Origin of the sequence: Bacillus cereus group sp. BfR-BA-01316 (genome assembly GCF_022664195.1) — a bacterium.
Classification (GTDB): Bacteria; Bacillota; Bacilli; order Bacillales; family Bacillaceae_G; genus Bacillus_A.
This window is the reverse complement of sequence record NZ_JAKUGX010000011.1, coordinates 57,672-114,888: the sequence shown is the minus strand read 5'-3', so window position 1 is coordinate 114,888 and position 57,217 is coordinate 57,672. Positions and strand designations below refer to the sequence as shown.

Sequence of the window (57,217 nt, the reverse complement as noted above, 5' to 3'; positions counted from 1 at the left end):
AAGTAACAACAGGCATAGGCACTTTAAATGGTGGTCTAAATAAAATGTCAACTGGCTCAACCCAGCTAATCGATGGAGTAAATAAACTAGCAGATGGATCTGGAAAAGTGACAGATGGGCTCGTAAAGGTAAATGATGGATCAGGTACACTGGCTGAGAAACTTGGTGAAGGTGCAGAAAAAACAGGAGAAGTAAAAGGAACGGATAAAACGTATGATATGTTTGCAAGCCCAGTAAAAGTGAAGGTGGAGAAAATGGCGGAAGTTCCAAACTATGGAACAGGATTCACACCATATTTCTTATCACTCGGTTTATTCGTTGGGGCATTACTATTATCTATCGTATACCCATTACGCGATACAGTCGGCGTTCCGAAATCAGGATTTAGTTGGTTTATTAGTAAGTTCGGCGTTTTACTATCAGTCGGTATTGTTCAAGCAATAGTAGCAGATGTCATATTACTGTTCGGATTAGGTGTAGAAGTACAAAGCATTCCATACTTCATACTCTTTAGCATTGTTACGAGTTTAGCGTTTATCGCATTAATTCAATGTTTAGTAACAGCATTCGGTGATGCAGGACGTTTCATCGCCATCATCACATTAATTATTCAGCTTACAACAAGTGCTGGAACATTCCCGCTAGAGTTGATTCCGAAGTTTTTACAACCATTTAATGCTTGGTTACCGATGACATACTCTGTATCAGGATTGAAAGCAGTCGTATCAAGCGGAGACTTTAACTTCATGTGGCAAAACATAGGAATGCTTATGATCTTTATCGTTGTATTATCACTTGGAACAATCGCTTCATTAACTTGGATGCACAAACGACAATTTAAAAATATTGCTGAAAATCAATCAATTGAAGCTTAAATAAGGAAAATAAAAAGACACCGAAATGGTGCCTTTTTTATTGGTCTTGCTTTATTGGCTGAGAAAGTTCATTTGTTTTTCTATTTTTACGGAACAAGTATATAACAATACTTATAAGAATAATTGTAGCTACAATCCAAACAAATGGGCCATATCTTTCAGCAAAAGTATATAGTTTCATGTTGCTGGCAATGTCCTCTTTTGTTTTTCCTATTAGAATTTCAGAGCCGCTATAACCTTCAAGCGTATCACCTTTTTTTATGCCAAAAATAAGAACGTCTGATTTGTTTTCTATTCCGGTGTATCGGTATCCTTTACCTTTAATTGTTAATTGAGTATCATCCTTTTTTAGTGAGTAATCTTCGGCGGAAATATCTTTTCCTGACAGTGTAATTGGTTCCATTGAGAAGCGGATTTCTTTTAATGCAGGAAGAGTCTCATTGTTTAGTAAGAGCTGCTTTGAGATATACTGCTCGGTATCAATGTTTTTCCAATTAGCCTTTCGTCGTTTATATGTATTAATTTCAAGAAGTGCGAATTCTTTATTTTGAAGTTTTTCCTCTGTAATAGGTTGTGCGGTAGTTAATGTTCCTTTTAATAAAATCACACCGTCTTTTGCAGATTGAAAGGAAGAGACTTCCTTCTTTTCCTTTAATGCATTGATAGCACCTCTGTAATCCTCTTTTCCTAAAAGAACAGCTCCTGTATGTACGGTTAAAATAAGATATAGGATGCTTAATACTATAATAGCTTTTTTCACTATTTCCCCTCCAAAATATGTATAAATTAATCATAACATAATTTTCCATATAAAATTTCTCGATTTGAATAATAGGTTACAGACATAAGAGTTATAAGTAAATTAAGAGAAGTGTGGATGAGAGGAGTAAAAATAAAAAAGAGATACAGTTGTAAGAAAGGCGAACTGTACTTCTCTTTTAGCTGAAAAGTATTTTCTTCATGATGTAATAGTTGTTTTGTATCCTCTAAAATTCGATTCATTACATATAATCCTTTTCATTTGAAATACAGTCTATACGGATATTATTATACCAAGAAAGACCATACACCAAATATGCAACATTGCATATTTGGTGTATGGTCTGTTGAATATTAATCAGCATTGTTATTACTTTCCAAAGAACATCTTTTCTTTAGTTCACTTACAAATCTTTCAGAATCCTTCGGTGAGATTTTCACACTTTCAAAAGTTCCAGATGTGTAAAAGATTTTATAACAATCTTTTGAAGAGAGAATACGATACCCAATTAAAATGTCATCTGTTTTTGAGATCTTCGTTATATGACCGTACGGAATTTTACTTCGAAATGGTCCACCTTTCACGAATAAGTGGTCTTCATAGAATGTATATGTAATAGAACTCCATAATAGGAAGCCAGAAGATACAAAGAAAATAGATAGTAGAATGTATACGTCTGTCGTAGTAGCTTCATCATCAAATAAGAGAGGAAGTATTGTTGCAGCGCCTGTGGTGAAAATAGCAAAAAAGATAATAAATAAGAAAAATTTATCAATTTTAGAGTGGAATGTCATTTATAGCCCTCATTCTCCTTAATTTTACCATATCGCATGTGCAGTCTAAACGAAAGAAAAGGATTTACAACAATTTACAGAGAAACATAGAGTAGAGGAGTTGATATGATGAAAGGAAATCTAACTTATTATTTTATCTTATATCCACTAATCTTCTTTCTTGTTTTCACCCTTTCACCTATCTTGTTTCATAGAGAAGAATATACAAGTATGAAAGATACATTTTGAATACTTTTATTCTACTATGTGCTAATTAGTGGCTATTACTTTATGGATGTTGTAAGTGAAAGAATAAAGAAAAATGGTAAGGACAAACAATAAAGTTTTATTACATCAAAATTGATGGAGGATAACAAAATGACCGAAAGTGAAATGAAATTTAGGGATACGACCATTCGTAACTTTTTCGATAAAGAGGACCGCTTAAACTCGATTCCAGGTCAAAAAAAGAAAAAACTAGTTTTGTTAGAGCATCTGATCAGCAAATTAAATACAGAGAATCAATATACTGAGAAAGAAATCAATGTGTTCATAAAACAATATCATGAAGATTTTTGTACAATTAGACGAGAATTTATCGTGCATGGGTTTTTGGATCGCGAGGATAATTTGTACCAAATAAACGGGAGAGAAGTATGGACGAAGTGGGAGGAGTTAAAATAATGAATCAGCGGGGGGATTCCACTGATTATGAGTCCGCGCTAGTCGTGCATTTTCTTTGTAGTAAGTCTATGAACTCTTCAATATTTGAACTTGTAATGTATCCCAACGTTATATATTCATCTTCATAGTAAAATATTATTTTTTTATCAAAGATTCTTCTCTTCGTTTCTATAGATAGAATTTTTTCATACTCGAATTCGGCAATTAATGTATTTTTAGATTGTCCATAAAAGAGAAGTCTTCTATTAGTAGCCAGTAGCATGCCCGGATACGGAACTTTATGCGTAATAATATAGCCAGTAAGTGAACAATTTAAAGTAGATATAATAACTTCGTCTTTATGTAATAGTTGTTTTGCAGCTGTTAAAATTGGATTCATTGTATGCATTCCTTTTATGTGGGTTTATAAATATTGTATCAAAAGTGAAAAGATTCTCAATATGTAATGTTGCATATTGAGAGTTTTGGAGATTCCTTAGTTTGATAGCTCCAGTATTATTCTTTTAAGAAAAAAGTAAGAGGTGATTCGGTGATACGATTAGCAAAAGAAGTTGATGCGGAATCAATTATGGATATTAGAAAAGAAATTATATTATCAGAAACTACTACAAAGTTTTTTATAGTATCCCCAAATAAATTACCAAATGATATTGATTTAGAAAGAGAAAAGATACGGAAAAGTAGTGAGAAAGGTAATCTTTATATAGTTTATGAAGTAGATAGTAAGGTGGTTGGCTTTTTGGTTTTCAATCGATATGAACTAGAACGCTTACGACATGCAGGTACAATGGGAATGGGGATTAGAGAGGCGTACTGTAATCAAGGCATTGGTACGAAGCTAATTGAATTTCTTATTAGCTGGGCTAAAGGGCAGAAAAATTTAGAGAAAATTTGCTTAGGCGTAGTTTCTATTAATGATAGGGCAATTAAAGTGTATAAACGTACTGGCTTTGTAGAAGAAGGAAGACAAAGAAAGCAAATTAAATATGAAGATGGATCATATGGAGACGACGTATTGATGGCTTTTTATATTGGCTAGAAAAGAGAAGCCTTCTATTAGAGTAGCAAGTAACATGCCCGGATAAGGGACGTTTTGCGTAATCATATAGCCAGTAAGTGAACACTTTGAAGTAGATATAATAACTTCGTCGTTCTGTAATAGTTGTTTTGCACCTGTTAAGATTGGATTCATTGTATACATTTCTTTCATTTGGATGTATGAATGTTGTATCGAAATTGAAAAGACTCCCAATATTGCATATTGGGAGTCTCTTTTTAGTAGAAGTGTTTACACTTAGCAAACCTTAAGCTCTAGCCGATCTTTCTGACGAAGATGATGTGCAAAATGCATAAAAATGAGCTGGAACCATTCTGCCGCATTTAAGTAACCAAGTCCAGGGTGCTCTACTTTACAATCATTAGGAATAGAAGTAAGTGTTGGCTCAATGTCTTTAACAACTGTAATTAATTCCAGAAAACGTTCTTGTACTTCTTCTTTGTTAGTTGGATTTTCGGGTGTATATCCCGGATGATCTGGCACTTTTATTTGTATGTCAGGAAAAGCCCCCATTATATATACTTTTTCACCCATATCCGTTTTTTTGTTAGTTACAGAGGGCATTTCAGTTCTACATTTTGCGATTGCATCTAACTGCATATATGTAGCCGAAAGTAAATGATTATACATTTGACCAAGAGACCATTCTTCTGTAGAAGGTTTCGTTCTAAATTGTTCGAGAGAGTATTTTTCTAATTCCTCTATGTAATACGCTGCTAAATCCTCAAATTTGTTCATATTGTTATCCCCTTTTTAAGAAAATGTATTTGTTAATACCTACAATAAAGGAGGGCTACTGACAACATTATGTCAGTAGTACAATAAAAAAATTAAAGTTTTAACATTTTTTTTGCTTCATCACGTAATTTTTCAGAAAGAATTTTTGGCTCTAGTACTTGCACTTGGCTCCCCCAGCTTAATATCCATTGAAAGACTTCATCTATATTTCTTGATTTCAAAAAGACATGAAAACCATTATCTTTATACTCGTATGAATCTACAAAAAAGTACCGTGATTCAATAATTTTATGTGCAATATGGGGTGGGAATAATAAATGGATCGTAACAGTTCGATTGTTTTCAGGTTGATAGTCTTGTAAAGAAAAGTCTTCAGATTTTGTAAAGAATTCTTGCTCTTGTTGCAACTCATCCATACGATCTAAACGGAAATTACGTATTTGTTTTCGAAGTAAACAGTGAGCAACGATGTACCAAATTCCTGAAATGTTGACTAAACCGTAAGGATGAACGGTACGTTTTGTTTTTGTAGTTTCTCTCGGTTTACGATACGAAAAAGAGATAGATTGCTCTTTCTGAATAGCTTCTTGTAACAGGAGAAGTTGATTTTCTAGTTTTTCTTGTTCGGGTTGCTGATGCGAAAATATAGGAGAAAGAAAACGAAAAGTTCCTCGTAGCTCTTCAACTTTCTTTTGTTGATCAGTAGGGAGGACAACCTCAAGTTTCTCTTTTGCTGATTGCGCATGTACAGAAAAAGAAGAATTGAAAGTTTTCCCGATATAATCACTGCCTAATAAAAGAGTAACAGCCTCTTCAGGCGTAAGTTGAATGGGTGGTAAGAAATAACCATCCATTAATGAATAACCGTGGCCAGGCATTGCGAAAAGCGGGACACCAGATGCACTAAGTGCATCCATATCTCGATAAATAGTGCGTATACTTGTCTCAAATTTTTCAGCTAAGCTTTGTGCTGTAACGGTTTGTTTTCTTTGTAATTCAATTAATATAGCTAATAAACGATCCGTCCGATTCATGAAATATCATCCTTTATTTTATAAATATTCTTATTGTGAAATTCTAAAAGTAGTGTGTAATTTCCTGCCATTAACAGACTTTTCCCTATGTATAATATTAATATAGTAAAATCATAAGAACCTATATTGCAGTTTCCAATAATATACTATATAATCAGGATAAGAAAACGTTTTCATGCAAAGGGGGAAAATTTCGTGTCGACTATCGAGGACGTGGCGAAATTAGCGGGGTTATCAAGGACAACGGTTTCTAGGGTGATCAATAATCATCCATATGTTTCAGATGAGAAGAAGAAAAGGGTTCAATTAGCAATGAAGCATTTAGGCTTCGTTCCTAATTCTGCGGCGAGAAGGCTTCGTAAACAAAAAACAGAAACAATTGCGGTGCTTGTTCCAAGGATTACAAATCCTTTTTTTAGTAGATTTATTGAAGCAATCGAGATTGCTGCTTCTGAACATAAATATAAACTGATTATTTGTCAAACAAGATATTTACCGGAAAAAGAGATGGAGTATTTACAATTATTATCTACGAAACAAGTAGATGGGATTATTCTATGTTCACTAGAAAATCCATGGGAGAATGTGGAGCCATACTTGCAACACGGTCCAATCGTGTTATGTAATGAATATATTGAGGAAGCAAATGTTCCAACAGTGAAGTTCGATCATGCACAGGGAGCATACATAGCTGCCAATCATGTATTAGAACAAGGATATCGTAATCTTATTTTTTGCCGTGGTAACGAAACGAAAGTAGTGAGCCAACAGCGAAAAATGGGCTTTTTACGTGCTATTACTGAAAAGAGTAGAGAAGTGGAAGCGATTGATTTTCTTGAAAACGCTTTCTCTTGGGATGATGGAAAACGAATATTCCATGAAGTATTAAAGGACAAAAAAAATCCTACCGCGATTTTGGCAGGAGGCGACGAGGTTGCAGCTGGAATTATCTCAGAGGCGAAAAGCCATGATTGGAGTATTCCAGAAGATCTCGCAGTGATCGGTTTTGATAATCAAATTTTAGCGCAGATTACAGAGCCAGGTATTACGACAATTGAACAGCCAATCGACGAGATGGCTCGAAAAGTTGTCGACTTAATGATGGATAAAATCCATACGAAAAATTATCGACAAAAAGAATTGTATGAGTTTGAACTGGAGCTCTTGGTGAAAGGTTCAACGATGAAGGATACGATGTTATTAGCCTAGTAGACTATGTCTGCTAGGTTTTTTTATGTTCACAAACTACTATTCTTCGTGAACGCAATCGTCACATTTGTTATGGTATGCTTCGTGTTGTTCATCAATTTCCTTCCCGCAGTGTGCACAAGTTTTCGTCGGTAAATTTCGGAAAAACTCCATTGGTTGATCAATCATGTCAATCCCTCCATTTCCATTTATTACTATCATTGTATTAGTACAAAAAACAAAAGTCAACAACTGTTTTATAACAAAGTTGAAAATTAATGAAAAAGTTTAGGAAATGGATTATAGTTAACAATGTAGGATGTAAGTAAAAAACTTTCTCAAGTACGGAGAAAAACGGCATTCCTACTCGGTTTTAGAAAGGATGGATACATATGAAAATGACTGTTGTCGGCTTTTGGGGCGGCTTTCCAGAAGCGGGAGAAGCAACGTCGGGGTATTTGTTTGAACACGATGGTTTTCGTTTACTTGTAGACTGTGGTAGTGGTGTACTAGCACAGCTTCAAAAATATATAACACCATCTGATATAGATGCAGTTGTATTGTCGCACTATCATCACGATCATGTTGCAGACATTGGGGTATTGCAATATGCGAGATTAATTACGAGTGCAACGAAAGGACAACTACCGGAGTTACCAATTTACGGTCATACGTTTGATGAGAATGGATTTAATTCTTTAACGCATGCACCGCATACGAAAGGAATCGCGTACAATCCAGAAGAAACACTTCAAATTGGACCGTTCTCCATTTCATTCTTAAAAACTGTTCATCCTGTTACATGCTTTGCAATGCGTATTACAGCTGGCGATGATGTTGTTGTATACAGTGCAGATTCAAGCTATATTCCTGAATTTATTCCGTTCACAAAAAACGCTGATCTTTTCATTTGTGAATGTAATATGTATGCACATCAAGAGGCTGCAAAAGCAGGGCATATGAATAGTACAGAAGTAGCAAGTATTGCGAAAACTGCGAATGTAAAAGAACTTTTATTAACGCACTTACCGCATACAGGCAATCCATCTGATTTAGTAACAGAAGCAAAACAAATTTTCAGTGGCCACATTACGCTTGCGCATAGTGGTTACGTTTGGAATTCATGAGGTGATACGATGTTATTTATTGATAATAAAGGGATTACAGATCCTACGATAAACTTAGCGATTGAAGAATATTGTGTTAAAAATTTAGATATTAACGAAACATATTTACTGTTCTACATTAATGAGCCTTCAATTATCATTGGTAAAAACCAAAACACAGTGGAAGAAATTAATGCTGATTACGTAAAAGAAAAAGGCATTCACGTCGTTCGTCGTTTATCAGGCGGAGGCGCAGTATATCATGATTTAGGAAACTTAAACTTCAGCTTTATTACGAAAGATGATGGAGATAGTTTCAGCAACTTTAAAAAATTCACAGAACCTGTAACGAAAGCGCTTGGTAAACTAGGTGTAAATGCAGAGCTAAGTGGTCGTAACGACATTTTAGCTGAAGGTAGAAAAATTTCAGGTAACGCACAGTTTTCAACGAAAGGTCGTATGTTCAGTCACGGTACGTTATTATTTGACTCTGAAATCGATCACGTCGTATCGGCACTAAAAGTAAAAATGGATAAGATTCAATCAAAAGGAATTAAATCAATCCGTAGCCGCGTTGCGAATATTACAGAGTTCTTAAATGAAAAAATGACGACAGAAGAGTTTAGACAACTTCTTCTAGAAACAATTTTTGAAGGTGAAACAGAAATTCCAACGTACGAATTAACAGAAGCTGATTGGAAAGAGATTTATAAAATTTCTGAAGAACGTTACCGCAATTGGGACTGGAACTACGGGAAGTCTCCGAAGTTCAACTTACAGCATTCACACCGTTTCCCAGTTGGACAAGTTGACGTTCGTCTTGAAGTGAAAAAAGGAACAGTAACAGAATGTAAAATTTACGGTGATTTCTTCGGATCACTAGATGTTCATGACATTGAAGAACGTCTAACAGGCGTACAATTTGATAAAGATGCATTCACTGTAGCTTTAGAAGGCGTAGATATCGCGCGCTATTTCGGTAATATTACAACAGAAGATTTCTTACATTTATTCTTCTAAACAGAGGAGGCTGTCATAAAAGACAGCCTCTTTTTTTGTATGAATTGTCAGTTCTTGTCGGTAAGTCGATATTCCTTGTCGAATCGCCGATATTTTTCAAGTTATGCTCGATAAATTCGAAAAATCGCCGATATAATTTCATTTATCACAAAACGTATATTTACAGGACATCTGCTCCTTATAAAGGAATATATACTAAAAGGAGGATGATCGATATGAAAAGGATAATACACTTTATATTATTGATCAGCTTCGTTATTGGAATGACAGCGTGTAACGATGAAACTTCTTCAAACCGTACGACTTTGTCTATTGGAAAGCCAGCGGAGGATAATGTCATATATTATACTCATACAGATAACAAACAAAAAATAAATGATATACAAACTATGTTTCAAAATAAGAAATGGAAAAGAAATGAAACGTTCAGTAGCGTTAATAAAACGCCAGATGTCATCTTGTCGATAGATGAAGACAATAAGGGATTACCGACACTATATGTTACAGTCTACTTGCATGAAAATGGAGCGGACGCTCTCAATTTGTATGGGGAGTATACGGCTTTAAATAAAGAGGAAGTTGAAAAACTTAGCGGAAAGATGAGTGCATATTATCCTAAAATGATTTTAGCTACAGTTTAACTATATGTTTGTACCTGTTTCTTTCACATATAATTCTCGTATCTTACTAAAGTATTCTGGAAGAAAGTGGTTGCTGTATATTCGATTAATAGAATATCACTTGCTACTTTAATTTTCTTTTAATATAATTAATTTAGAATTTTTAAATATTCTAAATTTTATAAAGGTGGGGTTTGTGTGAATCTCGTTCAATCTTTGGCTGAAACGGCAAAAAAAAAGGGGGATAAACCGGCGTACATATTTATGGATCAGTCGGTCTCGTATGACCAATTAAACAAAGTAGTCACTAGGTTTTCTAGCAATTTAGCAAAAATGGGCATTGGAAAAGGGGACAATGTCGCATTAGCTGTTGGCAATTCACCACATTTTTTAGTCGGTTTATACGGAACGATGAAAGCTGGAGCAACTGTCATTCCGATTAATCCAATTTATACAGCAGACGAAATACATTACATATTACAAAATGGAGATGTAAAAACAATCATCGTACTCGACGTCCTTCTACCTGTTATACAATCTCTTACAACAAGACTTCCTTCACTTGAAAATATCATCATATGCGAAACCTCATCAGATTTTACTCATACAGAAACTGAAAAAATGAAAACGTTTACTAGTTTTGTAGGGACTGGAGATTTAACTTACGAAGGTCCTGAACTAGATGAAGAAGATGTAGCTGTTATTTTATACACTTCAGGTACAACTGGAAAGCCAAAGGGCGCTATGTTAACGCATAAAAATTTATATAGTAACGCTAGCGATGTTGCGTCATATTTACAATATACTGCCGATGATCGCGTCGTTGCGGCACTGCCGATGTTCCATGTGTTCTGTTTAACAGTCGCAGTAAATGCGCCGATTGTTAATGGTGCAACAATTTTAATGTTACCGAAGTTTAGTCCGAAAGAAGTATTCCGTATTTGTCGTACATATGAACCAACGATTTTTGCGGGTGTACCGACAATGTACAATTACTTATATTTATTTGAAGAAGCAAGTGCAGAAGATGTGAAGACGCTTCGTCTCTGTATTTCAGGTGGTGCGTCAATGCCTGTTGCCCTTCTGAAAAACTTTGAAAAACGTTTTGGCGTTATCGTTTCAGAAGGATACGGTTTATCAGAAGCATCACCAGTTACTTGTTTTAATCCGTTAGACCGTCCTCGTAAACCAGGATCTATTGGCACAAATATTTGGCATGTAGAAAATAAAATTGTGAACGAACTTGGTGAAGAAGTACCTGTTGGTGCAGTTGGGGAGTTAATTGTTCGCGGACCTAACGTTATGAAGGGTTACTATAATGCGCCAGAAGATACTGCGGCGACACTTAAAGATGGCTGGCTATATACAGGAGACTTAGCGAAAATGGATGAAGAAGGTTACTTCTATATCGTTGATCGCAAAAAAGATATTGTCTTAGTTGGCGGTTATAACGTATATCCTCGTGAAGTAGAGGAAGTATTATATACTCATGATTCGGTAGCTGAAGTTGTCGTAATCGGTGTTCCTGATGAAAACTTAGGAGAAGCAGTGCGTGCTTTCGTCGTTCTGAAACAAACGAGCGTAACAGAAGAAGAGCTGATGCATTATTGCACGTTACATTTAGCGAAATATAAAGTACCAAAGAGCATTGAGTTTTTAACAGAATTGCCGAAGAATACAACTGGTAAGTTGTTACGAAGAGCTTTGAGAGAGAAGGCATTGCAAGTATAAAAATAAAGATATTCATCTCTATGACTACATGTTTAGAGGTGGATATCTTTTTGTTTTTTAGAATTGACTAAGCTATAAGCCCATATATTTAAACCGTAATATGACTAATACGGAGGGGATACGTATGGAGCAGAAGGAATTACGATTACGGAAAGTGCAATATCTCATTTGTGACATTATGGATGAAATGAATATGGAGAGTGAGAAGAAGAACTTAGAAACATTGCAAAAGGTAATTGATCACCTTTCAGGAGCGATTGGGGATTTAGTAGATCCATCGAGTACGTATTCGTTGGACTATTTAGAGAGAAAAGTGCATACGGCCCATTATTTACTTTTTAAAAACGAGAGGAAAGCGTACTTATGTAGGAAATAACATTTTTTATTTTATTTGATATTGATAATCATTATCAATATGATGGTTATGAGTATATTCATATAAGAAGAGAGGTTATATTGATAATGATTAAGAAAAAACATGTTAATGCGTTCGTTATAGCAGCAACTTTAGTAGTTCCATTTAGCGGTATTATGGCACCGATTGCGAAAGCTGATGCACCGGTTGAAATGAAGGCAAATAGTAAACTAGCAGATGGCACATATGACGTTATTTTGAAGACTTATAAAGATCAAACAAATGATACATCAGTTGCTTCTACATATTTAAAAAATGCTAAAGTAACAATTCAAGGTGACAAAAAAATCGTTACGTTAACAGTTCAAGATAGTAGCTATTTCCAGTATCTTAGAGTAGAAGATACAAAAAAAATAGGGACATTCCATGATGTAAAAGTAATCTCCGAAGATAAAACAAATAACGGTACGAAAGTTGTTCAATTTGAAATTGATGAATTTTCGAAAAAATATAATATGCAAATGCATATATTAATTCCAGCAATTAAATATGATCATAAATATCAAGTACAGTTTGAAATAGATGCGAGTGCGATTGAAAAAAAATCTAAATTCTCTGATGTACCAACTTGGGCAGAAGAGTCAGTTCAATATTTAGTGGACAAAGAAGCAGTACACGGTAAGCCAGATGGTACATTTGCTCCAGCTGAAAATATCGATCGTAGTTCAGCTGCAAAAATATTAGCAACTGTTTTAGGTTTAGAAATTAATAAAGATGCGAAGCCATCATTCGCTGATGCGCAAAATCACTGGGCAACTCCATATATTGCTGCTGTTGAAAAAGCAGGTATTGTAAAAGGTGATGAGAGCGGTAACTTTAATCCGAATGGAATAATTAACCGTGCATCAATGGCTACTATGCTAGTAAATGCATATAAATTAGAAAGAAATGAAAATATTAAACTACCAAAAGAATTTGCTGACTTGAAAAATCATTGGGGTGCGAAGTATGCCAATATTTTAATCCAAGAAAACATTTCAATTGGAACAGATAATGGCTGGGCTCCTGATAAAGCAGTAAGCCGTGCGGAAGCAGCACAATTTATTGCGAAGACGGATAAATTGAAGAAATAAAATGAAATGAAAATCAGTGAGGGACTATCCTCGCTGATTTTCATTTATTAAGAAAAAAACAAATTCCAAGTTGACACATACGAATTGCAGAATTAAAATGAAAAGAAATCAAACGGAATACAATAGAAGCTCATCAGAGAAACTGAAGGCGCACAACGTTCACTTTTGTGAATAGATTGTGGGCCTTTTTCTATTGTACAAACTAAGGGGGCTTTATATATGAAACAGTGGAGTAAGACAACATTAATGAAAAGTACAGGTGTTTTATTATCAGCATTTGTTCTTTTGTCAGGTTGTGGTTCGGCAACATCCACTAGTAACTCTGAAGGAAGTACAGATAAGAAGGCAGTCGAACTTTTAAATGTTTCATATGATCCAACGCGCGAGTTATATCAAGATTTCAATAAAGATTTTGCGAAGTATTGGAAAGAAAAGCATGGTCAGACAGTAACTGTAAAACAATCGCACGGGGGATCTGGAAGTCAGGCGCGCTCTGTTATTGACGGTTTAGAGGCGGATGTTGTTACGCTAGCACTTGCTTATGATATTGATGCAATTAGTAAGAGGAAACAGTTAGCAGAAGATTGGCAGAAGCGACTTGCGGATAATTCAACTCCTTACACATCTACAATTGTATTTCTTGTGCGAAAAGGAAATCCGAAAGGGATTAAAGACTGGGATGATTTAACGAAAAAAGGTGTGTCTGTCATTACACCGAATCCGAAAACATCTGGAGGAGCACGTTGGAACTATTTAGGGGCGTGGGGATATGCGCTGAAAAAGTACAATAATAGTGAAGATAAGGCGAAAGAGTTTGTTGGCCAAATTTATAAAAACGTAGAAGTACTTGATTCTGGTGCACGCGGGGCAACGACAACTTTCGTTGAAAAAGGAATTGGAGACGTATTAATTGCGTGGGAAAATGAAGCGCTATTATCTCAAAAAGAACTTGGAAAAGATAAATTCGAAATTGTAACTCCTTCCATTAGTATACTTGCAGAACCGCCAGTAGCAGTTGTAGATAAAGTCGTTGATAAAAAAGGAACGAAAAAAGTAGCAGAAGGTTACCTTGAATATTTGTATTCAGAAAAAGGGCAAGAAATTGCAGCGAAAAACTTTTATCGTCCGCGTAATGAAAAAGTAGCAGAAAAATATGCATCTCAATTTCCAAAAGTTCAATTATTTACAGTAGATGAACTATTTGGAGGATGGAAAAAAGCGCAAGAAAAACATTTTAATGACGGAGGCGTATTCGATAAAATTTATCAAAAATAATGGGCGCTGCTAAAGAGTGATGAGGTGAAGGAATATGATTAAGAAAAAACGTGTGTTACCGGGATTTGGATTATCTCTTGGCTTTACAATGCTCTATACGAGTTTATTCGTACTTATACCACTTTCTATCGTATTTATTCAAACTTCGCAGCTAGGCTGGAAGAAGTTCGCACAAGTTATAACGAGTGAGCGCGTTTTACATTCATATCAAGTGAGTTTCACAACTTCACTTGCAGCGGCAGTTGTAAATGCTATTTTCGGTTTATTAATTGCGTGGGTACTCGTTCGATACACATTCCCAGGGAAACGGTTATTAGATGGACTAATTGATTTACCATTCGCTCTGCCGACAGCTGTAGCTGGTATTACGCTTACGACGCTATATGCGGAAAATGGCTGGATTGGAAAAATATTTAGTGTGTTTCATATAAAAGTAGCTTTTACCCAGCTAGGAATTATTATTGCACTGACGTTTATTGGCTTACCATTTGTCGTTCGAATGGTGCAACCAGTACTGCAAAGTATTGATAAAGAAGTAGAAGAAGCAGCTTCTAGTTTAGGAGCGTCACGCTTCCAAATATTTGTGAAAATCATTTTACCAGAAATATTCCCAGCCTTGCTTGCTGGTTTTTCACTCGCCTTTGCGCGGGCGTTAGGAGAATATGGATCTGTCGTGTTCATTGCAGGTAATATGCCGATGAAAACAGAAATTGCACCGCTTATGATTATGACGAAACTAGAACAATATGATTATGCAGGAGCAACAGCCGTAGCGGCTGTGATGCTTATTATTTCTCTCCTTTTCCTACTACTTATTAATATGATTCAAACTTGGAGTAGAAGGCATGAACTGAAAAACGAATAGGAGGGGAGAAAATGGAGCCAATAGTGCTGGAGAAGAAAATAGTAAAAAGCTTGTCAGCTAAAAAAGAACCTAAATTTGTACCGAGTTTATTAATTATGATAACAATTTTATTTTTATCTCTCTTTCTATTACTGCCGCTCATAACAATTTTTTTGAAAGCTTTTGAACGAGGGATTGATGTATATATTGCAGCTGTAACAGATCAAGAAGCATTTTTAGCTATTCGATTAACAATTATTGTTGCGTTAATCGTTGTACCGCTTAACACGATATTCGGAATAGCGTCGGCTTGGCTTATTACAAAGTTTCAATTTAAAGGAAAGCAGTTATTATTATCACTTATTGAATTGCCGTTTGCTGTATCACCAGTCATTGCAGGATTAGTATTCGTTTTACTTTTCACACCTCGTGCTGCTCTTGGCGGATGGTTATTGGAACACGGGATAAAACTTATCTTCTCTGTCCCTGGTATTATCATTGCGACGATATTTGTTACGTTTCCGTTCGTTGCGCGTGAATTAATCCCGGTTATGCAGGCGCAAGGGAAGAGTGAAGAAGAAGCAGCTCTTTCACTTGGCGCAAGTGGCTGGAAAATGTTTTGGCACGTTACGCTTCCGAATATAAAATGGGGTCTTTTATACGGCATGATTTTATGTAATGCACGTGCCATTGGTGAGTTTGGAGCTGTTTCCGTTGTGTCTGGTCACGTGCGCGGCGTTACAAATACGATGCCGCTCCATATTGAAATTTTGTACAATGAATATCAATTTTCAGCAGCGTTTGCTGTGGCGACTTTAATGTCACTCATCGCATTTTTTACGCTCGTTATAAAAAACTGGATTGAATGGAGAATGGAAAAACGACAATAAGGGGTGAGTGCGGTGAGTATTCAAATTCAAAATGTATCAAAACAATATGGTACATTTCAAGCGCTGACAGACATTCATTTGGATATTCCAAAAGGTGAACTGGTCGCTTTATTAGGCCCATCAGGTTCTGGGAAAACGACGTTATTACGAATTATTGCAGGACTAGAAGAAGCGGATCAAGGTTCGATTTCATTTGATGGAGAAGATTTAACTGATATTCACGTGAAAAACCGGCAAGTCGGTTTCGTCTTCCAGCACTATGCACTTTTTAAACATATGAATGTATTTGAAAATGTCGCTTTCGGTTTAAAAGTAAGAAAGAAAAGCTTAAGACCTTCAGCTGAAGCAATAGAAGAAAAAGTAATAGAACTATTGAAACTAGTAAAAATGGATGGTTTTGCAAAACGTTATCCAGCGCAATTATCTGGCGGACAACGCCAGCGTATCGCACTAGCCCGGGCGCTCGCGGTCGAACCGAAAATTTTATTACTTGATGAACCGTTCGGTGCACTTGATGCGAAAGTGCGGAAAGAATTGCGAAGATGGCTCCGGAAACTACATGACGAATTTCAAATTACGAGCGTATTCGTAACGCATGATCAAGAAGAAGCGCTAGACGTTGCGGACCGCATCGTTGTGATGAATGAAGGACGAATTGAACAAATGGGAACGCCGGAAGAAGTGTATGAAAAACCGGCAAGTCCGTTCGTATACGACTTTTTAGGAAACGTGAATTTATTTCACGGCCGCGTTCATAAAGGTAAGCTAAATGTAGGATCAGTGGAACTAGAAGCACCAGAGCATAAGCACGTTTCAAATGTAGACGGAGTGGGATACGTAAGACCACATCACCTTTCAATCGCCCGTACGAAACAAAGTATAGATGCAATCCCAGCGAAAGTAACATATTCACATGCAGTTGGGCCTGTCGTATATGTAGAATTGAGACGAGACGGAACAGATGAATATTTGGAAGCGGAAATTAGTAAAGAACAGTTCAAACAACTTAACGTTCAAACGGGTGAGTTTGTATACGTACATCCGAAAGAAGTGAAGGTGTTTATTCCGGAGGATTTTGTTATTTAATTGTGAAGGGAAGGGGCTGTCCCAAAAATCGAACTTTTTGACTAGCGGTATTTTCTCCTTGAATAAGATCACATAGGATTAGCATAAGTAGCAAAGGAAGATTTGAATTTCAAATCTTCCTTTGCTGTATGTGTATATAGTTATTTCTTCTTTACTAATTTTGTATTCTTCCAATCTAGTACGAAAAATTTATTAAACGTCTTTTGATCAACATCTTTTACATTATTTCCAACCCAGTTCGCAGTTCTGAACGTGAAGGGGAACTAGTTGTTTACTTTCATATTTAAAAATTGAACAAGCTGATTATTTAAATAGCTTGCACTATAAGAAAAATCATTTTGATACCAATGAATAATTATGCCAATAATAGCATTTGCTTGATAGGAACAATAGAGCTGATGATTGACGCCTTCTTTAAGGGATGTTTCTTTATCTTGAAGTAACAAATGAGTTATTTCCTCGAATAATAAATAATAGTACATTAAAGGGACTTTTTTTGAAAAAACAATACGGTAGAAAGGCTTATATTTTTCGATATGATGAAAAATACGAATTGTAGAAGGTTCTAATTCACTCGTTTTTAAAACTGATACATATCGGTAAGGTTCTTGATAAGAACGTGCTAAATCTGCTGTGATTTCTTTAAAATAATCCTTAAATAAATCTTCAATTTGGTTATAATGCAAGTAAAACGTACCACGATTTACTTTTGCCTTTCTGCAAATTTCCGAAATTGAGATATCTTCTAGAACTTTTTCATTTAATAATTCTAATAATGCATTATGTAATGCTTCTTTTGTTTTCACAATACGCAAATCTGTACGTGTCATTTTTTCACCTCTTATTGAACACATCTCTTGCTTTGTGTTATTTAATGAACATATATTGTTTTTTTGCTTATTGTAAGCGTTTGTTTATATTATTATAATTTTTATTGAACAACTGTACAATAGAAAAGGAGGCCGTTTCGAATGAGATTAAAAGGCAAAGTAGCAATTGTCACTGGTGCTGCATCAGGCATGGGGAAAGCAATTGCAGAAGGTTATGCAAAAGAAGGTGCAAAAGTCGTTGTATCGGACTTAAACTTAGAAGGTGCTCAAGCTGTAGTAGAGGGAATGAAAGTTTCAGGTGCAGAAGCCATTGCTGTTCAAACAAACGTAGCTTCCGAAGAAGATCTACAGCAGCTATTCGCTGAAACAAAAAAAGCTTTTGGGAAATTAGACATTCTCGTTAATAATGCAGGTATCATGGATGGGATGGAGCCTGTTGGTGAAATTTCAGACGAACGTTGGGAAAAAGTTTTTTCGGTTAATACAGTAGCTGTTATGAAATCAATGCGTATTGCAGTGAACCTATTCTTAGAACAAGGGCACGGTACAATTGTCAATAACATTTCTGCTGGCGGATTATGCGGTGCACGTGCTGGTGCTGCGTACACAGCTTCTAAACATGCAGTTGTTGGCTTAACAAAAAACACTGCATTTATGTATGCGAACAAAAACATTCGCTGCAATGGTATCGCTCCTGGAGCAGTCATTACAAACATTGGCTCTTCAATGACGAATATGAGCGAATTTGGTGCAAGTCGCCAAGCATTAGGTATGGATATTAATCCACGAGCTGGACAACCAGAAGAAATTGCACATATGGCCATCTTTTTAGCCTCAGATGAAGCAAGTTTTGTGAATGGACAGGTTATTGCTGTAGATGGTGGTTGGACGGCTTATTAACTTAATTTACTTATTTTAGATTAAAGACCACTAATTAGTGGTCTTCTTTATTAAAGAATAGTGTTGATTTTTTTAAACATTAAAAGAAACCCCGTATTGGTTTGGAGTGTCCTTGTTGCATTAAAGCTCCCATAAGTTTAATAAAGATACAGGGTTATTAAATTAATATGTATTTACAGTGGGGGGAAATTGTATACCAACAAAAGAAAATGTTTGGGAAGAAACAAAACAAATGGTGGAGTTAGCGATTTTATGCAGTGGAACATGTGATAGTTATGATGGATGGGAAACAAAAATTGTAGAGTAATATATAATGAGAGACTATTCTAAATTGAATTTTAGATAGTCTTTTTTATTGTGAAAATAGGGGTCTGAAGTATTGCTAGCAAAATAACATAAAATGAATAAATACGCTATTCCATTTGCGACATATAAGTACGATGACGATAACCGTCAGATTGAAAAGAATATAAATAGCCAAGTGACACGTTACTTCTATGATGGAGATAGTATTCATCTGTTATATGAAACAGATGGAAGTGAATATTGTAAGTTTTATGCCGGAGAAGGGATTCAAGATTGTCAGGTTGATGTGAATCAAGATATATGGATTAGTTATAGTGATGAAGGGATTTTTGGAGAGTCCCCAATTGGAGCAAACGGTATAGTTGCTTTTGATCCTACAGGTAAATTGATTTTTAATAATTATGATCAATATGTAGAAAGGTTTAATGTACCTCCTATAGATGATTGTTATGCAATGAACGTTATAGATGGAGACGTTTGGCTCTATTATTATTCAGAATTTCCTTTAGTTCAAATGAAAGATAAAAATTTTCATATGTTGTGGAATGAAATAAATTTAACGATGGAAATATGGTCAGAAAGTTTTGCGGTTGTTCAAGATAAAGTAGTATTCATTACTCGAGATAAAAAGTTGGTTGTTTATGATTTAAACAACAATCATGTGTATGATATTAATCCTTGTAATGAAACAGGTTCATGCTCACTTTATTATAAATATACACGTGAGTATTAACTCTCACAAGTGTAAAATAGAAAAGGTGGTTTTAATATATCAGTTACAAAAAAATGTCCGATTTAATGCAAGAGGATCACAAATAGCAGGTTACTATAAAGAAAACCTGTAAAAATAACTTTGTTTTGTAATAAATAAAGCAGTCTTATTACGGTCCGTTTGGAATGCTTACTATTTCCGTTAAACGTGCATAACAAGATATAATAGAAGAAATCAATAAGGAGGCTGGCTGTGAAGAATCTTCGTTATTTCAATATGTTTACTATGTTAATTGTATACACACTACTTATGTTTTATATCGGTTGGAACGCCTGGGCTTGGCTCAGTACGGTATTTGGCTGGAAATTTTGGGGGTATTACGCTTTCATAGTCGGATTTATTTCATATGCGTACATTCTCGTGCAAGTGTTTAAATTCCTTCCTTTCCTGCGAACGGTCGGTTCAATTTGGTTTGCGGTTATACAATACGCGCTTATGTTATTGCCGTTAGCCGATATTGCAGTCTTCCTACTGCAGTTTTCAGTGGAGAAAGAGACGGCAATTATTTGGACAGGAACGGTCGTTTTACTCGTATTCGTCTTAATCTTCGCATATGGGGTATTTAATGCATATAGTCCAGTAGTAAGAAAATACGAAGTGCATATACCGAAAAAAGTAGAAGGGCGTAAAAGTCTACGCATTGCGATGGCTTCTGATATGCATTTCGGTAAACTGTCTGGTGTTTCTCATTTAAAGAGACTTGTCCATCATGTAAATGAAATGAAACCAGATATTATTTTACTGCCCGGTGATATAATAGATGACCATCCAGGTGTATTCATTCAAAAAAATATGGGACCAATCATGAAACAGATGAAAGCTCCATTAGGCGTATATGGTGTGTTAGGAAACCATGAATATTACGGCAGAGCTGTTCCTGAGTTTTTACAAGAGATGGATAAGATTGATATTCGTATTCTTTTAGATGAAGTCATTACAATTGAAGATCATTTTTATCTCGTTGGAAGAAGGGATAAAACAGAGCGTGATCGTCAAAGCTTTAAAAGTTTAATGAGTACGGTAGATAAATCGCTTCCTGTTATCGCAATGGATCACCAGCCATTTGAGTTAAAACAAGCAGCGGATGCCGGCGTCGATTTACTATTATCCGGCCACACGCACCGCGGACAAATGGCGCCGAATCATATTGTGACGAGAAGAATGTACGAACTAGACTGGGGATACGCACAAAAAGGTGCATTCCACGCCATTGTTTCTTCTGGATTCGGATTTTGGGGACCACCGCTAAGACTTGGAAGCAGGTCAGAGATTGTGCAGGTGGAAGTTACGTTTGAATAGGTATGTGAAATAGAGAGCTGAGTGCTCTCTATTTTTTTATTTAAAGGTACAAAATATTCGAGTGAAGTTCTTTATTTACTCTCTGAAAAAAGAGATACTATAAGAAGACTCTGCTTGAAAAAGGGGGATTACAAGTGGTCATATCAGATGTAATATACGGAGAATTTGAAGTAGATAAAGTGTTAGAAGAATTAATTTTAAGTAAACCTGTGCAAAGGCTGAAAGGGATTCATCAGGCCGGAGCAAGTTACTTAATGAATGAGAAATGGAATGTAACACGTTTTGATCATTCAGTTGGTGTTATGTTGTTAATTAAAAAACTTGGTGGTCCGGTAGAAGAACAAATTGCTGGTTTATTGCATGATGTATCACACACTGCTTTTTCGCATGTTATTGATTATGTTTTTGATAACGAAAATGAAAGTTATCATGAAGAAATATTTAGCGCTGTCGTTAAAAACTCGGAAATCCCGGCGATTCTTTTAAAACATGGTTATAACTATGAAGATATTTTGTTAGATGATTCGAAGTGGACATTACTTGAAAGATTTGCGCCAGAATTATGTGCAGACCGAGTGGATTACACATTGAGAGATATGTATGCATATGGATATATTTCTTTAGAAGAAGCTCAAGATTTTTTAGATGATTTAATCGCAGTTAATGGAAAAATGGTTCTTCAAAATATCGAGATTGCTGAATGGTTTACGAAGACGTATTACAAAGAGGTAATCGATTTCTTTATGAAGCCAATGAATATTTACGGAAATGATATGTTAGCTAAAACGTTACAATTAGCTCTTCATAAAAAGGTCATTCATGCAGATGACTTTCTTCTTGAAGATTACGAGTTAATTTCGAAATTGAAGCAATATAAAGATCGAGAAGTAGATGCTTTATTAAATAAAATTCATCCAAGTGTAGAAGTAAAAGAAGATAGAAATGATTATGATTTACATCAGAAAAATAAAGTGCGCCTTATTGATCCTCCGTTACTTCGTGAAGGGAAAGTTGTTCAATCGTCTGCCATATCAGAAAGAATAAAACAGATGAGTGAGATTGCTTATGAAAAAGCGGTGAGAGGGATGTATGTGAAAGTGAGTTCTAATTAATGCAGAGGTTACCTTGAAAGTAGTTATTACTAGTAAGGTAACCTTTTATTTTTAATAAAAACAACTACATACAATAAATGGAAGGTAGCATAATTTAACTTATAAGGAGGTGAGCAAGTGATCTTCTCAATTATTCTATATTTCTTCTTCCCCATAACTTTAATCGCAACGATAATCCTTTCTAAAAAATCACATCAGAAAAAAATTATTTCATTTATTCCAGCCATTATTTCAGCTGTATTAGCCATCAGTTGTTATTCTCTTTTTCTATATAATAACGGAATGGGAGAGTTTATGGTCGCACTTTTATTAATCGGTATTACGCTAGCGAATGTAGCATTAATGACCATCATTAAGATTTTGAAAGTTACCGTTTTCAGTTAGTAGCAAATGAAAAAAGAAGTAGCACATCGTTTTTTAATGTGCTACTTCTTTTTCATTATCAATCAAACCAATTCCAAACCTCAATATCTCCAAGAGTAGCATAACGTACGTGAGGGGAATTTTGTAATTTTAATAATTCTTTTGAAGGTCCAGTAATTACAATGCCGTATACTTTTACTCCGTTATCTTTTACATATTTATAACGTTTATCTAAGTTTAGTTCGTTTTCAGGAAGCATAGCAACTGTACTTACAGTTTTTTTATGTGTAGAAAGAATGCGCATCATTTCAATTACTTTATCCTCTTGCGTTTTCTGATTTTCTGTTTCATCATCAAGGAATCCTATATGTTCTGGAAATCCTATAAAGTCGCCCCCAGATAGGATGAAATCTTCTTCATTTATTCTTTCTTGTCCCGTATCTAAAGCGTACCATACAGGAGTTGGAGGGAGTTCTTGTGCTTCAAATACGCCATATAAAAGTGGTTCTAATTCCTGTAAAGTGTAAGGTTTGTCAAAAGATATTGCTACTTCTGCAACGGTTCCCTCATGTACCTTTGCAAGTGTATCCCAAACCTTTTTAGATGCTTCTTTCAAATAATTACCTTGCTTGATTTTGGGATGAACAAAGTGGATGTTCGGTTGATAGTGCATATTCACCCAAGATTTATTTGTGATATTTAAAGAAGATAAGAAGCTGCTTGTTTCTATTGTACCGAGTGGCATTTCTTTTTTACCAATCGTTTTGACTAAATCAAATTGGCTGTTTGTTCGAAAGAAAGCTTCTACACTTGTTCCGCCCCCCATGACGCGGCTATTTGGGATAGTTGCTTCAAGTGCAAGAGAAGGAACATCTCGTATTTCTTTTAGTCGTTTATCATTATCAGCTTGAAAATAAAAGGCAGATAATACTCCGCCAATCATATATATAACGAGGCAAATTGCTAGTATAAAACCAAGCGTTTGTAACCGATGTTTCCATTTAATTCTCCAAAATGGAACTTTAAGATCTTTTGGCGGTAACCTTTTCTTAACGGGTTCTGTTTTTGTTAATAATTCATCCAAGTGAGCTTCACACTCTTCGCATGTCTCAATGTGACTTTCTAACTTTTCTTGTTCGTCATGTGTGAGTGTTCCGTTTTCATATTTCTCCCACAGTTTTTTAAACTCTGCACAAACCATCTGCATCACTCCTTTATGATTTTTGCTTCTTTTCGTCCGCGGTGTAATTCAATTTTTACTTTCGCTAACGAGAGACCGGTCATTTCTGCTATTTCCTTATAGGAGAATCCGTAGTAATCTCGTAGTAGTAACACATTTCGTCTTTGGAGCGGAAGAGAAGATAAACTTTGTAACCAACTAGCAATTTCATGTTTTACGAAATAAGAATGCTCTGTACTTGGCACGTTTGGTAAATGGAATTCTTCAATTTTAGTTGTTTTATACTTCTTTTCTTTTCGGTACCAATCGATAAAGGCGTTGTAGGCAATAGTAAATAACCACGGCCTAATTTCTTCTCCCTTATAATAGTCAATATGGACGAGCATTCGGTAAAAAGTTTCTTGCATGAGATCTTCAGCACAGTGGGGATCTCCGGTTAGGGAGAGAAGATAGCGAAATAAATCATGCATGTGCTCTGAGTAAATGTCTTCTAATGATTGACTTTGTTTCACTACATTTCCCTCCCTTCATACATAACAACGAAATACATATAAAAAAGTTACAATTTTTTATCCCGCATTAACGGGCAGTAAAACTCCCACCTCAAAATTCAGTTGAAGCAAAGAAATTAGGTGGGAGTCGGGCTGCCCGTAAATGCCCGATTGGTGAGGGCTGATTAAAGTTTCACTTTATAGAATTATAGTAAAAAACGTCAAGAATTGGATAGGATTCTCTTTTATCATAATACATATAAGGCGGGTGAACAGAGGTGGAAAGCTATGAAACTCAAATTCAAAGGGCAATTGATTATATTGAAGAGGATGTAATGGAAAAACAAACGCTGCGTAATTTAGCTCGCATTGCATGTTTTTCTGAATCGCATTTTCATCGCGTATTCCAGGCGTTAGTAGGCGATACAGTAATGGAGTATGTTCGGAAGAGGAGGTTGGCCCGGGCAGCTTATCAACTTTCTCATACGGATGAAAAAATTATTGATGTCGCATTTGAGCATGGCTTTCAATCTCACGAAACGTTCACGAGAGCCTTTAAAAAATTATTTCAAATGACACCAAGCGAATATCGAAAACAAGAAATTGAAACACCAATGTATTATAGAGTGAATGTAAAACAAAGAAAATTAAATCCATATTTAGGGGGCATACAAATGGAATATCGTATTGTAAATAAACCAGAATTTTTAATGGCGGGTTATGAGTTGAAGACGACGAGTAAAGAAGGGAAAAATCATCAAGACATCCCGGCCTTTTGGCAAGAGTATTTACAAAAAGATCTTGGAACGACGATTCCAAATCGTAAAGTTACGAGCCAATGGGTAGAGCTTGGATTATGTACCGATTTTAATTTAGAAACAGGGGACTTCACTTATATTATTGGAATGGAAGTTACAGACTTTGAAAATGTACCAAATGCAATTGCAAAGCGTACATTCCCATCCGCAACGTATGCAGTATTTACAACACCAAAAGTTCCTCATGAAGAAATGGTATCGTCTATTCATCAAACATGGAATGCAGTATTCTCAGAATGGTTCCCGCATTCAGGATATGAACATTGCGGAGTTACAGAGTTTGAACTATACGATGAGCGCTGCCACGAAGATAAGAGTGAGTTTGCTCAAGTAGAGCTTTGGATACCGGTGAAGAAAAAATAATAGAAAAAGAGACCGTCCTAAAAATATTTTGGGACGGTCTTTCTTATTAATAAATTGCCAATATTGTTTGTAGTTAAGTCGATATAATTTCATGTACTGTTACGTTCTTGCTTAATAAAAAAATAACTCCAAAATTAATTGTGCATTTTGGAGTTATTTGACGTTTACAATGGAAATACAAGAATAATCGTCGTTCCTTTTCCAAGTTCACTATCAATAGAAATCGTCCCATTATGGGCATGAACGAGTTGTTTTGTAATGGCTAGGCCAAGCCCAGTTCCTATATTGCTTTCTTCTGTATTTGTTCCTCTGTAATATCGCTCGAATAGAAGCTCTTTCGTTTTATCATCCATTCCTTTTCCGTTATCTGAAATAGAAAGTGTAAATGAATTTGCATTTTGGGAAAGTTTTACGATTACGCTTGTCGTTTCATTATTATGTTTTACAGCATTTGCTAATAAGTTTTCGATAATACGCTGGAACCATTTTTCTTCAATAAAATATTGAATCTTACTTGAACTTGGCACGAATTCAATATTTTGATTTTGCAGCGTTGGATTATTAATAAATTGCAGTAGTACTTTTTGAACGAACTGGTTAATTTCAACATTTACATGCTGTCCGGGAAGGGTATTATTTCTTAATTGATACGTTAAGCTTAAGTCGTCAATTAATGTAGTCATATATTGAGATTTTTCTTTCATTACATGGCCAAATTGTTGAATGTCTTGATCAGTCCAATTATATTGCTTCGATTCTAATAATAATGCATAGCCGTATATAGAGCTAAGCGGTGTTTTTAGATCATGCGTTAGGCCGGTAATCCACTCTTCACGTGTTTGTTGCAGTACTTTTCTCATTGCATCGTTCTTTTTCAAAGTAATAGAAAGGTGCTCTAGTGAGTTCGTAACATCTTTAAATATGCGGAACGACCATTTTTCTTTACCGGAGCGCCGGAACCGAACGGGTTTTCCTTTTTTACTAACAGGTTCTTCATATTTCCCGCCGGCTATGTTTTTAAGCCAGCGCATCGTGTGTAATAAAGGCTTTCCAAACTTATTTCCATACCAAATTGAAAGAATGACTAAATAAACAAACACAATAAGGAGGATTAAGCTACATCCGATTAGAAGTTTCTTAGTAAATACATCATCTAATTCATCATCTGGATAATAATGAGCGTTTGGAGCGGATACAACGACGAGATGACCACTATTTGAATCGTAAAAACTAGATGTATTTTCTTTATAATTCCACGGTTCTTTTTCATTAAGAGCCGTTTTTATAGCCGAAAATGTTTTTTTCTTCCCAGTTGGATAGGAAAAAACTTCTTCGCCATTGTTATTAAATATTTGCAGTGTTGCTTTTTCTTTAGAAAGTAATTGTTTTTCTTGTTCAGTTAATGCAAATTCATTTAATGATAAAGAAGGATGTCCTTGTTGTATCGTTTTTAGTAATGCATTACTTTTTAGTTTGGCACCGTAAATAACGAGCACTGGTTTCTTTTCTAATTTAATTTCCCAATAGTTAAATTTATAAATGTTGTTGCTACTATTCTGTAAATATGTAAGTAAGGATGTCTTTGTGTAAGCGGTCGGAACATCGTTAGGTGTATTAAAGTTGTAAAGGACCTTTCCATCTTCATCTACAATTTGAAGCCAATCACTCTTTTCTGTTATTAAATCTTTAACCTCAGATTTTAAAGTAATGTTATTGTCTTTAGAAGAAATATATTGGGAGATTGTAAAGGTATCATAATCAGAAATATTAGGTTCATATAAAGTACTATTAAGAAGAAAAATTAAATAAGAAAAAGAAGCAACTACTGCGATAAGTAACGTAACTAAGACAAAAACATGTTGTAAGATAAACTGGATTATAAGTCGTTTATTAAAATTCATATCTTTAACCTACTTTGTAACGAACTTATAGCCAAGTCCACGAACCGTTTTGATGTACAATGGATTACTTGGATCTTGTTCAATTTTTTCACGTAGTTTTCGAATGTGAACCATAACAGTATTATCATCTCCATTATAGGCAGGTGCTCCCCAAACTTTTTCATATATTTCTTCTTTCGAAAATACATAGTTCGGATTCTCACAAAAGAAGAGTAGTAGTTGAAAGAGTTGAGCGGAACATTCGACAACGTTCCCATCTACTGTTAGTTCCGCAGAATGTTGGTCAATTTCAAATCTCCCAAATGAAGAGGAGTATATTCTTTGTTCTTGTATGTTTTGTTTCATATGTCTTCGAAGTTGAGCTTTCATACGAGCGACTACTTCTAGTGGATTAAATGGCTTCGTAATGTAATCATCCGCACCGTATGAAAATCCGGAAATTTTATCTAAATCAGATGTTTTTGCTGTTAGAAAGAAGATAGGGCAATCCGTTTTTTGGCGAATGATCGGACAAATGTCAAAACCGGACTGTCCAGGAAGCATCACATCTAAAATGATTAAATCGTAATTGTTTTGCTCGGTGAGAGATAAGGCTATTGCCGCAGATGTTGCAGTTGTAATATGAGAAAAACCTTCTTTTTCAAGAATGGTAGTTAGTAATTGTAAAATTGCTGTTTCATCATCAACGAGTAAAATATTTGCGTGATACATATGAATCCCTCCTAATTTCCTCGAATATCATATCATCTTTTTGTAACTTATGGAATTTTTAAGGGAATTTTAAGGTTTTCTTTCACAAAAAATTAAGATTCAAATGATATGATAAAAGTAACATGGGGAGGAGATGAGTGTGAATCCGTTTCAAACGATGCGAGCTAGATATTTTTTAATTGTATTTACACTATTAATTTTAGTAGCACGAAGTAGCAATGAAGTGCTAGAAAATACATTTCATATACAGAATTCTTCTTTTATAAGTATTCTTATATTTTATATCCTTCCGATAACGTGGCTCTTTTATGAGTATAGAAAGCACCGTGTTTCATTTGTACACTTTATTAATAAAAATGAAACATTTAACCTGGTGCATGTTTTGTACATCGCGATTATGCTTTGTATGTTTAGTTACGGCTATCTTATTTTGTACATATACAGCTTTGCATGGATTACACCAGATTTTATTATGAATGCCTTGCATGAACCGATTATAGATAGTACCGGAGGATATGTATATCAATTTATTATGGTTGTATTTGTCGCGCCTATTGTCGGAGAATTTGTGTTTCGAGGATTTTTACTTCAGCGTTTTGCAGCAAAATGGGGAACTAGTATAGCGATGGTCGTTGTAGCACTTTTATTTGCTTGCTTACATATTGATTTCCTTGGCGCAGTCGTGTTTAGCGTCGTACTATCAATCGTATATATTCGTACGAAAAGCTTACTCATGCCAATTGCTATTCATATGTTAAACAATGCGTTTGTGCTCTGTGCTTCTTTTCTAGTAAGCAGAGAAAAGATAATGAGTTTTGCAGATTTTTCGAACTATACGACATTCTTTCCGGGACTAATTATTTTTATAGCGGGATTGAACTTAGTACTCATCTTTTTATTTGTTAATCGCAAATATTGGAGTAAAGAAGTGCCGGTTATATATGCGGAGAAGGAAAAGAGCTTTTCGAGTATAGTAGGAGATAAGTAAGGTAGAGAAGACGCTTGAGAAAATATTGAAGGAAGTGATAGATTACACTTCTATTAGATATCAGTACTTTTCCATTAATAATGATACAGGAAATACTATTTTTCTTTTTATCGTGTTAGGGACATTAATAATAGTCAGCTTTATTATAGAAGAAATGATGAAGCGCATCTTCAGACAGTATGTGAAAAATGAAGAGAATTATGTTAGGGTTCATAAAATGTTTGAGAAAGTAATGGGGACTTTTATTTTATGAAAATTAAATCATCATTAATTCGAAATTTGAAAGGGATGTATAAAATTATATGAATGAAACAATATCGTCAAATAAGTTTTTTTATTTGATTGTACTGAGTTTAGTATTGATTACGACAGTAAATGTTGTTCTTCGCTGGGAGGAAGCTTATTTTTTTATGTATTTAGCGCTCCATTTATTAGGGATTTTATGCATAACGGGCGGAGTAGTTGCTGAGAAAAAGCATGAAGAAAGTATTAATTATATGTGTGTGATGGGTCTTATCCTACTTTTAACTGTACAAGGTATTATGAAATATAGTTCTTTTTCTTTGCAAGATTTTAGTTTGTTAATAGATGTACTTCCTTAAGGAGGATTTTAAGGACTATGAATATATAGGATATGTAAAAGGCACTGGTTTGTAAGTACATTTCTTATACCAGATTATGAGCCGAAGAAAATATTTGAAAATAGGTGAAACTCTTCTTGTAATAGAAGAGTTTTTTTTTATAAATTGAACGAACTAGAACAATTCTCACGATTAGCTTGTTCTAATTTTGAAAGTACGAACTTACAATAGTAATAGACAGGCAGCATAGAGGAGGGAATAGCGTGAGGAAAGTTATTGGGTGGTCGCTTTTTTTGTACGTTGGGTTTGCGTTATTTATATATTGGTATTTATTTGGATGGAATCATGAACTCATTCCGGACATGTATAAAGGAACGAGTGCAGATCCAGAAACTTTTATGAATGCGAGGGAGCTTACGCTAAGCCAAGATTATTCGCGCGTGAAAAATTTACTGTTCTTTTTAGCGACGCCTCTTGAATGGATTATTTTATTATTTGTACTCGTGCTCGGTATTTCAAAAAAGTTTGAGAAATGGTCGAAGGAAACGACCAAAATAAATGTCTTACAAGTTGCGATTTATTTCTTTTATTTATCACTACTAACAACAGTTCTTGCATTACCGATGCAATGGATCGGGCGTAAAGTGTCCGTTGATTACGGCATTTCCACGCAAAGTACACAAAGCTGGATAAAAGATCATGTCATTGATTTTTGGGTGAACTATGCGACTATGTTACTCATTGTTACTGTTCTTTTATGGCTCATCCGTAAATTTCCAAAGAAATGGTGGCTAGCAGGATGGGCGCTCTCTGTGCCATTTACGATTTTCTTAACGTTCGTGCAACCTGTAATTATTGATCCGCTTTACAATGATTTCTCGACGCTAAAAAATAAAGAATTAGAAACGAAAATTTTGACAATGGCAGATAAAGCTGATATTCCAGCTGAACACGTATATGAAGTAAATATGTCGGAAAAAACAAATGCGTTAAATGCGTACGTAACGGGAATTGGCCTTAACTCGCGTATTGTAATGTGGGATACGACGCTTAAGCAATTAAAAGATAAAGAGATTTTATTTATAATGGCTCATGAAATGGGACATTACGTAATGAAACATATATATTGGGGCGTTGCGAGCTATGTCTTGCTATCGTTTATAGGTATGTATTTAATTAGTCGTATTATAAATATGTGTATTCGAAAATGGGGAGATACACTGCAAATTTCAAAAATGGCATGTTTCTCGATTTTACCTTTATTTTTCTTAATTTCTTCTGTACTATCCTTTGCATCACAACCAGCAACAAACTACGTTTCACGCATAGAAGAACGAGCGGCAGATCAATATGCTTTAGATATGACGAAAGATGGGAAGTCTGGTGTGAAAACTTTTCAATATTTATCAAAAACAAGCTTAAGCCAGGTGAATCCGCCTGCATTAGTGAAATTTTTCTTATACACACATCCGCCAATTTTCGAAAGAATTCATACGTTTGAACAATATGAAAAACAGAAGAAGCAGTAGTGTACTGCTTCTTTTTATTATGGAGTATTCGAGTTTTGGAAAATTATAGTGTATAATATATAGAATATTCAGTGAAATATTTAGGAGGTTAATATTTTGTTTCATTCAAAATCAATGCCGGCTATAAAAATGATTCTTTCGATGTCTATTTTCGGATCGATTGGATTCTTTTCTGTGCAAACTGGTTTACCGTCTTTTGAATTAGTATTTGTTCGTTGTATTTGTGCGACTTTATTTTTAGCATTATGTTGGTTCGTAACGGGGCAATACAAAAGTGAGAAATGGAACAAAAAAGAAACCATACAAATATTAGCTTGTGGTGTATTTCTCGTTTTTAACTGGGTATTTTTATTTAAAGCGTTTGAAGTCATGTCGATTACAATTGCGATTTCTGTATATCATCTTGCACCGATCATCGTATTAATGATTGGTAGTATTGTATTTAAAGAGAGGTTTACAGTATTTTCCGTTCTATCAATCATTATTTGTTTTATCGGTACTGTTTTAATAGCTGGAGTAGATGGAAATGTATCGCTTGAGAAATTAATGTCATCTGGCATGGTGTGGGCGCTTCTTGCAGCTGTATTTTATGCATTTACAACGTTGCTCGGAAAAGGAATTAAGCATACGAGTGCATATGCGATGACATTTTTACAAACACTTTTAGGTGTATTTTTACTATTACCATTTATAGATTTCGGAGCATTTCAAGGATTAACACAAACGAATTGGATCATGATTACAGCGACAGGACTTATACATACAGGGTTTGTGTACTACTTATTTTTTGACAGTTTAAGAGATTTACCGACGAGATTAATTTCTGTACTAGTGTTTCTAGACCCCGGTGTTGCGATTATATTAGATACAGTCTTTACTGGATTCAGACCGACGAGTATGCAAATTGTAGGGATTGTCCTAATATTTGTAGGAATGGCGTTTACTTTCCGAAAGCCGCAAGAAGAAAGAGTGAAAGCTTTCTCAGAAGCATGATTTATTTCGATAATTGAACAATATTTTAAATATTTAGGGTATTCAATATAATTAAAAAGGAGGCGAATAAAGAAAAAGGTGGATGACCAAAATGAAGAAGTTATTAAAAGTAGCTACATCATTAACGTTAATGGGGGGAATATTTGTAAGTGCAAATGGTGCTTCTGCAAATACTGGGGGGAATCAAAAATCTAGTCCTAATATTATTATAGATTTTGATGATTTATCAAAAAATCACTGGGCATACTATGAAATTGTTGAACTAGTGTATCACCGAATTATGTATGGCTACGGAAATGGGAAATTTGGTGTGGAAGATAATGTAACACGCGAACAGGCAGCAGCAGTGCTGTATCGCGCACTAGGTTTGAAACGAAATGTACATATTGAAAATTCATATGGAGATATTGACGGGAAATCAACAATGTTTCCTTATGAAATTTTACAATTAACAAAGCGTGGTGTTTTTAAAGGAGACGAAAATCAGAACTTCCGTCCAAAAGATACGTTAACTCGAGCGGAACTAGCGCAAATTTTGGTGAAAGCATATAATCTGAAAGCAAAACAACCTCATACATTTACAGATGTATCAGAAGATTATTGGGCAAGAGATGCGATTAGTGGGCTACAATCTAATAACGTTGTAGTAGGAACGGGTGATGGGAAATTTGGACCTGAAATGCTTGTAACACGCGGGCAATTTGCGAAATTCTTAAAAAAGGCAATCGATAATTCACCAGAGAAAATGGAATAAATAAGAGCTACATTATTATGTAGTAAAAGTGCAAATAGATCATATTTGTATCTTTTTGTATGAAAAGTGAAACAAAACATACATTTACTTACATACCAGAAAATCATTGGGCTAAAGATTCGATTAGCGCCTTACAGTCTAATAAAGCTATAGTTGAAACTGGTAATGATTTATCCCGCATTAACGGGGCAGTAAAACTCCCACCTCAAAATTCGGCTTGAGCAAAGAAGTTAGGTGGGAGATCAACTGCCCGTAAACGCCCGATTGGTTCAACTAATAATCAGTGGGGGATGAACAAAACCCCCACTGATTAAAGTTTCACTTTATTTGAGCCAGAAAAACTTGTAACTCGTGAACAGTATGCGAAGTTTTTAAATAATGCAATTCTTAGATTCCACTCAAATGATTAATATATGAAAATGAAAAAAAGCGCAAATATGATATTTGCGCTTTTTTTTGTCGATAAAGTGAAATTTCTATAAGTGAAGGACTTGATTAGTAGATAGTAGAATATTGTATATATAACATCTTTGCAAAAACTTTTGTTTATCCTTTTTAAAAATCAAACAGAGAAACTAGAGCGCAAAGATAAGAATATTTCTTCAAATTCAGAATACCAATTGGAATTGAGAGCGAATTGGCTCACCTAGTAATCTTCAAAATAATAGATGTTAAAAATGCAATATATTACATACGGCTTGCAAATACAGCATATGTAATATGGGAAAAGAATTTAGTCTATTATTTTCCACTTTTAATAAAGTGGAAATGAAGGAGAGAGGACAATGAAGAAAAAAATGTTACGTATAATGGCCGCAGCGACTATTATGGGTGGATTATTGGTAAGTGCAAGTGTACCTAACATAAAAGCAGAAGAGTATCCAGAAATGATTGTATTTGATGATGTTCCAGTAGACTATTGGGCATATGAATATATTATGGAAGTGACGTATCATAAAGTTATGCTAGGCTATGGAAATGGAAAGTTTGGTGTAGGTGATAATGTAACCCGTGAACAAGTGGCGGCAGTACTGTATCGCGCACTTAATATAAAGCATGAAGGACCGTTAAAAAACCCTTATAATGATATTTCTGAAAGATCAACAATGTTTCCAAATGAAATTTTAGCATTAACAGAACGTGGCATTTTTAAAGGTGATGAGAAGGGGAACTTTAGACCTAGAGAAACAATAACACGTGTAGAAGTAGCACAAGTTCTTACACAGACATTTTCATTTGAAGCACAGCAACAGCATACATTTAAGGATGTACCAAATAATTATTGGGCAAAAAATGCAATTAGTGCACTACAAGCTAATAATGTCATAGTAGGAACAGGGAATGGAAAGTTTGAACCAAATAAAGTTGTAACACGTGAGCAATATGCAACATTTTTAAATAAAGCTATTACTAATTTTTATTTGAAAGATGAATAACATGAAACGGAAGTTAAAAAATAATATAGTACAAGGAAATTAAAATTATATTAATATATCATATTTCTTTAAAAAAAGCGCGGAAATTACGCGCTTTTTTCTTATTTTAAATTGTTTATCTGTATATTTATTCTGCTGTTCATATTTCGGTGATTAGTATTTATGGAAAAAACAGGTTAATTATAGTTACTTTTCATGGGGTAAAGGTATGGTTTAGTAACTTTATTTTTAACTAAGTGTAAAGAGAAGTATATGAAGTATAATTCGCAAATTAGACAAACATTATATGGATAAGTGTATTGTTACTTTTCTGTGAATTCTTTATATTAGAAAAAATATGTTTTTAGGGAGAGAACAAAGTGAAGAAAAAGATATTAAAAGTAGCAACAGCTTTAACAATTATGGGTGGAATTGGATTAAGTGCACAAGGTACTACAGCAAATGCGGAAGTAGCTGTGAAACAACAACAAGCAGTACCTGGCACATTTAAAGATGTACCAGCAGGACATTGGTCTTATGAAGCAATTCAAAACCTAAAAAACTGGGAAATTATTGCTGGTTACGGAGATGGAAGATTCGGTTTTGGTGATAATGTAACACGTGAGCAAGTAGCGGCGTTAATTTACCGTACAATTGATGGGGACCAATACTTTGATGAAGATCATGAGTTTGTAAGTACATATAAAGATATCGTTGATGATAACTCAACAATGTTCCCAATTGAAATTTTAGCATTAACAGAATTAGAAATCTTTAAAGGTGATGATAGTGGAAACTTCAGACCAAAAGATACATTAACACGTGCAGAAATGGCACAAATTTTAACGGAAACATTTGAGTTACAAGTAAAAGGTACACCAGGATTTAAAGATGTACCAGCAGGACATTGGGCAGCTAAGGCAATTAATGCAGTAGGTTCAAATGGTATTTCAGCAGGTGATGGTTCAGGTAACTTTGCACCAGGTATGAAAGTAACACGTGAACAATATGCACAGTTCCTATACAAAGCAATTTTAAATGATCAGCAACAATAATTTATAAAAAAGAGCCAGTGTTATACAACACCGGCTCTTTTTTATGTTGAAATCATAATGGATAAACACAGTTTTGTAAAAAAACCATTAAATTTTCAAAAAAAACTTCCTTTTCTGAAGATTTGTTATATAATATAAAACATAAAATCAAATCTGTTATAAGACAGTTTAAGAAGGGGATGCTAATATGTCGACGCAAACTTCACGGGTTACACTCGTTGGAGAAATGTTACCAGCGTACAACGAAATATTGACACCTGAGGCGCTTAGTTTTTTAAAGGAACTGCATGAAAATTTCAATGAACGCCGCACGGAACTTTTACAAAAGCGTGTGGAGAAACAAAAAAGAATTGATGCAGGGGAGCTTCCTAAGTTTTTAGAAGAAACAAAGCATATACGTGAAGGGGATTGGACAATTGCCCAGCTTCCGAAAGATTTAGAGGATCGCCGCGTGGAGATTACTGGACCGGTAGATAGAAAGATGGTCATTAACGCTTTAAATTCAGGAGCACATCTTTTTATGGCAGACTTTGAAGATTCGAATGCACCAACTTGGAGAAATGCTGTCGAAGGCCAAATTAACTTACGAGATGCGAGTAAGGGAACGATTTCACATAAAAATGAAAACGGAAAAGAATATCGTTTAAATAGTAAGACGGCTGTATTAATTGTGCGTCCGAGAGGGTGGCATTTAGAAGAAAAATATATGCAAGTTGACGGCAAGAACATGTCTGGCAGTTTAGTAGATTTTGGCTTGTACTTTTTCCATAATGCGAAGGTGCTTTTAGCAAAAGGAAGTGGCCCGTACTTTTACTTACCGAAAATGGAAAGTTACTTAGAGGCAAGATTATGGAATGACGTTTTCGTATTTGCTCAAAAGTATATCGGCATTCCGAACGGAACGATTAAAGCTACTGTGTTAATAGAAACGATTCACGCTTCATTTGAAATGGATGAAATTCTGTATGAACTAAGAGATCATTCTGCTGGTTTAAACTGCGGACGATGGGATTATATATTTAGTTTCTTAAAGAGCTTCCGTAATCATAATGGATTTTTACTTCCGGATAGAGCGCAAGTCACGATGACAGCGCCGTTTATGCGCGCGTATTCTTTGAAAGTTATTCAAACGTGTCATCGTCGTAATGCGCCGGCAATCGGAGGAATGGCAGCGCAAATCCCAATTAAAAATGATCCAGAAGCAAATGAGGCTGCTTTCGAGAAAGTGCGTGCTGATAAGGAGCGCGAAGCTTTAGACGGTCATGACGGGACTTGGGTTGCCCACCCGGGACTTGTACCGGTTGCAATGGAAGTATTTAATCACATAATGAAAACGCCAAATCAAATTTTTAGAAAGCGTGAAGAAATACGTGTAACAGAAAAGGATTTATTAGAAGTACCGATGGGAACGATTACAGAGGCTGGTCTTCGCACTAATATTAACGTCGGTATTCAATATATCGCATCTTGGTTAAGCGGGAGAGGAGCAGCTCCTATTTATAACTTAATGGAAGATGCGGCAACAGCGGAAATATCAAGAGCACAAGTATGGCAGTGGATTCGTCATGAGGGTGGAAAGTTAAGTGATGGCCGTGATATCACTTTTAAATTGATGGAAGAATTGAAAGAAGAAGAACTAGCAAAAATAGAAAGAGAGATTGGTAAGGAAGCGTTTAAGAAAGGGAGATTTGAAGAAGCTACAAACCTGTTTACAAACCTTGTTCGTAATAACGAGTTCATGCCGTTTTTAACATTACCGGGTTATGAAATTTTATAAGAAACAAGAAAAGGGGATGGAACATATGAAAAACGAAAGAATTGATAAATTGCAGGAAAGCTGGGAGTTAGATACGCGCTGGAGAGGGATAACACGTCCATATACAGCTGAAGATGTAATTCGTCTGCGCGGATCGATTGATATTGAACATACGTTAGCGCGCTGCGGTGCAGAGAAGCTTTGGAAATCACTTCATACAGAAGATTATATTAATGCACTTGGGGCATTAACAGGAAACCAAGCGATGCAACAAGTGAAGGCTGGATTAAAAGCAATTTATTTAAGCGGTTGGCAAGTAGCGGCAGATGCGAACCTTTCTGGACATATGTATCCTGATCAAAGCTTATACCCAGCGAACAGTGTACCGGCTGTTGTAAAACGAATTAACCAAACACTTCAACGTGCTGATCAAATTCAGCATATGGAAGGTAGCGGTGATACAGATTATTTTGTCCCAATTGTGGCGGATGCTGAAGCTGGATTTGGTGGACAATTAAACGTATTTGAACTAATGAAAGGAATGATTGAAGCGGGTGCATCTGGCGTGCACTTTGAAGACCAATTATCTTCAGAGAAAAAATGCGGGCATTTAGGCGGAAAAGTATTATTACCGACGCAAACAGCGGTGCGTAATTTAATTTCGGCACGTCTTGCTGCGGATGTAATGGGTGTACCAACAATTATTGTCGCAAGAACAGATGCAGATGCGGCAGATTTAATTACGAGTGATATTGATCCAGTTGATCAAGAGTTTATTACAGGGGAAAGAACGCCAGAAGGGTTTTATCGTACGAAAGCAGGTCTTGATCAAGCAATTGCACGTGGTTTAGCGTATGCGCCGTATGCAGATCTCGTTTGGTGTGAAACGTCGGAGCCAAATTTAGAAGATGCAAAACGCTTTGCGGACGCAATTCATAAGAAATATCCAGGGAAGCTACTCGCTTACAACTGTTCCCCTTCATTTAACTGGAAACAAAAATTAGATGAAAAAACGATTGCAAGCTTCCAAAAAGAAATTGCATCGTACGGTTATAAATTCCAGTTCGTAACGCTTGCTGGATTCCATTCATTAAATTACGGCATGTTTGAATTAGCGCGTGGTTATAAAGAGCGCGGCATGGCAGCGTACTCTGAATTACAACAAGCAGAGTTCGCAGCAGAAAAATATGGTTACTCTGCAACGCGCCATCAACGCGAAGTAGGAACAGGATACTTTGATGAAGTAGCACAAGTGATTACAGGTGGTACTTCGTCAACGACTGCTCTAAAAGGATCCACAGAAGAAGAACAGTTTACGAAATAAAGGTAGAAGTAGGTGCCCCCCAAAATATTTTTGGGGCACCTTTCTTATTTATTATTACGTCGCTGACATTGTTAAAATTTGTCGGAAAGTTGATATAATTTTATCCCGCATTAACGAGCAGTAAGACTCCCACCTCAAAATTCGGCTGGAGCAAAGAAGTTAGGTGGGAGATCAACTGCCCGTAAACGCCCGATTGGTTCAACTAATAATCAGTGGGGGATGAACAAAACCCCCACTGATTAAAGTTTCACTTTATTTATCGTCGTATTGTGGGACGTTCACTTCTATTTAAAATATCCAATCCAGTATAGTGAATATACCAATAATAGCAGTAGAAAGAAGGAATGCGAATAATGCTAGACAGCCCCATTCAAATAGTTTGTCTTTCCATGTTTCTTCATAATCGTCAATTAGTTCTTCCGCTACTTTTTTCTGCAGTGGTTGTAAAGTATGTTCGGTATATAGTTCTTTAATAATGTCATGATCTCCTTTGAATTTTAAAGCACGTACAATATGATAAGGATCGTTTCCCATCGATTTTTCAAATTGTAGACATGCCGCGTGCATAACATTTGTTTTCTCTTTTTCAAGATACCAATACCGTCCAGCCATTTCTGGGTATTGTAATGTAAAGTAAATATCACCGAGTTTTTTTCTAAGTGCTAATTCATTCGGATAAGTAGCGATTAATCCGTGTAATCTATCTCTTGCTTTTCCAAGATTGTTATTTTCAATATCTTTTTCAATTCTCTTTAATGTTTTTTTAGGGATTATTTCTGTCATATACTCCTCCTTATTAGAATAGGTGTGGTTATATTTTATAAGAAATACTAAAATTTAGAAATTTTATTTTCAAAAAGGATTGTACATTCTATTTTAAGTATGCTATGATAATACCAGTTGAATAATTAAATTAAGCAATCCATATATTATCAAGTGCCGAAAACAAACGGGGAAAAGTATGTGAGAACTAGTTTATGTTTCGAATTTGATAATGTGTGGATTCTTTTTTTATACATGAAAACTAAATAAAATGTATTTTCTTAGGAGGAAATAATTATGACAGTTACAGGACAAGTAAAATGGTTTAACAACGAAAAAGGCTTCGGTTTCATCGAAGTTCCAGGCGAAAACGATGTATTCGTACATTTCTCTGCAATCGAAACTGAAGGTTTCAAATCTTTAGAAGAAGGCCAAAAAGTTAGCTTCGAAATCGAAGACGGTAACCGTGGACCTCAAGCTAAAAACGTAATCAAACTATAATTTTATAGTTTATGATAGAAAAAAGGATGGCTTATGCCATCCTTTTTTTTGTTGTTGAGACATACGATATTATATTAGTAATAAAGACAGCCTAAAAAGTACGATTGAAGAAATAAAGACGTACTCGAAAACTTATGAAAATGATAAAGTGACGGTAATTGATTTGAGGAAGTCTCATTCTCAGTATTTAGATCAAGAACCATATATAATCATAGTACAGGTTGAAAGAGATACAGAGAATCTTGGAAGAAAATGTGAATATGAGGAAGAAAAAATAGTAGGTTTTTTTGAGGACGAAGAAGAATGAAGGAAATGGTAATCGGTATGTAAAAAGGCTTTCCGTAAAGGAAGGCCTTTTAGTGTTCTTTCACAGCTTTTTTCTTTTCGCGTTTCTTACATTCTGGACATTTAGAATTACGAAAAGGCTTCGCGAAGAACAGTAAAATAAAAAATAAACCGAATATAATACTCGCTGAATTTTTTACGATAACAATGCTACTATTTTTCATTTGAATTGTTGGATGATCTTGCTTTTCTTCCATGAGAGACCTCCGTATATTTGATTTATATTTTAATTATAGCAAAATTAATTGCTGTAATTATATGAAAAGGGGAATGTGTTAAATGTATTACAAATGATATAAATTCGTTTTTCATATATAGAATCCTCTTTTTATATAGGTTATTTATTTATTATTAATATATTACTATTAGTAGATTTATATTATATTTGATTTATTATAAGTATTTGTAAAGAATCGTAGAATGTAAACCATTTCCTTTTCGTAGGTGCTACTATAAAAGGGAAATGAAGAAGGGAAATTAAAACAGCAATCGAAAATTTAAAAAAGAGAGGTGAAAAATCTGTTACTAACAAAAGAGCGAATATAGATAAAAATATTTTTAGCGTGCAAAAACTGCATACTCTAAGGATATACATTTGTCTATATTTTTAGTAGCAGACAGTAGACTATGGAAAGTAAAGTAGAACGTTATGTCGAAAACTATGTTGTAAGCAAAAATACAATGGCCTTACTTCCTGTTGTTCTAGGAGAAAAGAAAGTTGTTACGCGAATTGTTGAAATGGAAGATTCTTTTTTCGTATTTCAAAAGCCCCTTGATATTATAGAGAGAAGTTGCCGGAAACATGGTTCTAGTTTTTTTGGAAGAAAAGAAGGAACGAAGGAGTTAACTAGTATTACACATAAAGCTCCTATCGCGATCAGCCCGACAGACCAACTTTATTTTTTTCCTACGTATTCTTATTCTCGAAAAGAATGTGCGTGGTTGTCTCATTTTCATATTGAAAGTAATAAAGAGCTAAAGGATGGAAATCTTATTATTAGATTTATAAATGGTTTTGCTGTGAAATTAGAAATATCAAGAAGTAGTTTTGAAAATCAACAAAACCGTACAGCAAAATTGCGAACAGAGTATGAAGACCGTAAGAAAAAACAAGGGAATCCTTGCTTTAAAGAGATTGATAAAAATGAAGAATCTAAATTAACACCAGCATATGAGAAAGTGTATTTTGTGAAGGAAGGCGAAGTGTGAAAGGATGGGGAGTTCCCCATCCTTTTTATTTGTCCGTTTTTATCGGAAAGTCGATATATTCGAAAAATCACCGATGTAATTTCATTTACCGAAAAAATCATCAAAAAATATTGTTTCTTAAATAACCAAACGTATAACAAACGTTGTCGAATATTGAAAGATTATCATAGCGTGATAATGAAGGAATTCTAACGAAGGATATGGAAACTTTAATAAATACATCTCCATATGTCATATCTACCATTTCCTCTTTCATTTAAGCGATGATACAGTAGAGGTAATAATTAGATAAAGGGGTAAAGTGTAGAATGGATTTTCAGACAATCAAAGAATATTTTTCACCAGAAAATATGGATCATATTGTTGAAAGTTATCGTGCGTTCGGACCGCTTCTCGGTATTGGCTTACCGATGATAGAGGCGCTTATTCCGGCATTGCCACTCATTGTGTTTGTGCTGGCAAATGCTGTTGCATTTGGTTTTTGGTTCGGTTTTCTTTATTCATGGCTTGGATCAGTAATTGGTGCAATGCTTGTATTTTTCATTATTCGCAGCTTTGGACGAAGTCGTTTCTTTTCTTTTGTAAATAAGCATGAGAGAGTGCGGAAAGCGATGGGATGGATTGAAAGAAAAGGGTTTGCGCCAATCTTTGTTATATTTTGTTTTCCGTTCACACCGTCTGCGCTTATAAATGTTGTAGCTGGTTTGTCTCGCATTAGCGTAAAACAGTTTGGACTAGCGTTAGCATTCGGAAAGCTTGTTATGATCTTTATTTTAACTTATATCGGTCATGATTTAGTGTCATTTATTCATAAGCCGGTGAAATCGGTTATTGTTGGCGTTGTTATTTTTATTTTATGGTATGTCGGTAAAAAAATTGAAGTAAAGTTAGAACTGCATTAGGAAAAGTCTTCTTTGAAAAGATAAGCTTCATTATTAAAGGGCGAGGGGAGAAGCGAATGAAGAAAACTTTGAAAAAAGAAGGGCTAGAGTGGATAAGAACAATTTTAATTGGTGTACTATTAGCTGTATTTTTTCGAACGTTTTTCTTTTCAACGTACGTTGTAGAGGGGAAGTCAATGATGCCGACATTGCAAGATGGAAATATGCTCGTTGTGAATAAGGTGAGTTATCGAGTAGGGGACTTGAATCGATTTGATGTCGTCGTTTTTCATGCGAATAAAAAAGAGGACTATGTAAAGCGAATTATCGGTTTACCTGGGGATCATATCGAATATAAGCATGATAAACTATATATAAACGGACAATTCGTGGAGGAACCTTATTTAGAGGCGTATAAGAAAGAGATAAATGGACGGCAATTAACAGGTGATTTTAAATTAGAAGAATTAACGAATGAAAAGTTTGTACCACCTGGTTCTATTTTTGTAGTTGGTGACAACCGCCTTGGTAGCTGGGATAGTAGGTACTTCGGTTTTGTAAAAGCTGATACAGTTGTCGGTAAAGTTGATTTACGATATTGGCCGATTCAAGAGGTGCAAACGAATTTTTCAAAAGGTTGATATAATCATTTGAAGTATGAAGAAGACAAACAATTATGTTTGTCTTTTTTTATTTTACAGTTTTTTAATCTATTGGCAATGAGAATGTTTAGCTTGTATCACGACCAGTTATAAAAATAACTTTTATATGGTTAGATATAAATATGTAATGGGCAATAATAACTTCTAAATTTTTTAATACTTAATTTTTACTTCTTTGACCGTGTCTACTAGTTGTTATTGATTAATCCTTTTACTATATTGTAGGCTTACTTTGAAAGAATTTGCAATGGAATCGTAATTTGTAACTAACGGGCAAGATGTTTTTATGAATTCATGATTACTAGATTCAGTTATTTTCTTATTGTATTATACTTCTTAGGGACTATATATTAAGCTAGGGAGTGGGGATGGTTGAATATTGAGCCTCTTATGTTATCGAGCAAAGAAGTATATGTATTAACTGGTATATTTGATCATGAAACAATGATTGGAATTGAGAATCCATTTGAAAATTGGTTAGACGAAGAAATAGGTAAAGAATTAGATATAATGTATGACCACTGGAGGGAAAAAGAGTTACTCATAATAAAAGAAGATGAAATATTTTGTGATCAACAACTTGTAGAATATTTTAGTATTTGTCTAACTACAGGTTTTGTTATTGAAGTACAGATAAACAAAAACAACACCACAGAAAAGAACGTCTTTTATTTTACTGATAAAAAAGTTATACATAACACAATAACAGATGTTAATGGTGAAAAACAATGTAGATTTAGAGAGTGTGGAATACCTGAGGTAGCATGGCAATTTATATATCAAGCATTGCAGTCCAAAAATACTTTTTCGCGTTCGAATTATACATTTAAACTTCCTTGTTCCGTCTATGAAAAAGATCTTTTAAATCAATCAAAAAATAATTTATCGGAATTATTGGGATATTATTTGGATGATGATGATGCTAAAGAATTAGCGAATATTATATGTGACCGTGAAGAATTAAATACAGTTAAGGCTCATTATTATATAAAGGATTCATGGTATACGGACAGTATTCAGTTTGTGTATAGTCAAAACCAATATTGGCTTATCCAAAAAATACTAGACAGTGGACAAAAGCAAACGGATATTATTTGTCTAGATATCTTTGCAATTATTGAAGAAATAAAAAAAATGGTTCTGTACCTTAAATCAATAGGTGGTGAATCAAAATGAGTACGGAAATTAAAGTTACTCCTGCTCTTTTAAGAGATTTGGCTTCCAATATAGATCGTACAGCTCATGAATTATTTGAAAAGCATAAACGTTTGAGTCAACAATTAATGGATCTACCCTTTCAAGTATCTGGAAGAGATGCTGTATTGAATCAGGCTTTATATGCAGGCTCAATGTTAGAGGTCATAACGAATGATTTAAAAGATCATAGTAAATCATTAAGAAATATTGCTGATCGTTTTGAGAAAACTGATCAGCAAGAAGTTTCATTAGGAGATTGGAAAATAGATAGTGTTGACTTATTAAGTCCTTTTGGGGGAGGTGTTGATGAATGGAAAGAAAATCCTATGGGAGCCGGGTTAACAGCATTTGGGACCTTTAAAGATGGTCAAGAGGCATACCAAATTGCTCAAAGGCACAACCAGGGTTTTCGGGCTTCCCCATATACAAATAATCAGGGGAAACCTATGGTACGATTTGAAAACCGTACACTTATTAAAGACAAAGATGGTAATAATGTTATTAGAAGAACAAAGCTTCCATTAGGTGAAGCTAAAAAAATTGACGAAGTACAACGTTATCTGTTAAAACCAGGTGCATTGTTAAAAGAATCATTATCGTTAAAAAATAATGCATTAGGATATATAAGTACCGGTTTAGATATTTTTAAAGATACAAAAGAAAATTTGGAAAGTAATGCAAGTAGTAGCAAAATTGCAGGAGACATTGTTGGTGATATAGCGGTTGGAGTAGGTTCTACTGCTGCTAGTACTTGGGCTGGTGCTGCAGTCGGTACAGCAATTGGAGGACCAATTGGAACTGTGATTGGGGCTGGTGTTGGTTTTACTGCTTCTGTAGTATCTAGTATAATAACGGATGGAATTAAGTTCGATAAAGGGGATTGGAATAATGATGGTGAAAAAGATTCTATAAAAGACCGAATTAAATCTGGAATAGGCTCTGCTTTAGATAAAATTTTTTAATTTTCTATGAGGTGCATAATGGATAAATATAACTTTAAAAACATAGATGATGGCATACGAATATTACTACCATTTGATATAAGAAATATTGTCGGAGCCTTTGTATGGTTTATTATGAATTTTTTGTTATTAATTGTAATTTTTATATTTCCACCAATATACAATGTGTATTTTTACTTGGCGCTTCCATTTTTTGTAGTATGTAATTTGTGGGGGATTTGGATTTTTATTAACAAACCTAGGCAGCCTCAATTGCAACATTTACTATATTCTGGATTTGTTGGAACTAGTATTTCATTTTGTAGTTTTATAGGTGTTCAAAAAATAGCTTACGAGTTAGTAGGATTAGAATCACCTTTATTTTTCATTTTATCATTTATAGTATACTGTCTAGTTGTTTATAAATCCGGACAATTGTGGATTAAATATTTTACAGCTCGCTTAATGGGTATAAATGATCAGAAGGTGAAATTTTCAAAAATCGGTGTTTTTTCAGGTGTAGGCTACATTGTTGGTCAAATCAGTATAGGAATTTTAAGTCAAGATTCTCTAGCGATTTTGCTAATTATCTTACTGTCATTTTTCTCGGTTATTTTCTTGTTTGCGAGTGTCCATGTGTACTTTTATTTTGATTTTAAAAAACACTTTATTATTACAGGACATTCAAAAATGACACAGGCTCAACAAAAATCTAATCTTACAAGAAAGGAAAGAAGAAGGAAATGAATTCACATCTTCTACCTATAGGCTCTATTGTAATCTTAAAAGAAGGAACAAAAAAACTCATGATTTATGGACGTAAACAGCAAGTAGAAACAGATAAGGTGAAAAAATTTGACTATATGGGATGTTTTTACCCAGAGGGCTATATTAGCCCTGATTTTACTTATTTATTTAACCATGACGATATTCAAGAAGTTGTATCAGGTGGATATAAAGATGAGGAAGAAAGAGCTTTTCAACAAAATATATTGTCTAAAGTGGAGTAAGAAATATTACATAGAAAAAGCTGCTTATGTGAGCAGCTTTTTCTATGTAATTAAGTATGTTAGTGGTTGTATTTTTATGTTTAGATGTGACTAAAATAAAAACTTGAAATATTCGGCTTTGATGTAGGATACCGTCATTATACAAGTTTGTCTTTTTAATCGTCCTATAATACAATTACAGTAGCAAACTAACGTTCGTTATGTAAGTGAAAGGTGGGGTTACATGTCACTTCGATTTGTGATTGGTAGAGCTGGAAGTGGAAAAAGTACACTTTGTTTACACGAAGTGCAAGAAGAGTTAAAGCAGCGCCCAAGAGGGAAAACAATATTATATCTTGTGCCAGAACAGATGACATTCCAAACGCAGCAGGCGTTAATTGGGAGTGAAGATGTAAGAGGTTCTATTCGGGCACAAGTTTTTAGTTTTTCGCGATTAGCGTGGAAGGTGCTACAAGAAGTTGGCGGAGCGAGTCGTCTTCATATTGATGAAGCTGGTGTACATATGTTGCTTCGTAAAATTGTAGAATCTCGTAAAGATGGACTATCTGTGTTTCAAAAAGCAGCGGAGCAAAACGGCTTCTTTGAACATCTTGGTAGTATGATTGCGGAGTTTAAACGTTACAATGTGACGCCGTCTAACGTATATGAAATGTGGCAACAATTAGACACGCATAGCAGTAGTGCAGAGCAAAAGCTACTAGCGAATAAAGTGTATGATTTACAGTTATTATATGATGATTTTGAACGTGCTTTAATCGGAAAATATTTAGATTCAGAAGACTACTTACAATTATTAATTGAGAAGCTTTCAGACTCTGAGTATGTAAAAGGCGCGGAAATTTATATAGATGGATTCCATTCATTTTCTCCTCAAGAGCTAGAAATTGTAAGAGGGCTAATGAGATTAGGAACTAGAGTAACAATAACATTAATGATAGATGAAAAAACGTTAGCACAGCCAGTGAATGAACTAGATTTATTTTATGAAACGACGTTAACGTATGAAAGAATAAAACAAGTAGCGCGTGAAGAGAAAATAGAAGTTGAAAAAACAATTCCACTTATGGGACAGCCGCGTTTTCATTCGCAAGCATTAGCGCATTTAGAAATGCATTACGAAGCGCGTCCAAATGAAAAGTTTCACGGTGAAGCGAGTGTGACAATTAGTACAGCAGCTAATTTACGAGCTGAAGTAGAAGGTGTTGCTCGTGAAATTCGAAGACTTGTTGCGGCTGAAGACTATCGTTACCGAGATATAGCAGTACTTCTTCGTAACGGAGAAAGTTATTATGATGTAATGCGAACGTTATTTACGGATTATAATATCCCGCATTTCATCGATGAAAAACGCCCGATGTCACATCATCCGCTAGTAGAATGTATTCGTTCGGCTTTAGAGATTATTAGTGGGAATTGGCGTTATGATGCAGTGTTCCGCTGTGTGAAAACAGAACTTTTATATCCACTAGACGTAAGAAAAGAAGCGATGCGCGAAGAGATGGATGAGTTCGAAAACTACTGTTTAGCGTATGGTGTACAAGGGAAGAGATGGACTTCTGAAGATCCGTGGATGTATCGTCGTTATCGTTCTCTTGATGATGCGAGCGAAATGATAACAGACAGTGAGCGTGAAATGGAAGAGAAAATAAATCGACTTCGCGACGTTGTAAGAACGCCAGTTATTCGTATGCAGAAAAGACTGAAGCGTGCTGGAACAGTTATGCAAATGTGCGAAGCGGTATATTTATTTTTAGAGGAGCTTGACGTTCCAAAAAAACTAGAAGCATTACGTATTCGTGCAGAAGAAAGTGGAGATTTCTTATTTGCGACAGACCATGAGCAAGTATGGGAAGAAGTGATGAGCCTTCTTGATACGTTCGTTGAGATGCTTGGCGAAGAGAAGATGTCCCTGTCTATGTATACTGATGTAATGACGACAGGTCTTGAGGCACTTCAATTTGCGAACATTCCGCCGTCACTAGATCAAGTGTTAGTTGCTAATATTGATCATTCTAGATTGTCAGATGTTAAAGCGACGTTCATTATTGGAGTAAATGAAGGAGTGATTCCAGCAGCGCCTATGGATGAAGGTATGCTTTCTGATGAGGAAAGAAATGTCCTCACCGCTGCAGGGATAGAATTAGCGCCAACGACGAGACAAACTTTATTAGAAGAACAGTTCGTTATGTATCAAATGGTGACGAGAGCATCTGAGAAGTTATACATTTCCTGTCCGCTTGCGGATGAAGAAGGAAAGACGTTACTTGCTTCTAGTTTTATTAAGAAAATAAAAAGAATGTTCCCTGATGTGAAAGAATCGTTTATTACAAATGACGTAAATGACTTATCACGTTCGGAACAAATCTCATATGTAGCAACGCCAGAAGTAACTTTGTCGTACGTAATGCAGCAACTGCAGACGTGGAAGCGATACGGATTTGAAGGCAATTTAGACTTTTGGTGGGACGTATATAACTTCTACGTTACTTCAGATGAATGGAAGCAAAAAAGTAGCCGTGTGTTATCGAGTTTATTCTACCGAAATCGTGCACAGAAACTAAGTACAGATGTAAGTAGGGATTTATATGGAGATACAATTAAGGGAAGCGTTTCTCGTATGGAACTATTTAATCGCTGTGCGTACGCTCATTTTGCTCAGCACGGTTTATCGCTAAGAGAGCGTGATATTTTCAAACTTGATGCGCCAGATATCGGTGAGTTATTCCATGCAGCGCTGAAGAGAATTGCAGACAAGCTATTACGTGAAAATCGTACTTGGGCGGATTTATCAATAAAAGAGTGTGAGCACCTTTCTGCTTTAGTAATAGAAGAAATTGCACCGTTATTACAAAGACAAATTTTATTAAGTTCGAACCGTCATTTCTATTTAAAACAAAAACTACAACAAATCATTTTTCGTACGTCACTTATTCTTCGTGAACATGCGAAGTCGAGTGGCTTTGTACCAGTTGATTTAGAAGTACCGTTCGGTATGGGCGGGACTGGATCGCTTCCGCCAATGGAATTTGCGTTGCCAAATGGTGTGAAGATGGAAGTAATTGGCCGTATTGACCGTGTTGATAAGGCGGAAGATGAGAGTGGTACGTTCCTTCGTATTATTGATTATAAATCAAGTTCGAAAGCGTTAGATTTAACAGAAGTGTATTACGGACTCGCACTTCAAATGTTAACGTATTTAGATGTTGTTACTTCAAATGCACATACGTGGATGAAAAAGGGCAGTACTGCATCACCGGCGGGTGTATTGTATTTCCATATTCATAACCCGATTGTTGAGATGAAAGGCGATGCATCTGAAGAAGAAATTGAGAAAGAAATTTTAAAGAAATTTAAAATGAAAGGGCTCGTACTAGGAGATGCTGACGTTGTGCGTTTAATGGATAATAAACTTTCAACAGGAAGCTCTGATATTATTTCTGCTGGTCTGAAAAAAGATGGTAGTTTCAGTGCGCGTTCTAGCATTGCAAGTGAACAAGAGTTTAACGTACTTCAAAAATATGTACACCACTCGTTTGAAAATATCGGAAAAGATATTACAGAAGGTGTTATCGATATTGCTCCTTACAAAAAGGGGAATAAAGCGGCATGTACGTTCTGTAACTTTAAATCAGTTTGTCAGTTTGATGAATCACTTGAAGATAACCAATTCCGTACGTTAAAAGATATGAAAGATAGCGAAGCAATGGAGAAAATTAGAGAGGAGGTTGGCGGAGAATGATAGAAAATTGGCCTCAGAAACCAGAAGGTAGTCAATGGACAGATGACCAGTGGAAAGCGGTTGTAGCGAACGGACGTGATATTTTAGTCGCAGCAGCAGCTGGATCAGGGAAAACAGCAGTATTAGTTGAACGTATTATTAAAAAGATTATAAGTGAGGAAAATCCAGTCGATGTCGACCGCCTGCTCGTTGTAACATTTACGAATGCAGCGGCGCAAGAAATGAAAAATCGAATTGGGGAAGCGTTAGAAAAAGTATTAATTGATGGGCCAGGTTCACAGCATATAAGAAAACAGCTTAGCTTATTAAATAAAGCTTCCATTTCTACAATTCATTCATTTTGTTTACAAGTTATTAGAGGGTATTATTACATGCTTGATGTCGATCCTCGTTTTCGTATTGCGAACCAAACAGAAAATGAGTTATTAAAAGAAGAAGTGCTAGATGACATATTAGAAGAAGAGTATGGAATCGAAGATAATAGTATTTTCTTTGAATTAGTTGATCGTTATACGAGTGACCGTAGTGACGATGACTTACAACGAATGATTTTAGCGCTTCATACAGAATCAAGAGCGCATCCAAATCCGGAGAAGTGGCTTGATAAATTAGTAGAAGCATACGACGTTGAAGGAAAGACGATTGAAGATTTAGTGTATGCTTCTTACTTATTAGAAGATGTGAAATTTCAGCTTGAAACAGCGGAAGAGCATATTCGTAAAGCGACTGAACTCGCAATGCTTCCTGATGGTCCAGCGCCTCGCGTTGAAACTTTACAAGCGGATTTAGCTTTACTTGGAACGTTATCCTCAGCAGCTCGTGGATCGTGGACAAGCGTTTATGAAGCGATGCAAAATGTATCGTGGCAAACGCTAAAGCGTATTAAAAAAAGTGATTATAACGAAGATGTTGTAAAACAGGTGGATTCTCTTCGTAATAAAGCGAAAGATGAAGTAAAGAAATTACAAGAAGAGCTATTTAGCCGCAGACCTGAAAGTTTCTTACGAGATTTTCAAGATATGCATCCTGTATTAGAAAAACTCGTGAAGCTTGTAAAAGTATTTACAGATCGTTTCCAAGCCATTAAGCGAGATAAAGGAATGGTCGATTTCACAGATTTAGAGCATTTCTGCTTGCAAATTTTAAGTGAGCAAAGTGAAGACGGTGAAATGAAGCCGTCAGCAGTAGCACTTCAATATCGTAATAAATTTGCTGAAGTACTAGTCGATGAATATCAAGATACGAACTTCGTACAGGAATCAATTATTAAATTCGTAACGAAAGATTCTGAGAGTGAGGGAAACTTGTTCATGGTTGGTGACGTAAAACAGTCAATCTATCGTTTCCGACTAGCAGAGCCTGGTTTATTCTTAGGAAAATATAAACGTTTCACACAAGAAGGATTAGACGGCGGAATGAAGATTGACTTAGCGAAAAACTTCCGTAGCCGTCATGAAGTGCTAGCAGGTACGAACTTTATTTTCAAACAAATTATGGGCGAAGAAGTTGGGGAAATCGATTACGACGCTGACGCTGAATTAAAGCTAGGTGCTAGCTATCCAGAAGGTGAAGATGTAGCGGCTGAACTATTATGCATTCAGCAAACGGAAGAAGAAGTAATAGATGGTGAAGAAGGTGCAGAAGTAGAAAAAGCGCAGCTTGAAGCTCGTCTTATGGCGCAGCGTATTAAAGCAATGGTCGATTCAGGTTATGAAGTGTATAATCGTAAAACTGATAGTATGCGCCAAGTACAATACCGTGATTTCGTTATTTTACTTCGCTCCATGCCGTGGGCGCCGCAAATTATGGAAGAGTTAAAATTACAAGGAATTCCGGTATATGCTGACCTTGCGACTGGTTACTTTGAAGCGACAGAAGTAAATATTATGATGAACGTATTCCGCGTTATTGATAATCCGGTGCAAGATATTCCGCTTGCAGCTGTACTTCGTTCACCGATCGTTGGACTAAATGATGAAGAACTTGCGACACTTCGTGCTCACGGAAAGAAAGGCTCGTTTTATGAAGTAATGAGCTCATTCTTAAAAGGAGCGCCGCTTGAAGAAGAACAAGAACTGCATGATAAATTAGAGTGGTTTTATAACTTACTGCAAGGGTGGCGTGAATTTGCGCGTCAACAATCACTTTCTGATTTAATTTGGAAAGTGTACGGTGAGACAGGCTATTACGACTTTGTCGGCGGTTTACCAGCCGGAAAGCAAAGGCAGGCAAACTTACGCGTACTATATGACCGCGCAAGACAATATGAAGCAACATCGTTTAGAGGATTATTCCGCTTCTTACGCTTTATTGAGCGTATTTTAGAACGCGGAGATGATATGGGAACGGCGAGAGCTCTTGGAGAACAAGAAGATGTTGTTCGCATTATGACGATTCATAAAAGTAAAGGGCTAGAGTTCCCAGTCGTATTTGTAGCTGGACTTGGTCGCCGTTTTAATACACAAGATTTAATGAAGCGTTTCTTGCTGCATAAAGATTTCGGTTTCGGTTCACAATTTATCGATCCTCGTAAACGAATTAAATATACGACATTATCGCAACTAGCGATTAAGCGTAAAATGAAGATGGAATTAATTGCGGAGGAAATGCGCGTACTATACGTAGCTTTAACGCGTGCAAAAGAGAAGTTAATTTTAATTGGAACGGTTAAAGATGCAAATAAAGAAATGGAAAAATGGCTCGATGCAAGAGAGCATAGTGAATGGTTATTACCAGACCATATTCGTGCCGGAGCGTCTTGCTACTTAGACTGGATTGCACCTTCATTATATAGACACCGTGATAGTGAAATGCTTCTTGAATTAGGACAAGGAAATATTCCAGGCGAAATTTATGAATATAGTGCTAGCTGGAAAGTAGAAGTTGTTGAAGGAAAAGATCTACTTGCACCAGAACCGGTTCAAGAAGAGAAACAAGAGTTATTAGAAGCGCTTCGCGATAAAAAGGCTGTTCCGTTAGAAAGTGAACGGAAAGAAGAAGTGTACGACAGATTAATGTGGGAATACGGGTATGAGGACGCAACATCTCACCGTGCGAAACAATCTGTTACAGAAATAAAGAGAAATTATCAATCTGAAGAAGGTAGCGATAACGCCTTTATTAAAAAACTTCGTGCACCAATTAAAACACGTCCGCGCTTTATGGAGAAAAAAGGGCTAACATACGCAGAGCGAGGGACAGCAGTCCATGCCGTTATGCAGCATGTAGATTTGAAGAAACCAATTACGATTGAAGTTCTTCAAGAACAAATTGCAAGAATGGTAAATAAAGAGCTATTAACATTTGAACAAGCTGAAGAAATAGCGATTGAAAAAGTAATTTCATTCTTTGACAGTGACTTAGGTAAAAGGGTATTAGCAGCGAAAAGTGTTGAGCGCGAAGTGCCATTTACGATGATGCTTTCAGCAGAAGAGGCGTATCAAGATTGGCAAGGTAAGAGCGACGAAACAATACTTGTCCAAGGGGTTATCGACTGCATGATCGAAGAGGAAGACGGAATTACTTTAATCGACTTTAAAACAGATACGATTGAAGGGAAGTTCCCAGGCGGATTTGATCAAGCGAAACCAACTTTAGAAGACCGATACAAAGTACAGCTTTCACTATATGCAAAAGCACTCGAGAAAAGCTTAAAACATCCTGTGAAAGAGAAATGTTTATATTTCTTTGATGGGAATCATGTTGTAAATATTGAGGAATAGAGCTTAGAGAGGGGTTATGGATTATGGCGACGTTAAGAACTTGTGATCAAGGACACGAGTACTACAAAAGTAGCGATTGTCCAACTTGCCCAACCTGTGAGAAAGAGAGAAAGCCAAAAGAAGGCTTTCTTTCTCTTCTTTCAGCACCAGCAAGGCGAGCGTTAGAACATTATGGAATTCATACTTTAGAAGAACTTTCAAAGTATAGTGAAAAAGAAATTTTGAAACTGCACGGTATAGGACCGGCATCTTTACCTAAATTGAGAACGGCTTTAGAAGATAAGGGATTATCATTTAAATAAAGAAAAACTAATCATTAGTGGGGAGTAGTATCTTCACTAATGATTAGTTTATATAATCGGTATTAATCAGCTCGATAAAGGCGTATAACGAAATCTCATTTTGAAAATCGTAAATCGATGGACGAAACGATTTAAAAGATGGATTTATGAAGTGTAGAGAACTTGATAAAGAATATAAGCGAATTGATTATAATATTAAGGAAGGAAGTGCAACACTATGGATTTTGAAACAGTAATGCAAGAGCTGGAAACTCTCGGTAAGGAACGAACTAAAAAAATATACATATCTAATGGTGCAAAGGATCCACTTTTTGGCGTAGCTACAGGTGCTATGAAACCAATCGCAAAGAAAATAAAAATAAATCAAAGTTTAGCTGAAGAGCTGTATGCCACAGGTAACTACGATGCAATGTACTTTGCAGGCATTATTGCAGACCCAAAAACTATGAATGAATCGGATTTTAATCGTTGGATGGATGGGGCGTACTTTTATATGCTGTCCGATTATGTGGTGGCAGTAACTTTATCAGAATCAGATTTTGCACAAGGCGTTGCTGATAAATGGATTGAAAGTGGTGACGAACTAAGAATGTCAGCGGGCTGGAGTTGCTACTGCTGGCTTTTAGGGAATCGAAAAGACAATGAATTTTCCGAAAGTAAGATTGCCAATATGCTAGAAGTTGTGAAAAATACAATTCACGATTCGCCAGAACGAACGAAATCCGCTATGAATAATTTTCTAAACACTGTGGGGATTTCATATGTGCCGCTACATGAAAAGGCAGTTGAAACCGCAAAGGAAGTAGGCATAGTAGAACTAAAACGAGACAAGAAAAAAAGCAGTTTTCTAAATGCTTACGAAAGTATTCATAAAGAACTTGATAGAGGAAGACTCGGGTTCAAACGTAAATATGTAAGATGTTAAAAACAGCTTATTATCAGGGTGTGGATTCAAGAAGGATTGAAACTCTTTTTATAGCAACAGCCTTAGCTCTATATTGTATAGAGCTAAGGCTGTTTTTTTACGCTGTTCCAATCTGGTCTTGGTCTGCAACGTCCGAATCGAATGTATTTGTTGCGCTAACGCCGCTAAAAGTGTTGACGACAAATCCGACATTGGAAGCCCCAGATCCGTTATAAGCTTTCGTATTTTCTTTCGGAGACACGTTATAAAAATCTCCTAAGTTGAAAGAGCCGTTACTGTTTTGAACGACAAGATTTCCTACAACCGAAGGCATACCATCCACCTACTTTACTAAGCTTTTTAATTACTATATGAATTATTTAGAGGAAGGTTCATCAGTAATAAATTGGCGGATTTGCATAATACGAGAGTTATTAAAAGCATAATCAATATTTCCAATTTGAAAGCAACCAGAACTTAAAAGTGTCCGCACTTCGACGTTGTTTACTTCAATAAAAGGACACTCATTTATAATATTTACTTTTACATCTGTGGTTCGCTTTGGAATAGTAATGTGTTCATCTGTGAAAATTTCAAAAGCATCTAAGCGACCTTCTCCTTTTAAATAACAAGGAATTTCCCGATGAACCAAAAGCGCCCTGCTTTTTAATTCCATTTGATTTGCATCACCAACTTGAAATACTGCAGCAATCCCCAAAGAAATAATAGAAACATTTTGGACAACTGAAACATGATGTAACATAATTTTGAGTCTCCTCAACCTGGAGTCGTAGGGACAGCTGTTACTAATGGTACAAATGGCCCCTCTGTAACGGATTCGAATGGCGTATCAAGAATAGAAGAAAGGATGAGAAGGTTAGCATCTCCAATTAAAAATAATGCGGAAGAAGAAACCCCGTTCATTTTAATCTGCCCTACTTTTAACTCGCGGTTCACAACATTTAAATTCATACATACTTACTCCTTTCGGAAATTGCCTGGTATGTGTTGAATAAAGGAAAGAAAGGCTTTGTCAATGTCTTGTTTCATTGCTTGAATAATGACGTCTCGTAAATAATCGGGATCTGTGGAAATACCCTCATACGATTGAACTTGTGATAAATAATACGGAAGTCTATGTTCCATCTGTTTTTTTATGTCATCCACCATCATTTGTCGATACATCTCATCAAGCGGCGTCCTCTCTTCTTGTTCAAAATGAAGAATTCGACTATATGCTTCTTCATCTAAATAGCGATGCATTTCTTGAAGGATACCTTGATAAAAGTCTGGATTTGTTTCTGTTTCAGGATTTACTTTTAATGTTTCTGTATCCACTTGAAAATCTTCAATTTGCTGCCCCTTTGATGAAAATGGATTCAAGCCAATATTTAAAGTGCCATTTAAATTTTCTACTTTTAATTGATCAAATTTATATTCCACTTTTCCTATAGAAGAGGAGGGACGACTTTTTAACTCATTAAGCTCTTCTTGTAGTAGGCGAACTTGTTCTTCAAGATTTAGAATAGTTTGCTGCTGTATTTGGAGAGCTTGCTGAAGTTGGTGTAGGTAAGTGTATATATCTTGATTCATTTTGTGAAACCTCCTTTTCAATAGGGAGGGTACATTAATGCTATATATTTATGATAAGGATGGTCTAAGAAGAACTAGTTGAAGGTTTAATAGAAATAATTTGTCCTTTCGCATGTAAAGGGCGAAGAGGTTCTGTAAATCCGCCAGAATTTGAGAATTTAGAAAGAGCCTTAATACTACCTGCAGTTCCAATTTGAAAAACGGAAGAGGTCGTAATGCTATCGATTTTAATGCTGTTAATGATGATACTTTGGTTCACATAAAAATTCAATGCAATCGCCTCCTTTAGTTCGAACCGATTATTGCTTGATCAATTACATCTGAATCATTGACAGTCGTTGAGCTTTGATAATTGTAGACAGAGATGTTATCCCCAACATTAAATGAACCGGCTCCGGCAAAAGCGCGTGAATAACTAATAGGCCTAATCGCAAATACATCTCCAATATGAAAAATACCACTCGATCCAATATTAACGATACGAATATGTCCGACCATAGCTGGCATACAAAACACCTTTCGTTTTTAAAATTTTCTTTTCTACTATTGTATGGGCGTTTTCAATAAAATGTGTATTTTTTTGAAATAAAAGAAACACATACGTTATTGCGTATGTGTTTCGAACATTTGAGTGTGTGTGCAATCTGAGTGTATAGGCCAAACAACATTTAAGAGCCTGTCCAATTCCTGGCTACAATCCACTGTTTTTTGAGAAGTCATTCCGTAGCGTTCAGCAAAATAGATCATTTTTTCGCGTTTTTTTTCGATAGCTTGCTCAAACATTGAAATCGGCTCCATCTCTCAATAAATTTTATGTATATATGTAGTACATATTATAC

62 protein-coding genes and 6 pseudogenes are annotated in these 57,217 nt (G+C 35.5%); 46 read left to right on the top strand and 22 right to left on the bottom strand.

Annotated elements, in window-relative coordinates; translation table 11 throughout:
* A partial coding sequence (locus MR071_RS11590; protein ID WP_242236145.1) for a YhgE/Pip family protein occupies positions 1–875 on the top strand: 875 nt, incomplete at its 5' end.
* Positions 876–912: 37 nt separating this feature from the next.
* On the opposite strand, the gene MR071_RS11585 is transcribed toward MR071_RS11590, so the two are convergent.
* Both MR071_RS11585 and MR071_RS11580 read right to left on the bottom strand, forming a co-directional pair.
* Complete coding sequence (locus tag MR071_RS11585) at positions 913–1,635, bottom strand: hypothetical protein (protein WP_242236143.1); 723 nt, start codon at positions 1,633–1,635, stop codon at positions 913–915.
* Positions 1,636–1,988: 353 nt separating this feature from the next.
* Positions 1,989–2,429, bottom strand: coding sequence for a PH domain-containing protein (locus MR071_RS11580; protein WP_242236141.1), 441 nt, complete (start codon positions 2,427–2,429; stop codon positions 1,989–1,991).
* Between the two features lie 105 nt (positions 2,430–2,534).
* Between MR071_RS11580 and MR071_RS11575 the strand changes: the two are divergent.
* Positions 2,535–2,750: pseudogene (locus MR071_RS11575) on the top strand (hypothetical protein).
* 36 nt (positions 2,751–2,786) lie between these two features.
* Positions 2,787–3,092: a DUF2087 domain-containing protein gene (locus MR071_RS11570; protein WP_242236139.1), complete on the top strand. Its 306-nt coding sequence runs from the start codon at positions 2,787–2,789 to the stop codon at positions 3,090–3,092.
* 25 nt (positions 3,093–3,117) lie between these two features.
* Here the strand turns inward: MR071_RS11570 and MR071_RS11565 are convergent, their stop codons facing one another.
* The gene (locus MR071_RS11565; protein WP_242236136.1) at positions 3,118–3,471 is read right to left on the bottom strand and encodes a PH domain-containing protein; all 354 of its coding nucleotides are present in this window, start codon (positions 3,469–3,471) and stop codon (positions 3,118–3,120) included.
* Positions 3,472–3,621: 150 nt separating this feature from the next.
* Here MR071_RS11565 and MR071_RS11560 point away from each other — a divergent pair, with 150 nt between their 5' ends.
* Positions 3,622–4,131, top strand: a complete 510-nt coding sequence (locus tag MR071_RS11560) for a GNAT family N-acetyltransferase (protein ID WP_242236135.1) — start codon at positions 3,622–3,624, stop codon at positions 4,129–4,131.
* Here MR071_RS11560 and MR071_RS11555 read toward each other — a convergent pair.
* From MR071_RS11555 to MR071_RS11545, 3 genes and pseudogenes are all read right to left on the bottom strand, one after another.
* Positions 4,106–4,284, bottom strand: a pseudogene (locus MR071_RS11555) (PH domain-containing protein); the annotation flags it as partial. The gene MR071_RS11560 and the pseudogene MR071_RS11555 sit on opposite strands and share 26 nt — an antisense overlap.
* A 102-nt stretch (positions 4,285–4,386) precedes the next feature.
* The gene (locus tag MR071_RS11550; RefSeq protein ID WP_242236132.1) at positions 4,387–4,887 is read right to left on the bottom strand and encodes a DinB family protein; all 501 of its coding nucleotides are present in this window, start codon (positions 4,885–4,887) and stop codon (positions 4,387–4,389) included.
* A gap of 92 nt (positions 4,888–4,979) precedes the next feature.
* The gene (locus tag MR071_RS11545) at positions 4,980–5,921 is read right to left on the bottom strand and encodes a helix-turn-helix transcriptional regulator (protein WP_242236130.1); all 942 of its coding nucleotides are present in this window, start codon (positions 5,919–5,921) and stop codon (positions 4,980–4,982) included.
* Between the two features lie 195 nt (positions 5,922–6,116).
* Here MR071_RS11545 and MR071_RS11540 point away from each other — a divergent pair, with 195 nt between their 5' ends.
* Positions 6,117–7,130 carry a LacI family DNA-binding transcriptional regulator gene (locus tag MR071_RS11540; RefSeq protein WP_105586576.1) on the top strand — a complete coding sequence of 338 codons (1,014 nt, stop codon included), beginning with the start codon at positions 6,117–6,119 and terminating at the stop codon, positions 7,128–7,130.
* A gap of 39 nt (positions 7,131–7,169) precedes the next feature.
* On the opposite strand, the gene yhfH is transcribed toward MR071_RS11540, so the two are convergent.
* A complete protein-coding gene (gene yhfH / locus MR071_RS11535; RefSeq protein ID WP_000567010.1) occupies positions 7,170–7,298 on the bottom strand; it encodes a protein YhfH in 129 nt (42 codons plus the stop codon).
* Positions 7,299–7,501: 203 nt separating this feature from the next.
* On the opposite strand from yhfH, the gene MR071_RS11530 reads away from it, so the two are divergent.
* The 10 genes from MR071_RS11530 (at position 7,502) to MR071_RS11485 (ending at position 17,169) form a co-directional block, all read left to right on the top strand.
* A complete protein-coding gene (locus MR071_RS11530; RefSeq protein ID WP_242236128.1) occupies positions 7,502–8,236 on the top strand; it encodes an MBL fold metallo-hydrolase in 735 nt (244 codons plus the stop codon).
* 9 nt (positions 8,237–8,245) lie between these two features.
* Positions 8,246–9,235 (top strand): lipoate--protein ligase, encoded by a 990-nt coding sequence (locus MR071_RS11525; protein WP_242236126.1) that lies wholly within the window; start codon positions 8,246–8,248, stop codon positions 9,233–9,235.
* 215 nt (positions 9,236–9,450) lie between these two features.
* Complete coding sequence (locus tag MR071_RS11520) at positions 9,451–9,876, top strand: hypothetical protein (protein WP_242236123.1); 426 nt, start codon at positions 9,451–9,453, stop codon at positions 9,874–9,876.
* A 177-nt stretch (positions 9,877–10,053) separates the two neighbouring features.
* Entirely contained in the window at positions 10,054–11,586 is a 1,533-nt protein-coding gene (locus MR071_RS11515) for a fatty acid--CoA ligase family protein (RefSeq protein WP_242236121.1), read from the top strand.
* Positions 11,587–11,710: 124 nt separating this feature from the next.
* A complete protein-coding gene (locus tag MR071_RS11510; protein ID WP_105586580.1) occupies positions 11,711–11,962 on the top strand; it encodes a hypothetical protein in 252 nt (83 codons plus the stop codon).
* Between the two features lie 86 nt (positions 11,963–12,048).
* Positions 12,049–13,074: an S-layer homology domain-containing protein gene (locus MR071_RS11505; RefSeq protein WP_242236119.1), complete on the top strand. Its 1,026-nt coding sequence runs from the start codon at positions 12,049–12,051 to the stop codon at positions 13,072–13,074.
* Between the two features lie 219 nt (positions 13,075–13,293).
* Entirely contained in the window at positions 13,294–14,349 is a 1,056-nt protein-coding gene (locus MR071_RS11500) for a sulfate ABC transporter substrate-binding protein (protein ID WP_242236117.1), read from the top strand.
* Positions 14,350–14,386: 37 nt separating this feature from the next.
* Positions 14,387–15,214, top strand: a complete 828-nt coding sequence (gene cysT / locus MR071_RS11495; RefSeq protein WP_242236149.1) for a sulfate ABC transporter permease subunit CysT — start codon at positions 14,387–14,389, stop codon at positions 15,212–15,214.
* Positions 15,215–15,225: 11 nt separating this feature from the next.
* Entirely contained in the window at positions 15,226–16,083 is an 858-nt protein-coding gene (gene cysW, locus MR071_RS11490) for a sulfate ABC transporter permease subunit CysW (protein WP_242236115.1), read from the top strand.
* Between the two features lie 12 nt (positions 16,084–16,095).
* Complete coding sequence (locus MR071_RS11485; RefSeq protein WP_242236113.1) at positions 16,096–17,169, top strand: sulfate/molybdate ABC transporter ATP-binding protein; 1,074 nt, start codon at positions 16,096–16,098, stop codon at positions 17,167–17,169.
* Between the two features lie 140 nt (positions 17,170–17,309).
* Here MR071_RS11485 and MR071_RS11480 read toward each other — a convergent pair.
* Both MR071_RS11480 and MR071_RS11475 read right to left on the bottom strand, forming a co-directional pair.
* Positions 17,310–17,426, bottom strand: a pseudogene (locus tag MR071_RS11480) (beta-channel forming cytolysin CytK2); the annotation flags it as partial.
* A gap of 6 nt (positions 17,427–17,432) precedes the next feature.
* Positions 17,433–17,999, bottom strand: coding sequence for a TetR/AcrR family transcriptional regulator (locus tag MR071_RS11475; RefSeq protein ID WP_242236111.1), 567 nt, complete (start codon positions 17,997–17,999; stop codon positions 17,433–17,435).
* A gap of 141 nt (positions 18,000–18,140) precedes the next feature.
* Here MR071_RS11475 and MR071_RS11470 point away from each other — a divergent pair, with 141 nt between their 5' ends.
* The 6 genes and pseudogenes from MR071_RS11470 (at position 18,141) to MR071_RS11450 (ending at position 22,772) form a co-directional block, all read left to right on the top strand.
* On the top strand, positions 18,141–18,899 hold the full coding sequence (locus MR071_RS11470) for an SDR family oxidoreductase (protein WP_105586587.1): 759 nt from the start codon (positions 18,141–18,143) through the stop codon (positions 18,897–18,899).
* A gap of 418 nt (positions 18,900–19,317) precedes the next feature.
* Positions 19,318–19,440: pseudogene (locus MR071_RS25785) on the top strand (RHS repeat-associated core domain-containing protein); the annotation flags it as partial.
* Positions 19,423–19,938, top strand: a pseudogene (locus MR071_RS11465) (hypothetical protein); the annotation flags it as partial. The pseudogenes MR071_RS25785 and MR071_RS11465, both read left to right, overlap by 18 nt.
* Before the next feature lie 231 nt (positions 19,939–20,169).
* Entirely contained in the window at positions 20,170–21,276 is a 1,107-nt protein-coding gene (locus MR071_RS11460) for a metallophosphoesterase (RefSeq protein WP_242236109.1), read from the top strand.
* A 134-nt stretch (positions 21,277–21,410) separates the two neighbouring features.
* Positions 21,411–22,388, top strand: a complete 978-nt coding sequence (locus MR071_RS11455) for an HD domain-containing protein (RefSeq protein ID WP_242236107.1) — start codon at positions 21,411–21,413, stop codon at positions 22,386–22,388.
* Between the two features lie 117 nt (positions 22,389–22,505).
* Positions 22,506–22,772: a hypothetical protein gene (locus tag MR071_RS11450; RefSeq protein WP_242236105.1), complete on the top strand. Its 267-nt coding sequence runs from the start codon at positions 22,506–22,508 to the stop codon at positions 22,770–22,772.
* A gap of 58 nt (positions 22,773–22,830) precedes the next feature.
* Here the strand turns inward: MR071_RS11450 and MR071_RS11445 are convergent, their stop codons facing one another.
* Both MR071_RS11445 and MR071_RS11440 read right to left on the bottom strand, forming a co-directional pair.
* Complete coding sequence (locus MR071_RS11445; RefSeq protein WP_242236103.1) at positions 22,831–23,952, bottom strand: anti-sigma factor; 1,122 nt, start codon at positions 23,950–23,952, stop codon at positions 22,831–22,833.
* A gap of 5 nt (positions 23,953–23,957) precedes the next feature.
* Entirely contained in the window at positions 23,958–24,443 is a 486-nt protein-coding gene (locus MR071_RS11440; protein ID WP_242236102.1) for an RNA polymerase sigma factor, read from the bottom strand.
* A gap of 257 nt (positions 24,444–24,700) precedes the next feature.
* Between MR071_RS11440 and MR071_RS11435 the strand changes: the two genes are divergently transcribed.
* Positions 24,701–25,603 (top strand): AraC family transcriptional regulator, encoded by a 903-nt coding sequence (locus MR071_RS11435; protein WP_242236099.1) that lies wholly within the window; start codon positions 24,701–24,703, stop codon positions 25,601–25,603.
* A 164-nt stretch (positions 25,604–25,767) separates the two neighbouring features.
* Here the strand turns inward: MR071_RS11435 and MR071_RS11430 are convergent, their stop codons facing one another.
* Positions 25,768–27,504, bottom strand: coding sequence for an ATP-binding response regulator (locus tag MR071_RS11430; RefSeq protein ID WP_242236097.1), 1,737 nt, complete (start codon positions 27,502–27,504; stop codon positions 25,768–25,770).
* A gap of 9 nt (positions 27,505–27,513) precedes the next feature.
* Positions 27,514–28,215 (bottom strand): response regulator transcription factor, encoded by a 702-nt coding sequence (locus tag MR071_RS11425; protein ID WP_242236095.1) that lies wholly within the window; start codon positions 28,213–28,215, stop codon positions 27,514–27,516.
* A 139-nt stretch (positions 28,216–28,354) separates the two neighbouring features.
* On the opposite strand from MR071_RS11425, the gene MR071_RS11420 reads away from it, so the two are divergent.
* The 10 genes from MR071_RS11420 to aceA all read left to right on the top strand — a co-directional run bounded on the left by MR071_RS11420 (position 28,355) and on the right by aceA (position 38,610).
* Complete coding sequence (locus MR071_RS11420) at positions 28,355–29,203, top strand: CPBP family intramembrane glutamic endopeptidase (protein WP_242236093.1); 849 nt, start codon at positions 28,355–28,357, stop codon at positions 29,201–29,203.
* Between the two features lie 25 nt (positions 29,204–29,228).
* Positions 29,229–29,456 (top strand): malate synthase, encoded by a 228-nt coding sequence (locus tag MR071_RS25565; RefSeq protein WP_305037869.1) that lies wholly within the window; start codon positions 29,229–29,231, stop codon positions 29,454–29,456.
* A 49-nt stretch (positions 29,457–29,505) separates the two neighbouring features.
* Positions 29,506–29,805 carry a hypothetical protein gene (locus MR071_RS11415; protein ID WP_001006056.1) on the top strand — a complete coding sequence of 100 codons (300 nt, stop codon included), beginning with the start codon at positions 29,506–29,508 and terminating at the stop codon, positions 29,803–29,805.
* A gap of 242 nt (positions 29,806–30,047) precedes the next feature.
* Positions 30,048–31,313 (top strand): M48 family metallopeptidase, encoded by a 1,266-nt coding sequence (locus MR071_RS11410; RefSeq protein WP_242236090.1) that lies wholly within the window; start codon positions 30,048–30,050, stop codon positions 31,311–31,313.
* Between the two features lie 96 nt (positions 31,314–31,409).
* Complete coding sequence (locus MR071_RS11405) at positions 31,410–32,306, top strand: DMT family transporter (RefSeq protein WP_105586599.1); 897 nt, start codon at positions 31,410–31,412, stop codon at positions 32,304–32,306.
* Positions 32,307–32,388: 82 nt separating this feature from the next.
* Complete coding sequence (locus MR071_RS11400) at positions 32,389–33,060, top strand: S-layer homology domain-containing protein (RefSeq protein WP_242236088.1); 672 nt, start codon at positions 32,389–32,391, stop codon at positions 33,058–33,060.
* A gap of 785 nt (positions 33,061–33,845) precedes the next feature.
* Positions 33,846–34,496: an S-layer homology domain-containing protein gene (locus MR071_RS11395; RefSeq protein WP_242236086.1), complete on the top strand. Its 651-nt coding sequence runs from the start codon at positions 33,846–33,848 to the stop codon at positions 34,494–34,496.
* A gap of 359 nt (positions 34,497–34,855) precedes the next feature.
* Positions 34,856–35,530 (top strand): S-layer homology domain-containing protein, encoded by a 675-nt coding sequence (locus tag MR071_RS11390; protein ID WP_242236084.1) that lies wholly within the window; start codon positions 34,856–34,858, stop codon positions 35,528–35,530.
* A 187-nt stretch (positions 35,531–35,717) separates the two neighbouring features.
* Positions 35,718–37,307 (top strand): malate synthase A, encoded by a 1,590-nt coding sequence (gene aceB / locus MR071_RS11385; protein ID WP_242236082.1) that lies wholly within the window; start codon positions 35,718–35,720, stop codon positions 37,305–37,307.
* A gap of 25 nt (positions 37,308–37,332) precedes the next feature.
* The gene (aceA, locus tag MR071_RS11380) at positions 37,333–38,610 is read left to right on the top strand and encodes an isocitrate lyase (RefSeq protein ID WP_242236079.1); all 1,278 of its coding nucleotides are present in this window, start codon (positions 37,333–37,335) and stop codon (positions 38,608–38,610) included.
* Positions 38,611–38,898: 288 nt separating this feature from the next.
* On the opposite strand, the gene MR071_RS11375 is transcribed toward aceA, so the two are convergent.
* Positions 38,899–39,393: a DUF6584 family protein gene (locus MR071_RS11375; RefSeq protein WP_242236078.1), complete on the bottom strand. Its 495-nt coding sequence runs from the start codon at positions 39,391–39,393 to the stop codon at positions 38,899–38,901.
* A gap of 276 nt (positions 39,394–39,669) precedes the next feature.
* Here MR071_RS11375 and cspA point away from each other — a divergent pair, with 276 nt between their 5' ends.
* Complete coding sequence (gene cspA, locus MR071_RS11370; RefSeq protein ID WP_098858291.1) at positions 39,670–39,873, top strand: RNA chaperone/antiterminator CspA; 204 nt, start codon at positions 39,670–39,672, stop codon at positions 39,871–39,873.
* A 61-nt stretch (positions 39,874–39,934) separates the two neighbouring features.
* Positions 39,935–40,180 carry a hypothetical protein gene (locus MR071_RS11365; protein WP_242236147.1) on the top strand — a complete coding sequence of 82 codons (246 nt, stop codon included), beginning with the start codon at positions 39,935–39,937 and terminating at the stop codon, positions 40,178–40,180.
* 49 nt (positions 40,181–40,229) lie between these two features.
* Here the strand turns inward: MR071_RS11365 and MR071_RS11360 are convergent, their stop codons facing one another.
* Complete coding sequence (locus MR071_RS11360; protein ID WP_105584294.1) at positions 40,230–40,415, bottom strand: hypothetical protein; 186 nt, start codon at positions 40,413–40,415, stop codon at positions 40,230–40,232.
* Between the two features lie 294 nt (positions 40,416–40,709).
* Here MR071_RS11360 and MR071_RS11355 point away from each other — a divergent pair.
* The 12 genes and pseudogenes from MR071_RS11355 to MR071_RS11300 all read left to right on the top strand — a co-directional run.
* Positions 40,710–40,796, top strand: a pseudogene (locus MR071_RS11355) (RNA-guided endonuclease TnpB family protein); the annotation flags it as partial.
* Between the two features lie 49 nt (positions 40,797–40,845).
* The gene (locus MR071_RS11350) at positions 40,846–41,427 is read left to right on the top strand and encodes a competence protein ComK (protein WP_242236076.1); all 582 of its coding nucleotides are present in this window, start codon (positions 40,846–40,848) and stop codon (positions 41,425–41,427) included.
* Between the two features lie 308 nt (positions 41,428–41,735).
* A complete protein-coding gene (locus MR071_RS11345; RefSeq protein WP_105584292.1) occupies positions 41,736–42,329 on the top strand; it encodes a TVP38/TMEM64 family protein in 594 nt (197 codons plus the stop codon).
* A gap of 56 nt (positions 42,330–42,385) precedes the next feature.
* Positions 42,386–42,949 carry a signal peptidase I gene (gene lepB / locus MR071_RS11340; RefSeq protein WP_242236074.1) on the top strand — a complete coding sequence of 188 codons (564 nt, stop codon included), beginning with the start codon at positions 42,386–42,388 and terminating at the stop codon, positions 42,947–42,949.
* A 393-nt stretch (positions 42,950–43,342) separates the two neighbouring features.
* Entirely contained in the window at positions 43,343–44,146 is an 804-nt protein-coding gene (locus MR071_RS11335) for a hypothetical protein (protein ID WP_242236071.1), read from the top strand.
* Positions 44,143–45,129, top strand: a complete 987-nt coding sequence (locus MR071_RS11330) for a WXG100 family type VII secretion target (RefSeq protein WP_242236070.1) — start codon at positions 44,143–44,145, stop codon at positions 45,127–45,129. Before MR071_RS11335 ends, MR071_RS11330 begins: the two co-directional genes overlap by 4 nt.
* An 18-nt stretch (positions 45,130–45,147) precedes the next feature.
* Entirely contained in the window at positions 45,148–45,855 is a 708-nt protein-coding gene (locus MR071_RS11325) for a hypothetical protein (RefSeq protein ID WP_242236067.1), read from the top strand.
* A complete protein-coding gene (locus tag MR071_RS11320) occupies positions 45,852–46,118 on the top strand; it encodes a DUF4176 domain-containing protein (RefSeq protein ID WP_002158920.1) in 267 nt (88 codons plus the stop codon). The genes MR071_RS11325 and MR071_RS11320 overlap by 4 nt, the downstream gene beginning before the upstream one ends.
* A gap of 223 nt (positions 46,119–46,341) precedes the next feature.
* A complete protein-coding gene (gene addB, locus MR071_RS11315; protein WP_242236066.1) occupies positions 46,342–49,857 on the top strand; it encodes a helicase-exonuclease AddAB subunit AddB in 3,516 nt (1,171 codons plus the stop codon).
* Positions 49,854–53,579 carry a helicase-exonuclease AddAB subunit AddA gene (gene addA, locus MR071_RS11310; protein ID WP_242236063.1) on the top strand — a complete coding sequence of 1,242 codons (3,726 nt, stop codon included), beginning with the start codon at positions 49,854–49,856 and terminating at the stop codon, positions 53,577–53,579. Before addB ends, addA begins: the two co-directional genes overlap by 4 nt.
* Before the next feature lie 23 nt (positions 53,580–53,602).
* Positions 53,603–53,881: an RNA polymerase alpha subunit C-terminal domain-containing protein gene (locus MR071_RS11305; protein ID WP_105584288.1), complete on the top strand. Its 279-nt coding sequence runs from the start codon at positions 53,603–53,605 to the stop codon at positions 53,879–53,881.
* A 217-nt stretch (positions 53,882–54,098) separates the two neighbouring features.
* The gene (locus tag MR071_RS11300; RefSeq protein ID WP_105584287.1) at positions 54,099–54,806 is read left to right on the top strand and encodes a DNA alkylation repair protein; all 708 of its coding nucleotides are present in this window, start codon (positions 54,099–54,101) and stop codon (positions 54,804–54,806) included.
* Positions 54,807–54,903: 97 nt separating this feature from the next.
* Here MR071_RS11300 and gerPF read toward each other — a convergent pair whose 3' ends face one another.
* From gerPF to MR071_RS11265, 7 genes are all read right to left on the bottom strand, one after another.
* A complete protein-coding gene (gerPF, locus tag MR071_RS11295; protein WP_001141570.1) occupies positions 54,904–55,119 on the bottom strand; it encodes a spore germination protein GerPF in 216 nt (71 codons plus the stop codon).
* A gap of 42 nt (positions 55,120–55,161) precedes the next feature.
* A complete protein-coding gene (locus tag MR071_RS11290) occupies positions 55,162–55,548 on the bottom strand; it encodes a spore germination protein GerPE (protein ID WP_105584286.1) in 387 nt (128 codons plus the stop codon).
* 14 nt (positions 55,549–55,562) lie between these two features.
* Positions 55,563–55,757 (bottom strand): spore germination protein GerPD, encoded by a 195-nt coding sequence (gerPD, locus tag MR071_RS11285; RefSeq protein ID WP_016104152.1) that lies wholly within the window; start codon positions 55,755–55,757, stop codon positions 55,563–55,565.
* 6 nt (positions 55,758–55,763) lie between these two features.
* Positions 55,764–56,378 (bottom strand): spore germination protein GerPC, encoded by a 615-nt coding sequence (gene gerPC / locus MR071_RS11280; RefSeq protein WP_105584285.1) that lies wholly within the window; start codon positions 56,376–56,378, stop codon positions 55,764–55,766.
* Between the two features lie 64 nt (positions 56,379–56,442).
* The gene (gerPB, locus tag MR071_RS11275; RefSeq protein ID WP_001012505.1) at positions 56,443–56,649 is read right to left on the bottom strand and encodes a spore germination protein GerPB; all 207 of its coding nucleotides are present in this window, start codon (positions 56,647–56,649) and stop codon (positions 56,443–56,445) included.
* 14 nt (positions 56,650–56,663) lie between these two features.
* Positions 56,664–56,885, bottom strand: a complete 222-nt coding sequence (gerPA, locus tag MR071_RS11270; protein WP_002149890.1) for a spore germination protein GerPA — start codon at positions 56,883–56,885, stop codon at positions 56,664–56,666.
* 96 nt (positions 56,886–56,981) lie between these two features.
* Positions 56,982–57,161 (bottom strand): aspartyl-phosphate phosphatase Spo0E family protein, encoded by a 180-nt coding sequence (locus tag MR071_RS11265; protein WP_105584284.1) that lies wholly within the window; start codon positions 57,159–57,161, stop codon positions 56,982–56,984.
* Between the last annotated feature and the right edge of the window lie 56 nt (positions 57,162–57,217).

Coding starts and splice junctions, on each gene's coding strand:
- MR071_RS11580 (WP_242236141.1), bottom strand. CDS start 2,429: ATGACATTCCACTCTAAAATTGATAAATTTTTCTTATTTATTATCTTT.
- MR071_RS11570 (WP_242236139.1), top strand. CDS start 2,787: ATGACCGAAAGTGAAATGAAATTTAGGGATACGACCATTCGTAACTTT.
- MR071_RS11565 (WP_242236136.1), bottom strand. CDS start 3,471: ATGAATCCAATTTTAACAGCTGCAAAACAACTATTACATAAAGACGAA.
- MR071_RS11550 (WP_242236132.1), bottom strand. CDS start 4,887: ATGAACAAATTTGAGGATTTAGCAGCGTATTACATAGAGGAATTAGAA.
- MR071_RS11545 (WP_242236130.1), bottom strand. CDS start 5,921: ATGAATCGGACGGATCGTTTATTAGCTATATTAATTGAATTACAAAGA.
- yhfH (WP_000567010.1), bottom strand. CDS start 7,298: ATGATTGATCAACCAATGGAGTTTTTCCGAAATTTACCGACGAAAACT.
- MR071_RS11530 (WP_242236128.1), top strand. CDS start 7,502: ATGAAAATGACTGTTGTCGGCTTTTGGGGCGGCTTTCCAGAAGCGGGA.
- MR071_RS11525 (WP_242236126.1), top strand. CDS start 8,246: ATGTTATTTATTGATAATAAAGGGATTACAGATCCTACGATAAACTTA.
- MR071_RS11520 (WP_242236123.1), top strand. CDS start 9,451: ATGAAAAGGATAATACACTTTATATTATTGATCAGCTTCGTTATTGGA.
- MR071_RS11510 (WP_105586580.1), top strand. CDS start 11,711: ATGGAGCAGAAGGAATTACGATTACGGAAAGTGCAATATCTCATTTGT.
- MR071_RS11505 (WP_242236119.1), top strand. CDS start 12,049: ATGATTAAGAAAAAACATGTTAATGCGTTCGTTATAGCAGCAACTTTA.
- MR071_RS11500 (WP_242236117.1), top strand. CDS start 13,294: ATGAAACAGTGGAGTAAGACAACATTAATGAAAAGTACAGGTGTTTTA.
- cysW (WP_242236115.1), top strand. CDS start 15,226: ATGGAGCCAATAGTGCTGGAGAAGAAAATAGTAAAAAGCTTGTCAGCT.
- MR071_RS11475 (WP_242236111.1), bottom strand. CDS start 17,999: ATGACACGTACAGATTTGCGTATTGTGAAAACAAAAGAAGCATTACAT.
- MR071_RS11470 (WP_105586587.1), top strand. CDS start 18,141: ATGAGATTAAAAGGCAAAGTAGCAATTGTCACTGGTGCTGCATCAGGC.
- MR071_RS11445 (WP_242236103.1), bottom strand. CDS start 23,952: ATGGTTTGTGCAGAGTTTAAAAAACTGTGGGAGAAATATGAAAACGGA.
- MR071_RS11430 (WP_242236097.1), bottom strand. CDS start 27,504: ATGAATTTTAATAAACGACTTATAATCCAGTTTATCTTACAACATGTT.
- MR071_RS11425 (WP_242236095.1), bottom strand. CDS start 28,215: ATGTATCACGCAAATATTTTACTCGTTGATGATGAAACAGCAATTTTA.
- MR071_RS11415 (WP_001006056.1), top strand. CDS start 29,506: ATGAATGAAACAATATCGTCAAATAAGTTTTTTTATTTGATTGTACTG.
- MR071_RS11400 (WP_242236088.1), top strand. CDS start 32,389: ATGACCAAAATGAAGAAGTTATTAAAAGTAGCTACATCATTAACGTTA.
- MR071_RS11395 (WP_242236086.1), top strand. CDS start 33,846: ATGAAGAAAAAAATGTTACGTATAATGGCCGCAGCGACTATTATGGGT.
- aceB (WP_242236082.1), top strand. CDS start 35,718: ATGTCGACGCAAACTTCACGGGTTACACTCGTTGGAGAAATGTTACCA.
- aceA (WP_242236079.1), top strand. CDS start 37,333: ATGAAAAACGAAAGAATTGATAAATTGCAGGAAAGCTGGGAGTTAGAT.
- MR071_RS11375 (WP_242236078.1), bottom strand. CDS start 39,393: ATGACAGAAATAATCCCTAAAAAAACATTAAAGAGAATTGAAAAAGAT.
- cspA (WP_098858291.1), top strand. CDS start 39,670: ATGACAGTTACAGGACAAGTAAAATGGTTTAACAACGAAAAAGGCTTC.
- MR071_RS11360 (WP_105584294.1), bottom strand. CDS start 40,415: ATGGAAGAAAAGCAAGATCATCCAACAATTCAAATGAAAAATAGTAGC.
- MR071_RS11350 (WP_242236076.1), top strand. CDS start 40,846: ATGGAAAGTAAAGTAGAACGTTATGTCGAAAACTATGTTGTAAGCAAA.
- MR071_RS11345 (WP_105584292.1), top strand. CDS start 41,736: ATGGATTTTCAGACAATCAAAGAATATTTTTCACCAGAAAATATGGAT.
- lepB (WP_242236074.1), top strand. CDS start 42,386: ATGAAGAAAACTTTGAAAAAAGAAGGGCTAGAGTGGATAAGAACAATT.
- MR071_RS11330 (WP_242236070.1), top strand. CDS start 44,143: ATGAGTACGGAAATTAAAGTTACTCCTGCTCTTTTAAGAGATTTGGCT.
- MR071_RS11325 (WP_242236067.1), top strand. CDS start 45,148: ATGGATAAATATAACTTTAAAAACATAGATGATGGCATACGAATATTA.
- MR071_RS11320 (WP_002158920.1), top strand. CDS start 45,852: ATGAATTCACATCTTCTACCTATAGGCTCTATTGTAATCTTAAAAGAA.
- addB (WP_242236066.1), top strand. CDS start 46,342: ATGTCACTTCGATTTGTGATTGGTAGAGCTGGAAGTGGAAAAAGTACA.
- addA (WP_242236063.1), top strand. CDS start 49,854: ATGATAGAAAATTGGCCTCAGAAACCAGAAGGTAGTCAATGGACAGAT.
- MR071_RS11305 (WP_105584288.1), top strand. CDS start 53,603: ATGGCGACGTTAAGAACTTGTGATCAAGGACACGAGTACTACAAAAGT.
- MR071_RS11300 (WP_105584287.1), top strand. CDS start 54,099: ATGGATTTTGAAACAGTAATGCAAGAGCTGGAAACTCTCGGTAAGGAA.
- gerPF (WP_001141570.1), bottom strand. CDS start 55,119: ATGCCTTCGGTTGTAGGAAATCTTGTCGTTCAAAACAGTAACGGCTCT.
- MR071_RS11290 (WP_105584286.1), bottom strand. CDS start 55,548: ATGTTACATCATGTTTCAGTTGTCCAAAATGTTTCTATTATTTCTTTG.
- gerPD (WP_016104152.1), bottom strand. CDS start 55,757: ATGAATTTAAATGTTGTGAACCGCGAGTTAAAAGTAGGGCAGATTAAA.
- gerPC (WP_105584285.1), bottom strand. CDS start 56,378: ATGAATCAAGATATATACACTTACCTACACCAACTTCAGCAAGCTCTC.
- gerPA (WP_002149890.1), bottom strand. CDS start 56,885: ATGCCAGCTATGGTCGGACATATTCGTATCGTTAATATTGGATCGAGT.
- MR071_RS11265 (WP_105584284.1), bottom strand. CDS start 57,161: ATGTTTGAGCAAGCTATCGAAAAAAAACGCGAAAAAATGATCTATTTT.